This is a genomic window from Streptomyces sp. NPDC047981, assembly GCF_040653315.1.
Taxonomy (GTDB): Bacteria; Actinomycetota; Actinomycetes; order Streptomycetales; family Streptomycetaceae; genus Streptomyces.
Genome location: NZ_JBEZNQ010000020.1, coordinates 1 through 54473, shown reverse-complemented (window position 1 = coordinate 54473; position 54473 = coordinate 1). Strand labels below are relative to the sequence as shown.

Here is a 54473-nt window from a genome sequence, read left to right as displayed (position 1 = left end):
GGGGTTGTCGTCGGGCGCGACCCAGTCGCTGCGGTGGTTGCGGTGCCACTCCGAGGGCGTACGGCCGCCGGTCGGGGGCTTGCGCATCTTGCCCGCGGCGAACCACACGATCGGGCCGACGATCCAGAACAGCAGGATGATGATGACCCAGACGACCTTCGGCAGGTGCTTGGCCTCGTCCTCGGGGGTGTTGAGGCAGTCGATGAACGCGTAGATCGTCAGCGCCAGCGGCAGGATGTACATCAACGCCCTGAGCATGTGGGACAGCCCCCTGGAAACAGTGGCGGGGAACGATTCGACGGCCCCGGTGACAGGTCCAGCCTAGCCGGTGACCGATACTTGCCCCTATGGCTTACGACGATCTCCGCTCGCTGCTCAGGGCGCTGGAGCGCGAAGGCGACCTCAAGCGCATCAAGGCCGAAGTCGATCCGTACCTGGAGGTCGGGGAGATCGTCGACCGGGTGAACAAGGCGGGAGGTCCGGCGCTTCTCTTCGAGAACGTCAAGGGCTCCGCCATGCCGCTCGCGATGAACGTCTTCGGCACCGACCGGCGGCTGCTCAAGGCGCTGGGCCTGAAGTCGTACGAGGACATCTCCGACAAGATCGGCGGGCTGCTCAAGCCCGAGCTGCCGCAGGGCTTCGTCGGCGTACGGGAGGCCTTCGGCAAGCTGGGCTCGATGGTCCACGTGCCGCCGAAGAAGGTGAAGGCGGAGAACGCGCCCGTGCAGGAGGTCGTCCTCATGGGCGACGACGTCGACCTGGACCGGCTGCCCGCGCTCTTCACCTGGCCCAAGGACGGCGGTTCGTTCTTCAACCTGGGGCTGACGCACACGAAGCACCCGGAGACCGGGGTGCGGAACCTCGGGCTCTACCGCCTCCAGCGGCACGACAAGCGCACCATCGGCATGCACTGGCAGATCCACAAGGACAGCCGCAACCACTACGCGGTGGCGGCCGCGAAGGGCGAGCGGCTGCCGGTCGCCATCGCCTTCGGCTGTCCGCCCGCCGTGACGTACGCGTCGACGGCTCCGCTGCCGGGTGACATCGACGAGTACCTGTTCGCGGGGTTCGTGCAGGGCAAGCGGATCGAGATGGTCGACTGCAAGACGGTGCCGCTGCAGGTGCCGGCGCAGGCCGAGGTCGTCATCGAGGGCTGGCTGGAGCCGGGCGAGATGCTCCCGGAGGGGCCGTTCGGCGACCACACCGGGTTCTACACGCCGCAGGAGCCGTTCCCGGCGCTGAAGATCGACTGCGTCACGATGCGGAAGCGGCCGCTGCTGCAGTCGATCGTGGTGGGGCGTCCGCCGACCGAGGACGGGCCGCTGGGCCGGGCCACGGAGCGGTTCTTCCTGCCCCTGCTCAAGATCATCGTGCCGGACATCGTGGACTACCACCTGCCCGAGTCGGGCGGCTTCCACAACTGCGCGATCGTCTCGATCGACAAGAAGTACCCGAAGCACGCGCAGAAGGTCATGCACGCCATCTGGGGCGCGCACATGATGTCGCTGACGAAGCTGATCATCGTGGTGGACAAGGACTGCGACGTCCACGACCTGCACGAGGTGTCCTGGCGGGCGCTGGGGAACACCGACTACTCCCGTGACCTGACGGTCGTCGAGGGTCCGGTGGACCACCTGGACCACTCCTCCTACCAGCAGTTCTGGGGCGGCAAGGCCGGCATCGACGCGACGAAGAAGCTGCCCGAGGAGGGCTACACCCGGGACGGCGGCTGGCCGGACATGGTGGAGTCCGACCCGGCGACGGCGGCCCTCGTGGACCGCCGCTGGAAGGAGTACGGCCTGTGACCACCGCGGCCGTGCCCGGCGCCCAGCCGGGGCGTACGAAGGCGTTCCTGCGGCTGGTGATGATCGAGCACTCGGTGTTCGCGCTGCCGTTCGCGTACATCGCCTCGCTGACCGCGATGTTCCAGCTGGACAAGAACGTCCACTGGGGCAAGTTGCTCCTGGTCACCGTCTGCATGGTGGGCCTGCGGACCTTCGCGATGGCCTGCAACCGGATCATCGACCGGGAGATCGACGCCCGTAACCCGCGCACGGCCGGCCGCGAGCTGGTCACCGGCGCGGTGTCGGTGCGATCGGCCTGGACCGGGGCCGGGATCGCCGTCGTCGTCTTCCTCGGCGCGGCCGCGCTGCTCAACCCGCTCTGCCTGGCGCTCGCGCCGCTCGCCGTGGTGCCGATGGTGGTCTATCCGTACGGCAAGAGGTTCACGAACTTCCCGCACGCGATCCTCGGCCTCGCCCAGGCCATAGGGCCGATCGGGGCCTGGCTCGCGGTGACGGGGTCCTGGTCCTGGGACGCGGTGATCCTCGGCCTCGCGGTCGGCGTCTGGATCGGCGGCTTCGACCTGATCTTCGCCTGCCAGGACGTCCAGGCCGACCGTGCCCACGGCGTCATGTCGGTCCCGGCCCGCTTCGGCGTCCCCGCGGCGCTCTGGGGCGCGCGCGGCTCCGCGGTCGTCACGACGGGCCTGCTGGTCTGGTACGCGCTGGCCACCGACGCCGGAACGTTCTTCTGGATCGGCCTGGTGATCGTGGTCGCGGCGTTCTGCTACGAGCACACGATCGTCAAGCCGCACGACCTGTCCCGCCTCAACCGCGCGTTCTTCACGACGAACGGCTTCATCGGCATCTCGCTCTTCCTGTGCGCCCTGATCGACCTGGTGATGCGGGGGCTGACCCTCTGACGAGGGGCTGCTGATGCCGGCCTGACCCTCTGGCCGCCGCCCCCGCCCGCCCTCAGTCGATCTCGAAGCGCGGGCGGGCCGGTGCGGCGGGGCGCTGCGCCGGCGGCGGGGGCGGGGTCTCGGGCTCGTTCATCTGCCGGAAGCCGCCCAGCGGGTTGGACCAGCTGCCGTCCGAGCTGTCGGAGTCGTAGTCCGAGTTGGAGCCCACGTCGGCGTTGATGTTCTCGCCCTTGCGCGGGGCGCCCTTCTTGTCGTTGCGCCGCTTGATGGAGTCCTGCAGGGTGTTCGGGTTCTCCAGGAGCGGGAGGCCGAGCCCGGGGGCGGCCTCGCCGGTCGCGGCCTGGAAGACCGAGCGGGCGAAGGTGGTGCAGTTGAAGGTGGCCAGGTTGTAGGAGCGGCTCTCGTTGGCCCGGATGAACTCGCGCGCCTTGTCGTACTGCTCCTGCGTGAGGTCCGCGGTGAGCTTCGAGGTCGCGTTGCCGGGGTTGTCGTGGTTCCTCTTGACCTGGCCCTTCACCGACCTGAAGGGCTTGTCGTGGGCGACCTCCTCGGCGGGGAAGAAGCCGTAGGACTTCCAGGTCTCCTGCCCGCCCTCCTCCTTGTAGAGGGCGACCCAGGCGTGGCCGAGCGCGAGGTTCCCCCAGTAGTCGAGGTGGTGGGTGCGGCTGTTCTTCGCCGTCTGGATCTGGATGCGGTACCGGGGTGCCTGTGCGGGCTGCGCGCCCTGCTCGCCCGGGGTGTCGCCGCCGGACCCGGTCCGCTGGATCGCGCGGACGGCCGCCGCGTTCCCCGCGGTGCGCTGGATGGCCTGGAGCCCGGCGGGCGTGAGGTGGTGCGGGTGCCCGGGGTGAGGGAGGTGCTCCGGGGCCGGGGGCCGCTGCTCGCGACCGTGGCCCGGTGCGGCCTCGGTCGCTCCGCGATGTCGGTGGGTGAACATGGCCGCTCCGGAAGGCGTGACGTCATGACCTGCGCCCGCTCAGTCTCCGCGGGGCGGGAACAGGCGGTCCAGGCCCGGGAGGGCAGACCCGGGGGAACCGCGGGTCCCCCGCGGGGTCACCCTCTGCGTCTCCGTCCGCCGCGCCGGACCTCGGTCACGTCACGAAATCCCGTACAGACCCGCAGGTGTGTACAGTTCTTGCATGGACACCTTTCCGCTCGTGGAAGCCCGCAACCAGTTGGGCCAGTTGGTCGGCCGGGTCCGGCACGGCCGTGAGCACATTCTGATCAGCGAGTACGGCAAGCCCGCGGCCGCTCTCGTTCCGATAGAGGACCTCGCCGAACTCCAGCGCCTGCGCGACGAGGCGGACATCGCCGAGGCCAGGCGTCGCGAGGCGGATCCCGGCGGGACGCCGCTCAGCCACGAGGAGTTCATGGCCCAGTTGGAGGCCGAGGACCGCGAGGGTGAGCGGTGACCCATGCTGTGGTGTGGGAGCACATCGCGATGCAGGAGTTCCGCCGCCTTCGGGAGGCCGGACGACCTGACGATCACCGTGTACGTCGTGAAGGTCGGAAGGGCGGCCTGAGAGGGCGGGGTGCCCACGCCGCCGGATAGGCTCGTCGGCGTGGAGCCGGTAGTAGAGGAACAGCAGCGTCGTCCCTGGGTGGTCGGGGTGTCCGGGGCGTCGGGGACGCCGTACGCCGCCGCCGTGCTGAGGGGGCTGCTCGCGGCGGGCGAGAGCGTCGACCTGGTCGTGTCGCGGGCGTCGCGGCTGACGCTGCTCGACGAGACCGGGATCGCCTTCCGGGACGCGCACTGGCGCGAGGACCTGGCGACCTGGCTGGCGCGGGGCGCGGACGGGAAGCCCGACACCTTCGACGTCCGGGTGGACGACGTGCGGTACTGGGCGGCCGGGGACCTGGCCGCCGGGCCGAGCAGCGGCTCGTACCCGGTGAAGGGGATGCTGATCGTGCCCGCGTCCACCGCCTCGGTGGCGGGCGTGGCGCTGGGACTTTCGAAGGACCTGCTGCAGCGGGCGGCGAGCGTGACGCTCAAGGAGCGGCGGCCGCTGGTGGTCGCGGTGCGGGAGACCCCGCTGAACGGGCAGACGCTGAAGCACCTGGTCGCGCTGGACGAGGCGGGCGCGGTGGTGCTGCCCGCCTCGCCGGCGTTCTACGCGGGAGCGACGCACATCCAGGATCTGGTGGACTTCGTCGCGGGGCGCGTGCTCGACGCGGCAGGGGTGCCGCACCGGCTGTACCGCCGTTGGGAGGGGGAGCTCGGTGGAGCTGCTCCCCGGGGGGCTTAGCGCTTCTTCGCGGCGCGCTTCTTCTCGGCGCGGCGGGCGAGCGCGGACGGCTGGTGGGCACGCGAGCGGTTGGCCAGGTCCTGCAGCTCGCGCATACGGGCGTAGGCCATCTCGATCGTGTACACGGTGAACACCACTCCTGAAAGATCGTCTTTGATCAACTGAAAGATTCACAGGGTGTCGACCCCTGTGTACCTTAGATTCTATACCTAAACTCGCGGTATCGCTGGACAATGGAAGGCTTCATACCTATGGACGCCGTGGACAGGCAGCTCATCCAGGCTCTGCGTGAGAACGGCCGTGCTTCGTACGCCGAACTCGGCCGACTCGTCGGGCTCTCCGGCCCCTCCGTCACCGACCGCATCAACCGTCTGGAGGCGGCCGGGGTCATCACCGGCTACCGCGCCACCGTCGACGCCGCCTCGCTCGGCCTCGGCGTCACCGCCCTCATCGGCATCTCCCTCTCCGACGCCGCCGACCACGAGGACGTGGCCCGCCGTCTGAAGGACCTCGCCGAGATCGAGGACTGCTGGTTCATCGCCGGCGACGACTCGTACATGCTCAAGGTGCGGGTGGACGACGTCGACGGCCTGGAGAAGACGATCCGCCGGCTCTCCGGCACCAAGGGTGTCTCCCGCACCCGTACGACGATCGTGCTCTCCACGAAGTGGGAGAACCGGGTCGGAGATCTGCCCGAGGAGGGCTGAGAGTACGGTGGGTGGAGCCTGAAATCGTCAGACATGGGAGGCGGCCCTAGATGGACGCGGGACTCAAGCGCGAGCTGGAGCAGAAGGTCCGTTCCGGAGAGCGGCTGAGCCGCGAGGACGGCATCGCTCTGTACGCGTCCGACGACCTGGCCTGGCTCGGCGGCCTGGCCCACGAGGTCAGGACCCGTAAGAACGGTGACGTCGTCCACTTCAACGTCAACCGCCACCTCAACATGACGAACGTGTGCACCGCGTCCTGCGCGTACTGCTCGTTCCAGCGCAAGCCTGGCGAGAAGGACGCGTACACGATGCGCATCGAGGAGGCCGTCCGCCTCGCCAAGGCGATGGAGAACGAGAACCTCACCGAGCTGCACATCGTCAACGGGCTCCACCCCAACCTGCCCTGGCGCTACTACCCCCGCTCGCTCTCCGAGCTGAAGAAGGCGCTCCCGAACGTCTCCCTCAAGGCCTTCACCGCCACCGAGATCCACCACTTCGAGACCATCTCCGGCATGTCGGCCTCCGACATCCTCGACGAGCTGATCGAGGCCGGCCTGGAGTCCCTCACCGGCGGCGGCGCGGAGATCTTCGACTGGGAGGTCCGCCAGCACATCGTGGACCACCGCACCCACTGGGAGGACTGGTCCCGGATCCACCGCCTCGCGCACGAGAAGGGGCTCAAGACCCCGTCGACGATGCTGTACGGGCACATCGAGGAGCCCCGGCACCGCGTCGACCACGTGCTGCGGCTGCGTGAGCTGCAGGACGAGACCGGCGGCTTCCAGGTCTTCATCCCGCTGCGCTACCAGCACGACTTCGTCGACATGCAGGACGGCAAGGTCCGCAACAAGCTCCAGGCGCGCACGACGATGGCGACCGGCGCGGAGGCCCTCAAGACCTTCGCCGTCTCCCGCCTCCTCTTCGACAACGTGCCGCACGTCAAGGTCTTCTGGGTCATGCACGGCGTCCAGACCGCCCAGCTCGCGCTCCAGCACGGCGCCGACGACATGGACGGCTCGGTCGTCGAGTACAAGATCACGCACGACGCCGACAACTACGGCACCCCGAACAAGCTGGGCCGCGAGGACCTGCTGGAGCTGATCCGCGACGCCGGCTTCCGCCCGGTGGAGCGCAACACCCGCTACGAGATCATCCGCGAGTACCCGGGTCCGGACGAGGGCCGCCGCGAGTCGCCCCAGCCCATGCGGGTCTGACGCCGATGAGCCTGCGCTTCGAACTCGACCCGCCGGTCACCCCCGAGCTGCGGGACGGCGTCCTGCGGCTCTGGGCCGACGTCTCCAACGCGGGCGGGGCCGTCGGCTTCGTCCCGCCGGTGACCTCCGAGCTGGTCCGGCCCGAACTGGTCAAGCACCTCGTCGCCATGACCGAGGGCCGGATGCGACTGGTCGTCGGCTACGAGCAGGACGGCACCGTCGCCGCCACGACCTTCGTCGCGTACAACACGCACCGGCTGATGAAGCACTGGGTCTGGCTCTACACGGTCATGGTCCACCCCTCCCACCAGGGCAAGGGGTACGGCCGCGACCTGATGGCCGCGGTCGAGGACGCGGTGCGCGGCTTCGACGGGATCGACGCGATCCGGCTCACCTGCCGGGGCGGCACGGGCGTCGACCGCTTCTACGGCTCCTGCGGCTACAAGGAGGTCGGGCGGGTGCCCGGCGCGATCCGGGTGGCCGAGGGCGACGACCGGGACGACATCATCATGCTGCTCCCGCTGAATTGATCACCTTTGTCCCGTGCTTCACTGGTGGGGCGAACTGACACACAGAGAGAAAGGGGCCGTCGTGGCCGCGAACGGGACGGGCGCTGCGACCCTCCGCTACACCCTCATGCGCCTCGGCGTCTTCGCCGGGTGCTTCTTCGCCCTCTGGGGCCTCGTCTACGTGGGCGTGCTGCCGCGCGGTCTCGGCGACTCCAACCTGCTCTGGGTGCTGCTGCTCGCCATCGTGATCTCCGCGCCGCTCAGCTTCGTCCTGCTGCGCGGCCAGCGCGACGCGATGAGCGAGCAGATCGTGGCCAAGGTCGACCGGGCGAAGGACCGCCTCGCGGAGAACAGGTCGCGCGAGGACGTGTAGTCAGGCCGGGCATGCGAAGCCCGGGCGCGTAAGGCCTGGGTAAGTTTCGTCACAGCACAAACGCCAGCAGAACACCCCGAACCGGAGCTTCGAAGGCTCCTGGCCGGGGTGTTCTGCGTTTCGGAGGTCCGGGCGGGCTCCGGCTACCTCAAAGAAGGGCTTTGAGGTTCTCAAAGTTCAAGTGTTAACGTACCTGCCATGACGACACCAGTGCGCCTTCTCGATGCCGCGAGCACCCCGCTCGTGGCGCGCCTGCATGTCGATCTGTGCCGCTGTATGTCCGCGGTCTGTTGCCGCGAGCTCTGACCCCGGCATCATGCAGCGGTACCGCTTGAACGCGTGTGTACCGCACCCCCGTCCCCGTATTTCCCCGATACGCACCGCTGGAGTGTGCCCGTGTCCGCGTCCGCGTCCACGCCCGAGACGAAGTCCCCGGCTTCGTCCCGAATACCCAAGATCCCCTTCTGGGCCCAGATCGTCGCCGGTCTCGTGCTCGGCGTCCTGCTCGGCTGGCTCGCCCGCAGCCAGGACATCAGCTGGCTGAAGGACACCCTCGGCCAGGTCGGCGACATCTTCGTCCAGCTCCTGAAGCTGGCCGTCGCCCCGCTCGTCTTCTTCGCGATCCTGGTGTCGATCACCAACCTCCGCAAGGTGAACAACGCGGCCCGACTGGCCGCCCAGACCCTCGTCTGGTTCATGATCACCTCGCTGATCGCGGTCGCCATCGGCCTCGCGATCGGCCTGCTCACCAACCCGGGCGCCGGCACCGGCCTCACCCCGCAGGACGGCAAGCTGCCCAAGCGCGAGGGCACCTGGATCGACTTCCTGACCGGGATCATCCCGACGGACGTCATCACCCCGTTCACCGAGCTGAACGTCCTGCAGATCGTCTTCATGGCCGCCGTCGCCGGTGTCGCCGCGCTCAAGCTCGGTGACCGCGCCAAGCCGATCCTGTCGCTCTCCGAGTCGGTCCTCGAACTCCTCCAGAAGGCCCTGTGGTGGGTCATCCGGCTCGCCCCCATCGGCACCGTCGGCCTCATCGGCTTCGCCATCGCCGACTACGGCTGGGAGCTGATCGGCAAGTACGCGACCTTCACCGCCGACGTCTACATCGGCTGCGCCCTGGTCCTCTTCGGCGTCTACCCGCTGCTGCTCGCCACGGTCGCCAAGGTCAACCCGATCCAGTTCTTCAAGGGCGCCTGGCCCGCCATCCAGCTGGCCTTCGTCTCCCGCTCCTCGGTCGGCACCATGCCGGTCACCCAGAAGGTCACCGAGCGCCTCGGCGTCCCGAAGGAGTACGCCTCCTTCGCCGTCCCGTTCGGCGCGACGACCAAGATGGACGGCTGCGCCGCGATCTACCCGGCGCTCGCCGCGATCTTCATCGCGCAGATCTTCGACGTCCAGCTGGGCATCCAGGACTACCTCCTGATCGCCTTCGTCTCGGTCGTCGGCTCCGCCGCCACGGCCGGCCTCACGGGTGCCACGGTCATGCTGACCCTGACCCTCTCCACCCTGGGCCTCCCCCTGGAGGGCGTCGGCCTGCTCATGGCGATCGACCCGATCCTGGACATGATGCGCACGGCCACGAACGTCGCCGGCCAGGCGCTTGTCCCGGTCGTCGTCGCCGCCCGCGAGAAGATCCTCGACCTCGACGCGTACAACTCCGCCTCGGCCTCGCCGGTCGACGGCGGCGAGGTCCGCGAGGCCGAGCAGAAGGTCGCGGTCCCGGCCACCGCCTGACCTGACCCGCACCGGATCCGTCCTGATGCCCACGTCCCTCCGGGGGCGTGGGCATCACGCGTTCCCGGGGGGCGCGGTGAGGGACGTAGGCTCTCCCCTGGAGCGGCCTACGGGGCGGCGTGCGGGGTGGGGAAGGGCGGGGCGAGTTGGCTGGGGCCAAGGTCAAGCGGATGCCTCGGGAGGTGCGGGAGCGGCAGATGATGGACGCCGCCGTGCGGACCTTCGGGCGGCGGGGGTACCAGGCCGCCTCGATGGACGAGATCGCCGAACTCGCCGGTGTCTCCAAGCCGTTGGTCTATCTGTACCTGAACTCCAAGGAAGAGCTCTTCACCGCCTGCATCCGGCGCGAGGCGCAGGCGCTGCTCGCCGCCGTCGTGGGCGGCGTCGACCCGGCGGAGCCCGCGGAGGAGCAGCTGTGGGCGGGGCTGCTGGCCTTCTTCACACACACCGCCGAGCACCCCGACGGGTGGGCGGTGCTGAGCCGGCAGGCGCGGACGCACGGGGAGCCGTTCGCCGGTGAGGCGGGGCGGATGCGGGACGAGATCGTCGCGTACGTGGGGACGTTGATCGGGGCCGCGGCCCAGGAGACCCACCGGGCGACGAACCGCGATCCGGAGCTGGCCGAGCGGGACGTCGCCGGGCTCGCCCAGGCGCTCGTCGGGGCGGCGGAGTCGCTGGCCTGCTGGGCCAACGAGACCCCGGGGATGACGGCCTGGGAGGCGGCGGCGACGCTGATGAACTTCTCCTGGGCCGGGCTCGGCAATCTGATGCGCAGTGAGCGGTGGTCCCCCCGGGGATTGTCCTCGCTCCCCGATCTCTCCTAGATTGACGCGGAGTTACTCGGAGTTACCCGCGCCCAGGAGCCTCACGTGTCCGTCACCGAGCCCCAGCCTCGGATCACCCTCGTCGCTGGAGCGGTACGGGAGGCCTCCGTACCGCCGCTCGTCCCGCCGGCCCGCGACGGCTCGCTCGCCGATGTCCCCTACGACAACGCGGCCGCGGAGCCGGACGCCGTCGTCTTCGGCCGCAAGCACCCCGACGGCGGCTGGGCCGACGTCACCGCCGCCGCCTTCGCCGCCGAAGTCCACGCCGTCGCCAAGGGGTTGATCGCCGCGGGGCTGCGGCCCGGCGACCGGCTCGCGCTGATGGCGCGCACCACCTACGAATGGACCCTGATCGACTTCGCGGCCTGGGCCGCCGGCCTGGTCACCGTCCCCGTCTACCCCACCTCCTCCGCCTTCCAGACCCGCTGGATCCTCCAGGACTCCGGCGCCGTCGCCTGTGTCGTCGAGGACCCCGCGCAGGGCCGGCTCGTCTCCACCGAGCGCCGCGGACTGCCCGGGCTCGCCCACCTCTGGGTCCTCGACGCGGGAGCCGTCGACCAGTTGCGCCGCGCCGGGGCGCAGGTCCCCGACGAGGCCGTGACCGCGCGGCGCGCCCTGCTCGGCCCCGAGACCCTCGCCACCCTCGTCTACACCTCGGGCACCACGGGCCGCCCCAAGGGCTGCGCCCTGACCCACGGCAACTTCTTCGCCGAGGTCGACAACGCCGTCGCCTTCCTGCACCCCGTCTTCCGCGAACTCAGCAAGGAGGCGCCCGCGACCCTGCTCTTCCTGCCCCTCGCGCACGTCTTCGGCCGGATGGTCGCCATCGGCTGCGTACGGGCCCGGGTCAGGCTGGGCCACGCGCCGTCCATCGAGAACAGCGACCTGCTCGCCGACCTGGCCGGCTTCCGGCCCACGTTCCTGCTGGCCATCCCGTACGTCCTGGAGAAGGTGTACAACTCCGCCCGGGCGACCGCGGAGCGGAGCGGCCGGGCCTCCTCCTTCGACCGCGCGGCGCGCGTCGCCCGGCGGTACGGCCACGAGGACGAGCCCTCGCTCGGGCTGCGCGCCGCCCGCGCGCTCTACGACCCGCTGGTCTACCGGCGGATCAGGGACGCCCTCGGCGGGCGCGTGCGGCACGTCATCTGCGGCGGCTCCCCGCTGGGCACCCGGCTCTCGGAGTTCTACTCCGGCGCCGGGATCGACGTCTACGAGGGGTACGGCCTCACCGAGACCTGCGCGGCCTCCACGGTCACCCCGCCCCGGCGCCCCCGCACCGGTACGGTCGGCCGGCCACTGCCAGGAACGGCGGTGCGGATCGCCGACGACGGCGAGGTCTGGCTGAAAGGCGGGCACGTCTTCGCCGGCTACTGGGACGCCCAGCGCGAAGCCGCCGTGCCCTGCACCGACGAGGGCTGGTTCCCGACCGGCGACCTCGGCACCCTGGACGAGGACGGCTATCTGCGGATCACCGGCCGGAAGAAGGACATCCTGATCACCTCGGCGGGCAAGAACGTCACCCCCGCCCCGCTGGAGGACTGGCTCCGCGCCCACCCGCTGATCGGCCAGTGCATGGTCCTCGGCGACAACCGCCCGTACATCACCGCGCTGCTCACCCTGGACCAGGAGGGGCTCGTCCACTGGCGGCGGATGCGGAAGAAGGACCATCTCCCGCTGCGGCGGCTCGCCGACGACGAGGAACTCCTCGGCGTGCTCCAGCGCGCCGTGGACGACGCCAACCGGCTGGTGTCCCGGGCCGAGTCCATCCGCGCCTTCCGCGTCCTGGCCGGCGAGTGGTCGGAGCGGAGCGGCCACCTGACGCCCTCGCTGAAGCTGCGGCGCGCGGCGGTGCTGCGCGATTTCGCGGACGAGGTCGAGGAGATGTACGGGGGTGAGGACGCGGTCGTCAGACCATGAGGCTCACTTCGTGTATCTCGTCGGCCGCGTGGCCCGTACGGGAGTGAATGCGCTGCACGGCGTCGGCCGAGGGCCCGTGCGACAGGCAGTAGACGGTGCCGGACTCCGGGTCCGCCCACGCCTTCTCGAAGTGGACGCCCTCGTCCTTCTCGATCGCGAGGTCGGCCGCGTGCGCTTCCCTCAGCTGATCGGCGGTTATCCCCACCATGTTGCGGTGGACATCCATGTACGTACCCATGGTTTCGCACCTCCTCCCTCCATGGTGACCCCGGTGCGGGGTCACGGCCAGAGCAGCTCCCGCGCCCAGCCGGCGGCGTCGCGGCGGTCCGCCGTCTCCTTGCGGTAGCGGAGCCGGACGTGCCGGCGGCGCTCGTCGCCCTGGAAGAACTCGACCTCGGTCGGCTCCAGGACGTACAGCGTCCAGCTCTCGGCGTGCGCCCCCGGCTCCGCCTCGGCCCGCTCCCAGGCCGCCTCGCTCACCCGGCGCAGCTCGTCGAGGGAGGCGAGGACCTCGCTCTGCCGGCCCACGAGGGCGGAGGCCAGGGCGCCGGTGGTGCGGGCGTGCAGATCGGCGTACGCCTCGTCGCGCGGCGAGGTGGAGACCCGGCCCCTGACCCGGACCTGGCGGCCCTGGGCGGGCCAGTAGAAGGCGAGCGCGGCCTCGGGGCGGGCGGCGAGCTGGCGGCCCTTGGCACTGGTGGCGTGCGACGCGAAGTGCCACCCGCGGACGTCGGCCCCGTGCAGCATCACGATCCGCACGTCGGGCCGCCCGTCCTCGTCCACGGTCGCGAGGGACATGGTGTGCGGCTCCACCTGCCCCGCCCCGGCCGCCGCCACGAACCAGTCGTGGAACAGCGGCAGCGGCTCGGCGGGCGCGGTCTCCGGCGCGAAGGACGGCAGGGTGGTGTCCCAGACGCGCAGGGAGTGGAGGGTGCGGTCGAAGTCGGTCATGCCGGAAGCGTAGGCCTGAGCGGATGCGGGGCCGCTCCGGTCCCGGGCCCGACGGCGCGCGCCGGTCCCCCATGCCCCTGGTCAGAGGGAGGCGTGTCGCACCGCGCGCTCCTGGTCGTACTCCTTCAGCGGGACCGCGTTCGCCGCGCGCTGGATGTCGTCGCGGATCTTCTTCGCGATCAGGTTCTTCCACGGGGTGCGGGGGAGCGTGCGGACCATGGCCATGCGGAGGGCGATCTTCCAGCGGGAGGAGACCGTCATCTCCTTCGCGAACCGCGCCGCGAACCGCTGGTTCAGCTCCACGCCCGGGCGCATCACGCGCTCGTAGGCGGCGAAGGCCGTGCGGTGGTCGCCGTTCGCCGCCGCGAGTTCGCCGGCGAGGACGTACGCGCCGATGAGGGCGAGGCCGGTGCCCTGGCCCGCGGCGGGGGAGACGCAGTGGGCGGCGTCGCCGATGAGGACGACCCGGCCGCTCGACCAGCGGTCCATCTCGACGAGCGCGATGGAGTCGAAGTAGAAGTCCTCGGCGTCGGCCGCGTCGGCGATCAGCCGCGGGATCTCCCAGTCGTCGCCCGCGAACGCCTCGGCGAGCAGCCGCTTCTGGGCGGCCGTGTCCCGGCGGTCGTAGGAGAGTTCCTCGGCCGAGGAGAAGACGAAGAGGTTCTTCGCGGTGTGCGCCTGCTCGCCGGCGGTGCTGTAGACGGAGATCAGCTTCCCCGGGCGGGCGTGGTACGTCTCCCAGCGGGTGAGGCCGAGGTGGTTCGGGGCGGAGAAGATCGAGATGTACGCGCCCAGGTGGCGGGTGAAGCGCCGCTCGTCGCCGAAGGCGAGGCGCCGGGTGTTCGAGTGCATGCCGTCGGCGCCGACCACGAGGTCGAAGCGGCGGTGGGTGCCGCTCTCGAAGGTGACGTCCACGCCGTCGCCGTCGTCGTGCAGGGCCGCGATCGAGTCGCCGAAGACGTACTCGACGTCGTCGCGGGTCCGCTCGTACAGGATGCGCGCGAGGTCGCCGCGCATGATCTCGTCGTCCTCCTCGACCCGGCCGCCGAAGATCTCCGCGGGCAGCTCGCCGATCGTGCGGCCCTTCGCGTCGACGTAGGAGCCGCCGTCCATGTCCGTGGATCCGGCCCGGACCTCGTCGAGGATCCCGAGGCGGCGGCAGACCTCGATGGCGGTGCCCCGGATGTCGACCTTGTAGCCGCCGGTGCGGAGTTCGGGGGCGCGCTCGACGACGGTGGGGGTGAAGCCGTGGCGGCGGAGCAGGAGGGCGAGGGCGGGGCCGGCGATGGAGGCACCGGAGATGAGGACCGTGCGGTTGCTGAGCGGTGCGGGCGTCGTCGGCATGGCGGGACTCCTGTCGCGGTCGTGGGTGCGGGGCCGGTCCGACCCCGCGCACCCACGACTATACGGCTGTCCTACACGGCTGTCTATGACGCTTGTATAGATTCTTGGGCGGGTGGTGCCGGCCTGCGTCAGCCCCGGGCCAGTACCACCGTCCCCGACGAGCAGAACCAGCCGCCGGTGCCCGACGCCACCGCCAGTTCCGGCAGGCTGCCGTCCGGGCGGCGCACCTGGAGGCCCGGGGCCTCGCCGCGGAGCTGGCGGACCGCCTCCACCAGGAGGAACAGGCCGCGCATGCCGGGATGGCAGGCCGAGAGTCCGCCGCCGTCCGTGTTCACCGGCAGGTGGTCCTTCGCCTCGACGAACGCGCCGCCCTCCCCCTTCGCGCAGAAGCCCAGGTCTTCGAGGGTCACGAGCGTCATGTACGTGAAGGCGTCGTAGACCTCCGCGAGGTCGATGTCCGCCGGGGTGACGCCCGCCCGCTCGAACGCGAGCCGGCCGCTGACCGCCGCGGGGGAGACCGTGAAGTCCTCCCACTCCGACATCGTGGTGTGCGAGACGTGCTCGCCCGTGCCGAGGATCCAGACCGGCGCCTTCGCCGTGTCCGGTACGTACTCCTCGGCGGCGAGCAGCACCGCGCAGCCGCCGTCGCTGCGGATGCAGCAGTGCAGCTTGGTGAACGGGTCGGCGATCATCGGGCCGCCGAGCACCTCGTCGACCGTGATCGGCTCGCGGAACATCGCCTCCGGGTTGAGCGCCGCGTTCGCCCGCGCCTGGACGGCGACCTCGGCGAGCTGCTCCAGGGTCGTCCCGTACTCGTGCATGTGGCGCCGGGCGGCCATGGCGTACTTGGCGATCAGGGTGTGCCCGTAGGGGGCCTCGAACTGGAGCGGGCCGCGTGCCCCGAAGGAGAGGTTCGAGGTGCGGCGGCGCGCCTTGATGTCGGCGCGGGCGGTCGAGCCGTAGACGAGCAGGACGGCGTTGGCGTGGCCGGCGGCGATGGCGTCGGCCGCGTGGGCGGCCATGACCTCCCAGGTGGCGCCGCCGACGGCGGTCGAGTCCACCCAGCGGGGCCGAAGGCCCAGGTACTCGGCGACCTCGACCGGGGCGAGCGTGCCGAGCCCCGCCGAGGCCAGACCGTCGATCACCGACCGGTCGAGTCCGCTGTCCGCGAGGGCGCGGCGGGCCGCCTGGGCGTGCAGAGTGTAGGGAGTGGCCTCGTCGACCCGGCCGCAGTCGGAGAGGGATATGCCGACGACGGCGACGCGTCGCCCGGCGCGGTCGCGGTTCCGTGAAGTGGTGGGCATGAATCTGACGGTACATCAGATAAGGAGTTTCGGGATGGCGAGCAGCACGGCCGAGAACGTCGACGGCTACCTCGAGGAGGTCATGGACCCGGACCGCCTGACGGCGCTCGTCCGGCTGCGCGAGCTCTGCCGCACCGAACTCCACGGCTTCGAGGAGGCCATGGCGTACGGGATGCCCACCTACCGCAGGCCCGGCGGCGAGCCGGAGATCGCCTTCGCCTCGCAGAAGCAGTACATCTCCTTCTACTTGATGCGCCCCGACGTCCGCGAGGCCTTCGAGGAGCGGCTCGCCGACCAGGACATGGGCAAGGGCTGCCTGCGCTTCCGGCGCCCCGAGCGGGTGGACTTCACCCTGGTACGGGATCTGCTGCGGGCGACGGCGAAGGCGCCGGGCGAGATCTGCTGATCGGGGCGCGCGTCCCGGCGCCGGTTCCCGGCGCCGCGCTCTGGGTTCCCGGCTCCGTGGTCCGGGGTTTCTGGCGTCGCGCTCTGAGGTTCCGGCTCCGTGCTCCGGGGCCCCGGCGTCGCGCTCCGGGGTTTCTGGCTCCGCGCTCTGGGTTTCTGACCCTGCCCGCCCTAACATGACGGGCCGTCAGATACGGAGGGGAGCTCCATGGACGCCGCCTTCACCGCGGAGCAGGACGAGATCCGCCGCACCCTGCGCGAACTGCTCGCCAAACGCTCCGGGCCCGCCGAGGTCCGCGCCGCCGTCGCCACCCCCGAGGGGTACGACACCGACCTGTGGCACCGGATGTCCGGCACCCTCGGGCTGCCCGGCCTCGCCCTGCCCGAGGAGTACGGGGGCGTCGGCTGCGGCCCCGCCGAACTCGCCCTCGCCTGCGAGGAGACCGGCCGGGCCCTCGCCCCCTCGCCGCTCCTCGCCACCGCCCTCCTCGCCGCCCCCGTGATCCACGCCCTCGGCACCGGACCGCAGCGCGCAGACCTGCTGCCGCGCATCGCCGACGGCACCCTCACCTGCGCGCTCGCCGTGCCCGGCGGCTCGCTCTCCCTGGCCCTCGGGCTGACCGGCGACAACGCCTCCTGGGTCGCGGGCGGCGGCCGGGCCGGCGGCGTCCAGGCCCGGGCCGTGGACGGCGGCGGCTGGCAGCTGTACGGGGAGGTCACCCAGGTCCTCGACGGGCACAGCGCGGGGCTGCTCCTCGTCGCCGCCCACGCCGGCGGCTTCGCGCGCAGCCGGACCCTGCTCTTCCTCGTCCGCGGGGAGGCTGCCGGACTCGTCCGCGTACGGCAGTCGGCCCTGGACGCGACCCGCTCCCAGGGCTCGATACAACTGCGGCACGTGGAGGCCGAGTTGCTCGGCGAGGAACCGGTCGACGTGCTCGGGGCGCTCGCCGGGGCCGGGCGGACGGCGGCCGTGGCGCTCGCGGCCGAGGCCGTCGGCGCGGCCCAGGCCGCCCTGGACCGCACGGTCGAGTACGTCGGCTCCCGCGAGCAGTTCGGGCGGCCGATCGGCTCCTTCCAGGCGGTCAAGCACCGGGTCGCCGACCTGTACGTCCAGGTGGAGGCGGCCCGCTCGCTGACGTACGCCGCGGCCCGCGAACCGGACGGCGCGCCCGGAGGCGCCGGGGCCGGCCCGCTCGGGAGTGCCGGAGTGAGCCCGCACGGGAATGCCGGGGCCGGCCCGCTCGCCCTCGCCGCCGCCCTGGAGGCGCTGCGGACGGTGGCGGGCGAGACGATCCAGCTGCACGGCGGCATCGGCTTCACCTGGGAGCACGAGGCGCATCTGTACTTCAAGCGGGCGACGGCGGACGAGCTGCTGTTCGGGCCCGCCCGGCGGCTGCGCGAGCGCGCGGCCCAGGTGACAGGGCTCTTCGGAGAGGTGGCGGCCTGATGCCCGTGGGTGTGCGTCTGATGCAGAAGGTGTCGTCCACGCGGACGTTCGCGAAGGTCGCCCCGCACTTCATCCCGGCGATGGACCGGGCCGTGCACCGGCTGACGCGCGGCAAGGTCATGCTGAGCGCCCAGATGCTGCCGGGGCTCGTCCTCACGGCCAAGGGCGCCAAGTCGGGGCAGCCCAGGGTGACGCCGCTCGCATGCATGCCCGAGCCGGCCGGTACATGGCTGCTGATCGGCTCCAACTTCGGGCGGGACGGCCACCCGGCGTGGACCGGGAACCTGCTGAAACACCCCGACGTGGAGGTGAGTTGGCGTGGCGAGACGATCCCGGTGCGGGCGGAGCTGCTCGCGGGGGAGGAGCGCGCCGCCGCCTGGCAGGCCGCGCTCGGCTTCTGGCCGCCGTACGCCACGTACCAGGCGCGGGTGGAGCGGGAGATCAGGCTCTTTCGGCTGACGAGGCGCTGACGAGGCGCTGAGGGGCGGTGACGGTGCTTCGGGCGTCGGAATGCGCGCCCCGTACCCGCCTCGGACAGGGGAACGCCGGCGGCGGTCTCGTGAAGAGCACCGCCACCGGCGCGACAGGACGGAGGGCGAACGGCGTGCGGGCGGCTGGGGGCCGGGCGTGGAGCGGATGGGCGGCCGGTGGTCCGGGCGGACTGCCGGGTGACGCCGAGCGGGCTGCCGGGCGGACTGCCGGGTGATGCCGGGCGGGCTGCGGGGCGGTGCCGGGCGGGCTGCCGGGTGGCGCTCGCTGCCTACTTCGTCGGCTTCTTGCCCGTGATCCCCAGGTGCACCAACAGCGCCAGGTTCGGCTTGAGTTCGGCTTGCTTGACGCCCCAGGTCTGGAACCCCTTCTGGTGACCGGCCACCGAGGCCAGCATCGCCACCAGGGAGCCCGCCATGGCCGCGGGGCTGACGTCCTTGTCGACCTTCCCCTTGGCCTGGAGGTCCTTCACCGCGTCCGTAAGGGAGTTGGTGACGGAGTTCAGGATCTTCATGCGGATCTTGTAGAACCGCTTGTCGCCCTCGGCGGCGCCGAGGTCCACGACCCGCAGGATCGCGTCGTGCCGGCGCCAGAAGTCCAGGAAGCCCTCGACCAGTTCCTCGGACGTCTGCCAGCCGGCCTTGCCGACCCAGGAACGGCCGGAGACCAGCTCGGTCAACGCGGCGCCCTCCTTGGCCATTTCCTCCGCGATCTCGAGGACGGCACCCTCGACGTCGGGGAAGTACTGGTAGAACGTCGCGGGAGAAGTGCCCGCTTTCCGGGCCACGTCGATGACCTTGACGTCCCGGTACGGCGAGGAGCTGAGCATCTCGCTGAGGCAGTCGAGCAGCTTCTGCCGCGTCGCCTGACCGCGTCGTCCGGCCACGCGGCCGTCGACGGTGCGTACTTGTCCTGTCATGCCGTCAGCTTACCGAGGGGTGATCGGCGCGCGATTCGGCCGACTGCAAATGGGGTGCACCCCCTCCGGGGCAGCGCTCGGGCGGCCCGGGGAGGAGAGAAAGGGCGCCGCGGGGGTCTGCTCGGGGTCTGCCGCGGAGGTCTGTCGAGCGGAGCCCCGCTCGATAAGGCTTATTAACAGCCTGTGGACAACTTCGGTGGACAACTCCGTGGAGACCGGGCCGGGCGGCTCCCTATATGGCGGTATGTTCGATTACGGGGCGTGCGCGGAGCCACCACGCGACCTAGCGTGGAGCCATGGCGGTATTCACAGAGGGCACCCCCTGCTGGGTGGAGGCACAGCTTCCCGACCTGGAGGCGGGGAAGCGGTTCTACCGCGAACTCTTCGGCTGGACCTTCGACCCCGACCGCGACGAGGCCCTCAGCGACGGCAAGCGCGTCGCCGGACTCGTACCGAAGAGCGACGGCCGGATGCCCACCACGTGGACCGTCTACCTCGCCACCGCGAACGCCGGCACGCTCGCCGCCCGGATCAAGGCCGCCGGCGGCCAGATGATCATGGAGCCGTACCCCGTGGGGCCCTTCGGCGTCCTCGCGCTCGCCGCCGACCCGGGCGGAGCCGTCTTCGGGCTGCGCCAGGCGGGCGACGACGAAGGCTTCGAGAAGACGATGCTCCCCGGCTCCTTCTGCTGGATGGAGATCTATACGAGGGAACGGGACGCGGTCGACACCTTCTACGCCTCCGTCTTCGGCTACCTCGGCCGCCAGGTCGAACCGGACGAGGAGGGCAGGGAGAACGACTTCGACTACCGCGTCTGGTCCCCGCCCGGCTCACGCGCCGGTGACGACACCGCCTTCGGAGGCCGGGCCGTCCTCACCGACGCCTTCCCGGCCGCGATGCCCGGCCACGTCCTCGTCTACTTCGCCGTCGCCGACTGCGACGCCACCTGCGCGACGGCCGTCGCCCTGGGCGGCCGCGTCACGAACCCGCCCTTCGACACCCCGCACGGCCGCATCGCCGTCCTCCACGACAACCAGGGCGCCCGCTTCGCGATCCTCGCGGAACCCCGGGAACCCGAGAACCCCCCGACCGCCACCACACCCGAAGCAGCTGCCCCACCCGAGGCAGCCACCCCACCCGAACCCACCGAAAAGCCCTCCGCCCCCTCCGGCGAAATGAACTGAGACACCCCGATCCGCCCCCGGGTTCGCAACCGTCGCCTCGGACAGGAAGAATCAGGGCCACGGGGCCGTACCCTCATGGCCCGTACGGGGAGGTGGCAGGCAAGTGGAGCAGCTGACGCAGCACGACCCGAGACGGATCGGGCCCTTCGAGGTGCTGGGCCGGCTCGGTGCAGGTGGCATGGGTCTGGTCTATCTCGCGCGCTCGGCTTCCGGGCGGCGCGTGGCGATCAAGACCGTGCGGACCGAGCTCGCCGAGGACCAGCTGTTCCGTGTCCGTTTCACCCGTGAGGTCGAGGCCGCCCGGGCCGTCTCCGGTTTCTACACGGCCGCCGTCGTCGACGCCGACCCGCGGGCCGCCGTGCCCTGGCTGGCCACCGCGTACGTCCCCGCGCCCTCCCTCGAAGAGATAGTGAACGAGTGCGGGCCGCTGCCGGCCCAGGCCGTCCGCTGGCTGGCCGCCGGGGTCGCCGAGGCCCTGCAGTCCATCCACGGCGCGGGCCTGGTCCACCGCGACCTGAAGCCGTCGAACGTCCTCGTCGTCGAGGACGGCCCCCGGGTGATCGACTTCGGTATCGCCTCCGGGGTCTCCAACACCCGGCTGACCATGACCAACGTGGCCGTCGGCACCCCCGCGTACATGTCGCCCGAGCAGGCCCGTGACTCGCGCAGCGTCACCGGCGCGAGCGATGTGTTCTCGCTGGGGTCCATGCTGGTGTTCGCCGCCACCGGACACGCGCCCTTCCACGGCGCCAACCCCGTCGAGACCGTCTTCATGCTGCTGCGCGAGGGCCCGGACCTGGAGGGGCTGCCGGACGAGCTGCGGCCGCTCATCGACTCCTGCATGCAGATGGACGTCTCGCGGCGCCCGACCCCGGCCGATCTGCAGGCCCAGCTCGCGCCCCACCTCTTCGGTCCCGGCAGCGACGACAGCGGTACGGCCTCAGCCTGGCTGCCGCGCTCCGCCGTCGAGATGATCGAGATCCGCCGCAACGGCCGCCCGAGCACCCCGCCGCGCCCGGTCACCCCGCCCACCCCGCCGCGTCCGCCCCGGCAGCCGCCCGAGTGGAGCGGCGACGGCCGCCCCGGCGGCCAGGGCGGCCACGGCGGCGGCCGGCACGCGGGCTCGCCCGCCGACGTCGGCGGTCCCGTACGGCTCGCGGGCGCCGCCGTCCCGATCGGCCCCGGTCTCCGGGTCGCCGACACCCGTGCCGCCCTCGCCGGGGTCGTCGACACGAGCACCGCCACCGGCTGGATCCGCCCGCCCGGAGGCGCCCACACCCCGGAACCGGGCCCCCGGCTGCCCGTACCCCCGCCGACCCAGGAGCCCGCGCAGCCGGAGCCCGCGCACTGGCGGCCCTGGCGCTTCCGGATGTCCAACGACGTCTGGGGCACCCCGGTCGTCGACGGCGACCTGCTCTACGTCACCTCCTTCGAGGTGCACGCCCTCGACGTGGCCAGCGGCCGCCGCCAGTTCAAGACCCGGGACGTCGCCTGGTCGATGGCCGTGGCCCAGGGCCGTATCCACGCCTCCGACGGGCCCACGCTGTACGCGCTCGATGCCACCGACGGCAGTGAGCGCTGGCGGCTCCAGACCGACGCGTGGGTGTACTCGCTCAAGGTCGACCGGGGCACGGTCGTCACCGGCACGCGTGGTGGCGGAGTCCAGGGCTGGGAGGCGTCCAACGGCGCCAAGCTGTGGGAGATCTCCGGCGCACAGACCGAGTTCGAGACCCCGGAGGCGGGGCCGGCCCTGCACGGCGACACCGTGTACGTGTGGCGGGACGCCCGGCTCCAGGCGCTCGACGCCCGTACGGGTGTGGAGCGCTGGTCCTACCCCGTCGGCGACGCCGCCTCCTGCGGCAACGTGCCGGTGCGGGTGGCCCCGGCGGAGGACGGCTGCGTGTACGTCGCGGCCGGTACGCGCGTGCTGTCGATCGATGTCGCGGGCGGCCGCGTCCGCTGGCACTTCGAGGCGCCCGCGGTCTTCCTCTCCCCGCCGGCCTTCGCCCCCGGTCCCGCCGTCACGGGCGGCGGGGTCTACCTCGCCGACTACCTCGGCACGGTGTACGCCCTCGACGCGACCACCGGCCAGGACCGCTGGCGGATCGCGACCGAGTCCCGCCAGTCGAACGAGCCGGTGCTCGTCGTCGACGGGAACGTGCACGTCGGAAGCGGCAGCGCGCTGTACACGCTCGACGCGGTCACGGGCACGCCGAAGTGGCGGTTCGCGGCGGGCGGCGAGCTGATCGGCTCGCCGGTGGTGGCCGACGGGCGGGTGCACTTCGGCTCGGCGGACCACGTCCTGTACACGCTGGACGCCACGGGCGGCCAGCTGCGCTGGAAGCTGGCGACCGGCGGCGAGATCACCGGCTCGCCGGTGGCGCGGGCCGGGGTCGTGTACGCCTGCAGCAAGGACCGGTGCGTGTACGCGCTCGACGCGGTGAAGGGCACGGCCACGGGACGCGGCGGCTCGGCGCCGAGGGCGTGAGGCTTCGGAGGGCGTGAGGCTCCGCCGGGCGGGGTCGCGCTAGGTGCGGTTGTTCCGGTCGGGAGCGGGGCCGGGGCCGGGAGCCTGGCCTTGGCCGTAGTCCTGGCCGTCGGGGTCGTAGTCCTGGCCGCCGGGGTCGTAGTCCTGACCCTGGTTCCAGTCCTGGACCTGGGTCCGGTCCCGGTCGGGGTCCCATGTGGGGACGTCCATCGTCCGCGTGGGTTCGCCGCCCCCGCCCGGGTGAGCACCGCCCGGCGTCCCGGCGCCGTCCAGCGTCGGGTACGTGGGGCGTGTGGGCCCCGTCGGGTACGTCGGGTACGTCGGCTCCGGTTCGAGGGGCAGGGTGCGGGCGCGGGTGCGGCCCGACATGACGAGCGCGCCGAGGAGCAGCAGGAGCCCGCCGCCGAAGGCGTTCGCGACGCCGTCGCCGAGCCCCGTACCGTCGCCGCCGATCGTCAGGCTGCCCTCGGCCTGCCCGACGCGGACCATCCACAGGATGGTGAAGCCGAGTACGACCAGGCCGGCGAACGCCACGAGCAGCCGGGACCGCAGCACCACGCCGAGCAGGGTGACGACGGCCGCGAAGGCGAACGGGAGCAGGATCGAGCCGATCACCTCCGCCTTCGCGTCGGTGATGCCGCCGAACAGGTCCTCGATGCGGTAGTCGCTGCCGTGACGGCCGTCGTACCAGGCACGGAAGGGGCTCCAGACGGCGGCCGTCGCTCCGGCGAGGGCCAGGACCGAGCCGATGACGTTGCGGACCATCGATCGGCCTCCTTACCGGTCCGGCTCTCGGTTTTGACGCTACGCCCGGTGCGGGGGACCCGCCACGCGGCGCTAGGGTGGCGCGGACACGACAGGAGGAGCAGAGGATGACAACGGGGACGGGGACGGGGGCGGCGCGCCGCAGGGGTCTCAGGCTCGCGGCGACGCTCACGGTGGTGGTGCTCGCGCTGACGGGCTTCCAGACCGGCAAGAGCGGCGGGAGCAGCGGCGGCAAGAGCAAGAGCAAGAGTTCGGGGGGCGGCTGCTCCAGCTCCAAGAAGAAGAACGACGACTACGACTACTCCGGCGACGACCTCGGCAGCGGTTCGAGCGGTGGCAGCGACTACACCACGGCCCCCGCGACGCCGAGCGTGACCTCCTCGCCGAGCTCCACTGTGGACGTGGTGGTCGTGGACTGTGTGAAGCCTGCGCAGAAGAAGCGGAAGGGCAAGCCGGCCCGTAAGGCCGACACGACGGCGACCCTGCGGATCACCTCGCGCGAGGCGGTCACGACGACGTACAAGGTCGAGGTCGACTTCGAGGGCTCCGGCGGGGTGGATGTCGACGAGGCGCAGAAGGTCGTGACGGTCGAGCCGGGTGAGACGAAGACCTTCGACCTCGCGATGGAGTCGCCGAAGGCCGTCGACCGGGTCAAGACGTGTGCGATCGCAGGGGTCCGCGTCCAGTAGGGTGACGTGCGCTCGTCAAAACGAGCCCATTTCGTTCCGCTCATTCGCGCTCTGCGCACATTCAACGGGGGTTGAAGCGTGAAGCTTCGTCATGTCCGTGCCATCGCCGTCTTCGGTATCGCCCTGGTCGCGCTGACCGGTGCCCGCGGCTCCAACGGCGGCAGCTGCAGCGGTGGCAGTTCCAGCAGCTCCAGCAGTTCCAGCAGCTCGGGCGGCTCCGACAGCGCCGGCTCCAGCAGCAGCAGTGGCGGTGTCACCACCGGCGGTGTCGGCGGCTCGTCGAGGGACAAGGCCAAGCGCGACGTCCGCATCGACGAGTGCAAGGTCAGCGCCGACGGCAAGAACCTGGTCGCCAAGGTGACGGTCACGAACAGCGACTCCGCGGCCTACCTCTACGACGTCTCCCTGCAGTTCAAGGGCGACGCGAGCGCCCCCCTGGCGATGGCGCAGGTCGACGACCTGCGCGTCGAGGCCGGTGCGTCGAAGTCGGCCGAGGCGACCACGCCGTACACCGGCACCGGCACCGGCTCCGAGTACAACCAGTGCGTCGTCGTCGACGCCGACCGCACCACCGCCTGATCCCTTCGGGGGCTCCTAGCGGAGCCGGAAGCCGTCCCCCCTCCGGGTGAACAGCTCGGACTGCCGCTCCGGCGGCAGGTTCCCGAGCGTGACCAGGTGCGGTGCGTGGGCGAGGGCCTGGGCGCGGGCGGCCTCCTTGGCCGACCAGAGCGCCCGGACCGTGCCCTGCACCGCCTCGGTCGGGTAGGAGGCCATGACGGCGGCGGCGCGGCGGGCGGCGTCCAGCGCGCCGCCGTCCGCCGTGAGCTCGGACACGAGGCCCGTCTCGTACGCGCGGCGGGCCGAGATCCGTTCGGCGCCGCCCATCAGGGCCATCCGGGCCACCTCCCCGAAGGGCATCCGCTGCGCCATGTGGATGGTCTCGAAGGCGCTGACCATCCCGTAGGTGGTGTGCGGGTCGAAGAAGGTGGCTCCCTCGCCGGCGACCAGGAACTCGGCCTCGCCGAGCAGGTAGAACGCGCCGCCACAGGCCATGCCCTCCACGGCGGCGACGACCGGCTTCCACAGGTCGTTGGCCTTGGGCCCGATGGCGATGAGCGGATCGTCGATCGTGTACGGGGAGGAGGGCTGCGGGATGTCGCCGGCCGCGGCCCGGTCGATGCCGGTGCAGAAGGCCCGCTGTCCCGCGCCGGTCACGACGGCCGCCCGTACGGTGTCGTCGTAACGCAACTCCCGCCAGATCTCGCCCAGTTGCCGGGCCATGTCCAGGGTGAGGGCGTTGTGCTTCGCGGCCCGGTCGAGGGTGACGACCGCGACGCCGGTCTCCTTGTCGTGTGCGACGGTGACGGTCATCCGCGCTCCAGCAGCCAGCGCGGCACGGCCATGCCGTCGACCTCGGTGAACGCCACCCGCACACCCGCCCCGATGCGCAGCCGGGCCGGGTCGACCGAGTCGAGCGCCGCGTCCGGGGTGGCGACGACGTTGCCGACGAGCCGGATGCGGGGCGCCTCGACGAGTTCGACGACGACGGCGTTGTACGGGGCGAAGGCGGCGTACTCGGGCAGGAGCGGCGGGTGGGGCAGGACGTACGACCAGATCCGGCCGCGTCCTGACATCAGCCGCCACTCGGCGGCGAAGGACTGGCAGTGCGGGCAGCAGGGCCGGGGCGGGAAGCGCAGTTCGCCGCAGTCGGCGCAGCCCTGGATCCGCAGCTCGCCACGGGCGGCGTACTCCCAGAAGGGCGCCCCGTCCTCGTCCACGACAGGCGTCAGCATGGTGGGACTCAACTCCTCAGGCTCGCAGCAGGATGGCCGATGTGGGGACGCCCTCGCCGGCGGTCACCAGGCAGGTGGCGGCGTCGGGGACCTGGGCGGTGGAGCTGCCCCGGAGCTGCTTCACGCCCTCGTTGATGAGGTTGAAGCCGTGGACGTACGCCTCCGAGAGGCCGCCGCCGCCGGTGTTGATGGGCAGCCGGCCGCCGATCTCCAGGGCGCCGCCCTCGGTGAACGCGGCGCCCTCGCCGCGCTCGCAGAAGCCGTAGCCCTCCAGGGAGAGAGGGATGAGCGGGGTGAACGCGTCGTAGATCTGGGCGACGTCGACGTCCTGGGGGCCGAAGTCGGCCTGCTTCCAGAGGTGTCGGGCGGCGGTCCAGGCGGGGCCGGTGAGCGGGTCGTCGTTCCAGTAGTTGACCATGCCGTGGTGCTGGGCGGGCAGGCCCTGGGCGGCGGAGTGGACGTACACGGGCTTCCGGCGGCAGTCGCGGGCCCGCTCGGCGCTGACGATCACGCACGCCAACGCGCCGTCGGTCTCCAAGCAGTTGTCGAACAGGCAGAGGGGTTCGCTGATCCAGCGGGCGGTCATGTACATCTCGCGGGTCAGCGGGCGTTCGTACATGATCGCGGCCGGGTTCTGGTTGGCGCGGTTGCGGCAGGCGAGGGCGACGTTGAAGAGGTGGTCGCGGGTGGCGCCGTACTCGTGCATGTAGCGGCGGGCGAGCATGCCGATCTCGTCGGTGGGGCGCAGCAGCCCGAAGGGGCGGGTCCACTGGCCGGGCGTGGGCAGCTGGACGGCGGTGTTCTTCCACGGGCGGGGTCCGGAGCCGCGCTTCCGGGACCGCCAGGCGACGCCGACGCTCGCCTGTCCGGTGGCGACGGCGGCGGCGAGGTGCCCGACGGTGGCGCAGGAGCCGCCGCCGCCGTACCCGATCTTGGAGAAGAAGGTGACGTCCCCGGCGCCGATGGCCTTGGCGACCTCGACCTCGTCGGTCTCCTCCATCGTGTACGAGGCGAAGCCGTCGACCTCGGAGGGGGCGATCCCGGCGTCGTCGAGGGCGGCCAGGATCGCCCGGCAGGCCAGGGTCTTCTCCGACTCGGGGAGCTGTTTGGCGAACGGTGTCTGACCGATGCCGACGATGGCTGTGCGGTCCTTGAGCACGCGACCCCCTCGATCGTCCTCACTGCTGACAGCGCGTCAGGGTACAGCTAATCTGACGGATAGTCAGCTAAGGGTGAGGTCCTGGGTGCGACGGGAGGGGCGGTTATGCGCGGTGACCTGGAGTGGGGCTCCATAGCGGGCCTGGTGCGCTCGGCGGCCGAACGGTACGGGACGGCGGAGGCGGTCGTCGAGGGTCGTACCCACGTCTCGTACGAGGAGTTGGGCGCCCGCGTGGAGCGGGCGGCGGCGGCCTGCATGGCGGCGGGCGTGGAGCGGGGCGACCGGGTCGCGATCTGGGCGCCGAACACCCTGGACTGGATCGTCTCGGCGCTCGGCGCGGTGACGGCGGGCGCGGTGCTCGTCCCGCTGAACACCCGCTTCAAGGGCACCGAGGCGGCGTACGTCCTCTCCCGCTCCCGGGCCAAACTGCTCTTCATCACCGGCACCTTCCTCGGCACCTCGTACGTCGCGTCCCTGCGCCGTGCCGAGGTCGAACTCCCGGACCTGGAGCGGGTGGTGGTGCTCGGCGAGACCGCCCCGGACGACTACGTCACCTGGAAGTCGTTCCTGGCGGAGGGCGACGGGGTGAGCGGGGCGCAGGTCCGGGCGCGGGCGGACGCCCTCGACCCCTCGGCCCCCTCGGACATCATCTACACCTCGGGGACGACGGGCGCACCGAAGGGCGCCGTGATCACGCACGCCCAGACCCTGCGCTGCTACGCGATCTGGTCGGAGCTCGCGGGCCTGCGCGAAGGCGACCGCTATCTGATCGTGAACCCCTTCTTCCACACCTTCGGCTACAAGGCCGGGATCATCGCCTGTCTGATGCGGGGCGCGGTGATGATCCCGCAGCCGGTCTTCAACGTGGACACGGTCCTCGCCAACATCGCGGCGGAACGGATCTCGGTGCTGCCGGGCCCGCCGACGCTGCACCAGTCGATCCTGGACCACCCGACGCGCGCCGCGCACGACCTCTCGGCGCTGCGCCTCGTGGTGACGGGTGCGGCGGTGGTGCCGCTGCGGCTGGTGGAGCGGCTGCGGGGCGAGCTGGGGGTGGGCACGGTCCTGACGGCGTACGGCCTGTCCGAGGCGAGCGGGATCGTCACGATGTGCCGCCGGGGTGACCCGGCCGAGGTCGTCGCCACGACCTCGGGCCGCCCGATCCCGGACACCGAGGTCCGCCTCTCGCCCGCGGGCGAGGTCCTGGTGCGCGGCCACAACGTGATGAGCGGCTACTTCGAGGACGAGGCGGAGACGGCGCGCGCGATCGACGCGGACGGCTGGCTGCACACGGGCGACGTGGGCGTCCTGGACGAGGCGGGCAACCTGCGGATCACGGACCGCATCAAGGACATGTTCATCGTGGGCGGCTTCAACGCCTACCCGGCGGAGATCGAGCAACTCCTGGGCCTGCACCCCGACATCGCCGACGTCGCGGTCATCGGCGTCCCGGACGCCCGCCTGGGCGAGGTCGGCAAGGCCTTCGCGGTCCGCCGCCCGGGGGCGACGGTGACGGCGGACGACCTGATCGCGTGGGCGCGCCGGGAGATGGCGAACTACAAGGTCCCGAGGGCGGTGGAGTTCGTGGGGGAGCTGCCGAGGAACGCGAGCGGGAAGGTCGTGAAGGGGGTGCTGCGGGGGCGGTAGCGGGGTGCAACCGGGGATGGTCGAGTACACGTCATAGGGGCCAAGATGTCAGCCGTACGAGCAGGACAGCGGCGGCGTCCCGCGCAGCGACGCCCCGGCGGGCGGCGCCGAGCACGTCCCCAGCACCACCGCACCGCACCGCACCTTTCCCCGTCCCCAGTGCGTAGCCTCACCCCTTGGAGCAGTTGGTGTCGACGCCCGAGTTCCCTCTCACGCTCACCCCGCAGCAGGCCGCCACAGGTGTGATCATCACCGTCCAGCTGCCGACCGGCCCCACGAACATCTCCGTCCCGCCCTGCCGCCACGGCGACCTCGTCCCGGCGCGCACCGCCGACGGGTCGGTGATCAACCTGCGCATCAGCGTCAACCTCTTCGCCGGCCCCGGTGGCGGTGCGGGCCAGGCGGCTCCGCAGCGCAAGTCCGGGATCCTGGGCTGCATCGTGCCGCTCGTCGTCGCCGGAGTGATCGGGTTCCTGATCTTCTCCAACGACGACAGCGACAGCACCGACAACACGGGCGGCGGCTCGACGCCCTCGGCGACCGCCACCTTCGAGAACCCCCTCGACGCGACGACGGCGCCGACCCCGGCCCCGACCCAGACGACGGAGGCGGCCCCGGACCCGTACACCAAGGGCACCTGCCTGAACGGGCAGCTCCCGGACTCGGAGACCGCGCAGAGCGTCAGCAACGTGGAGGAGGTCTCCTGCTCGGCGTCGGACGCGCACTACAAGGTCATCCAGACGTTCCCGCTGACCTCGGACCTGAACAAGTGCAACAGCAACCCGAAGACGCAGTACGCCTTCTCCCACCGCTACACCCTCAACGGCGCGACGATCAACGAGTACGTCTACTGCCTGGTGGGACTCGGTTCGTACGCGCGGAACTGAGCCGTACGCTCACCCTCGCGAGTGATGCCGGTCACTCGCGAGGGAAGTATGGTGACTGGTATGGCAACGAAGAAGTACACGGTCACCCTGCCGGAGGAGCTGGCGGAGGAGATCCGTAAGGACGTGGGTCCGGGCGGCTTCAGCGCGTACGTCACGCACGCCATACGGCGCCAGCGGGAGCAGGACCGGCTGGGGGAGCTGGCCGCGTGGATGCTTGAGCCCGGAGGCCCGCTCACCGAGGAGGAGCTGGCCGCGGCGGAGGCCGAGCGGCGCGAGATCGAACGCTGGCACGAGGAGCGGGAAGAGCGTGAGCGCGCCGAGGCGGAGAAGGCCGCTCGGCAGGCTGATGCGGCATGAGTGATGGCTGCATCGTCCTGGACTCCGAGGGCCTCTCGCAGGCCGCGTTACGCGATCGGGTCATGGCCCGGCGCATCGTCCAAGCCCACGACCTCGGCATCAGGGTCGTGACGAGTTCCATGACGCTGATCGAGGCGTACTACGACAAGATCCCCTACGCGGCATGGAAGTGGACGCTCTCCCGCATCGTCATCGAGCCCGTCACCGAGGAGGTCGCGGAGTCCTCGATCTCCCTCCTCAAGGACAAGGGCCTGCACGGCCACAAGTACGCCATCGACGCCGCCCTCGCGGTGATCGCAGGGCGGCAGCCGGGCCGGGTGACGGTCTACACGTCCGACGAGGACGACATGCGCACGCTGTGTGCGCCGAGCGTGCTGGTGCGGGCGGTCTGAGGCCGGCGGCCCGGACCACGGCCGGAGGGGCCGGGCGTCTGCCCGGCCCCTCCGTCTTGCCTGTCCGGTCGCGGTGCGCCGCGCTCTGTCCGCCGAGGTCCCCCCGGTTCCGGTGGACGTCCCCCGAACACGTGCGCATCAGGCTTCCGGACATGGACGACCTCGGCGGCTCCCCCGATGGCGTCGCCGTGGCCGTTCCCGAGAGAAGCTCAGGCCGGCTACGGCTTGAACGGCTCGGACGTGGCGTGCTGGTCCAGGGTCGTGATCCCACCGCCGGTGGCGTGCTGGTCGAGCGTGGTGACCTTGTCCGCGCCATCCCCGGTGGCGTGCTGGTCCATGCTCGTGATCGCAGCCTCCTCCGTGCCGGTCGCGTGCTGGTCCTGGGGCTTCAGGATGGGCTCGGTCTTCTTCGGCTCGGTCATGTGGGTCCTCCGTTGTTCTGAGCGGTGGAGTCTGATCGTTGGGCCCGTCCGGCCGTTCCCCCGTGGACTGCCGGACGGGCCTCAGGGCCGCTCACCCTAGTTCGTGCGGAGCGACGGCCTCACAGTGACCCGTCTGCCCCCCGACGCGACGGATCGATGAGTCAGAGCATGCCGGTCGGCGATAAACGTTCGATGAACGCGCAGTCCCCGCCCGCGTCCGCGACCGCTACGCGGCGGCAGACGGGGTCAACAGGGCCCTGATGGCAGCGGCTTCCGGCGAGCCGAGGGTCTCGTGGATCGTGAGCGCCTCGCGCCAGCACGCCTGTGCGCGGCCGCTCTGCCCGATGTTGTCGAGGGCCTGGCCGAGCACCGCCAGGACGTTCCCGCGCCGCCACTCGCCGCCGATGCCGCTCAGCACCACGAGCGCCTGTTCCGCGAGGGCCGCCGCCCGCGCATGCCGTCGGGCGGCCAGTTCGAGTTCCGCGAGCCGGAAGAGCGTCATGCCCTCCCACAGCCGCTGCCGGCTGTCCCGGAAGACGGCCAGTGCCTCGTGCAGGGCCTCCGCTCCCGCGCTGTGCCGGCCGCTCTCGGTGAGGGCCATGCCGAGCGCGTAGCGGCCGTTCGCGCCGCGGAGCGAGTGCCCCATGGAGTCGTAGATGGCTATGCCCTGCTCCGCCAGGGAGACCGCGCTCTCCAGCCGGCCCATGGACAGGTGGATCCGCGAGAGGTTGCACAGCGCGCTGGCCTCGCCGGGGTTGTTCCCGTCGGCGCGGAAGCCCTCGATGGCCGTGGTCAGGTACCCCTCGCCGTCGGCCTGGCGGGTCTGGTAGACGGCGATGATGCCACGGGCGTTGGCCGCCCACGGCAGGGTCAGCGGGTCCGACGTCTCGGCCGCGAGGCGGGCGGCGTGCGCGGCGTCGCGATCGGCCTCGTCGAAGCGTCCCGTGTACGTACGGACATTGGTGAGGGTCATGTACGCGCGGCCCTCGGCGTGTTCGTCGCTGAACTGGCGTGCCGCGTCGCGCAGCGACACCGCCGCGGACTCGTACTGCTTGGAGTTGGCGCCGGACTCGCCCAGGTCGATGCACGCCCACAGCAGGTCCACCGCCCGCCGCAGCCTCCCCGCCGACCCGGCGGACTGGCGGACGCAGGCCAGGAGGCAGTTCGCCTCGCTGTACAGCCAGTCCTGGGCGTCGTGGCGATCCGTGAAGACCAGGCCCTCGTACGCGACCGGCTCCAGGTGGTCGACCAGGCGGTCCCCCGGTCGTTCGATCGCGTAGACGCGGGCCGCCGTCGAGAGGTAGAAGTCGAGGAGGCGGGAGAGGGCCTTCTCGCGTTCCGCCGGGGGCTGTTCGTCGCGTTCCGCGCACGCACGCGCGTAGAGGCGGACCAGGTCGTGGTAGCGGTAGCGGCCCGGGGCGGCCGACTCCACGAGGGATGTGTCGACCAGGGCCTCCAGGAGGTCCTCCGTGGCGTGGAGTTCCAGGTCGAGGACGGCCGCCGCGGCCGCGAGCGAGATGTCCGGGCCGTCCGCGAGGCCCAGGAGGCGGAAGGCGCGGGCCTGGGCCGGCTCCAGCTGGCCGTAGCCGAGTTCGAAGGTCGCCTTGACCGCGAGGTCGCCCGCCTGGAGCTCGTCGAGGCGGCGCCGCTCGTCGGCGAGCTTGGCCGCCAGGACCGCCACCGTCCAGGTGCGCCGGGCGGCCAGCCGCGAGGCGGCGATACGGATCGCCAGGGGGAGGAAGCCGCAGGCGGCGACCACGTCGAGGGCGGCCTCGCGCTCCGTCGAGACGCGCTCCTCGCCGACGATCCGGGTGAAGAGCTGCAGCGCCTCCTCCGGTGACATCACGTCCAGGTCCACCAGATGGGCCCCCGCCAGGTCCACCATGCGGATCCGGCTGGTCACCAGCGCCGCGCAGCCCGCCGTGCCCGGCAGCAGCGGGCGGACCTGGGCCGCGTCCCGCGCGTTGTCGAGCAGCACCAGGACCCGGCGGCCGTCGAGCGTGGAGCGGTAGAGCGCCGCCCGCTCCTCCAGCGAGTCGGGGATCGCCGAGTCCGGTGTCCCGAGGGCCCGCAGGAAGGCGCCGAGGACCGTCTCGGGCGCCGCCCAGCGGGAGCCCGCGCCCTGCAGGTCCACGTACAGCTGGCCGTCGGGGAAGTGCGGGCGGGCCTCGTGCGCCACGTGCACCGCGAGCGTCGTCTTGCCGACGCCGCCGATGCCAGCGAGCGCGGAGACGGCCATCACGGAGCCCTCGGCGGTGGCGAGTTGGTCGCCGAGCTCGCGCACGAAGGAGGCGCGGCCGGTGAAGTCGGGCACGGTCGCCGGGAGCTGCGCGGGCCGGGCGGCCGGGGCCGGGGCGGGGGCGGTCTCCTCGACCGGGCGGGCCAGTTCGGCGTCGGCGCGCAGGATCCGCTGCTGGAGGCGGGAGAGCTCCGGGTTCGGGTCGACGCCCAGTTCGTCGGCGAGGAGCCGGCGGGTGTCGGCGTACACGGCCAGCGCCTCGGCCTGCCGGCCGCTGCGGTAGAGCGCCAGCATGAGCAGTTCGCGCAGCCGTTCCCGCAGCGGGTGCGCCGCGGTCAGCGCGGTCAGCTCGGAGACGGCCTCCGCGTGCGCGCCCGCCTCCAGGTCCAGGTCGAGCCGGGTCTCCAGGAGCTGGAGCCGCCACTCCTCCAGGCGGGTGCGCTGGGTCTCGGCGTACGGCCCCGGTACGGAGGCCAGCGCCTCGCCGTCCCACAGCCCGAGGGCCTTGTTCAGCCGTGAGCGGGCCGCCGCGCGGTCGCCGGCCCCGCGCAGTTTGTCGGCCTCGGAGGCCAGGTCCTGGGCCACGTTCAGGTCGAGCGCCCCGGAGCGGGCGGTGCGGATGGCGTAGCCGCCCGACTCGGAGACCAGCACTCCCGGATTGAGGATCTTGCGCAGGCGCGAGGCGTACGTCCGTACCGCCGCCAGGGCCTGCGAGGGCGGCTCGTCGCCCCAGATGGCGTCGATCAGCTCACCTGCCGTGGCCGTCCGCCCGTCACGGAGCAGGAGCGCGGCGAGCAGTGCGCGCTGCTGGGGGGAGCCGGAGGGCAGGGCCTCGCCGTCGCGCCAGGCGCGCACCGGGCCGAGCACACCGAAGCGCAGGTCGTGACCGGGGTCGTCATGACCGACGACGCCGGGACCTGTCGACGGAGCGCGCTGCTCCGGAACGCGCGGGCCGTTCGCACGGTCCATAGCTCCCCCTGCCCGTACCGCTGGTTTCGCCCTGGACAGTCTGCCTTGTCCGGAGGGGGCGCGTCAGCATCGGGTGACTGTCTGCACAAGTCCCGCCCCAAGATCCGACGGGTTCCGGCCGAACCGTCCGGCGACAGGGAGCTGACGGGTCGTCAGATCAGCGCTACCGTGAAAGCATGGAGACCTTCCCGAAGATCATCTCGGTGGACGACCACACCGTGGAGCCGCCTCACGTCTGGCGGGACCGGCTCCCGTCCAGGTACCGCGACACCGGACCCCGGATCGTCCGCGCGCCGCTGAAGGAAATGACCTTCCTCGGCGGCAAGTTCGCGCCCGTCATGGGCGCCAAGGGCGACGACGGGCCGATCGGCGACTGGTGGGTGTACGAGGACCTGCACCGGCCGCTCACCCGCCTCGACACCGCCGTCGGCTACGACCGGGACGAGATCAGGCTCGAGGTCATCACCTACGAGCAGATGCGCCCGGGCTCGTACTCCGTGCCCGACCGCCTCGCCGACATGGACGTCAACCACGTCCAGTCCGCTCTCTGCTTCCCCACCTTCCCGCGCTTCTGCGGGCAGACCTTCACCGAGGCGAGCGACCGTGAGCTGGGGCTCCTCGGGATCCGGGCCTACAACGACTGGATGGTGGAGGAGTGGTGCGGGCCCGAGGCCCACGGGCGGCTGATCCCGCTCACCCTCATCCCCCTCTGGGACGCCGAGCTCGCCGCCGCGGAGGTGCGGCGGAACGCCGCCCGGGGCGTGCGCGCCGTCGCCTTCTCCGAGATACCGCCGCACCTCGGCCTCCCCTCCGTCCACACGGACTACTGGGACCCCTTCCTGCGCGCCTGCGACGAGACGGGCACGGTCGTCGCCATGCACATCGGCTCCTCCAGCCGGATGCCGTCCACGTCCGCCGACGCCCCGCCGGCGGTCGGCTCCACGATCACCTTCGCCAACTGCTGCTTCTCGATGGTCGACTGGCTGATGAGCGGCAAGTTCGAGCGCTTCCCGAACCTCCGGATCATGTACGCGGAGGGCCAGATCGGCTGGATCCCGTACATCCTCGAACGCGCCGACGTGGTGTGGGAGGAGAACCGGGGCTGGGGCGGGGTCGCCGAGAAGGTGCTGCGCCCGCCGTCGGAGCTCTTCGCCGAGCACGTCTACGGCTGCTTCTTCGACGACGCCTTCGGGCTGAGGAACCTCGACGCGATCGGGGTCGGGAACGTCCTCTACGAGACGGACTACCCGCACTCCGACTCCACCTGGCCCAAGTCGCGGGAGGTCGGCGAGGCCCAGATGGGCCACCTCGCGCCGGACGTGGTCGAGCGGATCGTGCGCGGCAACGCGATCGAGCTGCTCGGTCTGACGGCGGACGGGCTCTGGGTGCCGTGACCCGATGACGCCGGGAGGCCGCGACCCTCGCGGGGCGCGGCCTCCCGGGTCCGTGCCGGTCAGCCGAAGCGGACGGACGAGATCGTGTCGTCGAAGCCGATCGACGCCAGGTCGGCGATGGTGCCGCTCACCGACTTCGACGTGCCCTTGCAGTCCTTCTCCGTCCAGATCTTCACCGTGCCGCTCGCCTGCAGCGAGGAGGCGCGGTTGTCGCGCCCCACGTTCTGGCAGCCCGTGCCGGCCAGGCCCTCGGAGGGGTCGCCGAAGTTCTTCTCGTCGGAGAGGGTCACGCTGCTCTTACCGCCGGAGCCGGAGCCGGAATCGCCGGACCCCGCGCCGCCGCCCGCCTTCTTGCCGTCCGGGGTCACGCCGAACCAGGTGCCGCCGACGCCCTGCCCGTTGGTGTCGCCGGGCCGCAGGTCCTTGTTGAAGCGGTAGACGGGCCAGCCGCCGATGGTGACCTGGAGGTTGCCGTCGTCCCGCTTGACCACGCCCACGTCGGACTTCTTCACGCCGTCGATGAAGATCCGCCCGCCGGGCTTGACGACCACCGGCGGCCAGGTTGTCGCGCAGGCGTCGTTGCAGGTGGACCTGGACGGCTCGGCGGTGTCGTTGTCGAAGCGGTAGAGCGTGAAGCCCGCGCCGTTGACGACGACCGGCGAGAGCGCGCCGGCGCTCGCGGCGCTCAGCTGCACCCACTTCTGCGGCTTGCCGGGCGAGTTGGCCCAGTCGCCGGTCTTCGGCTGCGCGTTGTTCTGCTGGGCGGTCCCGCTGAGGGAGGTGAACTCCGAGGAGGCGGGGGCTGCGGAACTCGCGCCGTTCGCCGCGGGCCGGTCCGCGGCCTTGTCCGCGGCCTTGTCCTCCGTACCGCCGCACGCGGTGAGCAGCAGGGCCGCCGCGGTGGTGACGGCGGCGATCGCTCCGAGGCGCTGGATCTTCATGGTTCCCCCTGTGTGGTGTGGGCGTCGGCGCCCTTCGTGTGCTGCCTTCGCGGGGGAGTACGGAGGTGCTCGCGCGGGTCGCTCAGCCGGTTACGGCTCCGAGACATGCCCGGGACGGTTCCGCGACGGGGCAGGTCAGGAGGCGGGTCGTGGCACGCCCCTTGTCTGATGGACCGTCAGACGCAAGCATGGGAGCCGCCATCGATATGACGAATCGTCAGATCCAGAGCAGGGGGTCCACCATGGTGGTCTACGGGATGCAGCTCCCGGTCCAGTCGCAGAGCACCCTCTACGCCGAGCCCTGGGAGGCGGGCGCGGGCCCCGGTGATCTGCTGGAGATCGCCCGCGTCGCCGACCGCACCGGCTTCGACTACATCGCGAGCTGCGACCACGTCGCCATCCCGCGCCGGCTCGCCGGGCCGATGAGCACCATCTGGTACGACCCGGTCGCCACCCTCTCCTTCCTGGCCGCCGCCACCGAACGGGTGCGGCTGCTCTCGCACGTGGCGGTCGTCGGGCTGCGCCACCCGCTGGTCTCCGCCAAGGCGTACGCGACCCTCGACCACCTCTCGGGCGGCCGGCTCGTCCTCGGGGTCGGGGCCGGGCACGTGCAGGAGGAGTTCGAGGCCGTCGGGGCGGACTTCGCCGGGCGCGGGGGTGTCCTCGACGAGACGATCGACGCGCTGCGGGCGGCCCTCGGGCCCGAGGAGTTCCCGGAGCACGCGGGGGAGCGGTTCGCCTTCAAGGATCTCGGGCAGCGGCCCCGGCCCGCGCAGGAGCGGGTGCCGGTCTGGGTCGGCGGCTCCTCGCCGGCCGCCGTGCGCCGGGCCGCGCTCAAGGGCGACGGCTGGCTGCCGCAGGGCGACCCCAGGGAGAAGCTGGCCGCGCAGATCGCCCGGCTCGAGAGCCTCCGCGAGGAGGCCGGGATCGCCGAGCCGATCACGGTGGGCGCGATCACCGAGGCGCTGTACGTCGGCGAGCCGGGCTGGGAGGTCGGCCGGCGCACCCTGACCGGCAAGCCGGAGGCCCTGGCCGAGTCGCTGCGCGCGTACGGCGCGATGGGTGTGCACCAGATCCAGGTCCGGTTCCGCTCCCGGAGCCGTACCGAACTCACCGAGCAGATGGCGGCGTTCGCCGCCGAGGTCGCCCCCCACCTGTAGACGCGAGGAGTAGGCACATGGGCAAGCTGGACGGGCGGGTCGTCGTCATCACGGGCGCGGCGCGCGGGCAGGGCGAGCAGGAGGCGCGGCTCTTCGCCGCGGAGGGTGCGCGGGTCGTCCTCGGGGACGTGCTCGACGCGCCCGGCGAGGCGCTGGCCAAGGAGCTGGGGGAGGAGCGGGCGGTCTACGTCCACCTCGACGTCACCAGCGAGGACGACTGGGCCGGGGCGGTCGCCCTCGCCAAGGAGCGGTTCGGGCGGATCGACGGGCTGGTCAACAACGCGGGCATCCTGCGCTTCAACGAGCTGGTCTCCACCCCGCTGGAGGAGTTCCAGGCGATCGTCCAGGTCAACCAGACGGGCTGCTTCCTGGGGATACGGACGGTCGCGCCCGAGATCGCGGCGGCGGGCGGCGGCACGATCGTCAACACCGCCTCGTACACCGGTCTGACGGGCATGGCGGGCGTCGGCGCCTACGCCGCCACCAAGCACGCGGTGCTCGGGCTCACCCGGGTCGCGGCCCTGGAGCTGGCCGGGAAGGGGATCCGGGTCAACGCGGTCTGCCCGGGGGCGATCGACACCCCGATGAGCAATCCGGAGGGCGTGGACCCCGAGGCGACGGCCGGGCTGTACCAGAAGCTCGTGCCGATGGGGCGGATCGGGAAGCCCGCGGAGGTCGCGGCGCTCGCCCTCTTCCTGACCGCCGACGACTCCTCCTACATCACCGGTCAGCCCTTCGTCATCGACGGCGGCTGGCTGGCGGGCGTCGCGCTGTTCTGAGCGGAGCCGGCGGGTCTCCGCGCATAGCTGACGACTCGTCAGGTATTGACGCACCCGCCACGCGGTGCGACAGTCGGGCACATCGAGAATCTGACGGTACGTCAGAAACAGCGAGGACGGTGAACCCCCTTGGAATTCGGGATCTTCGTACAGGGATACGTCGGCAAGCGCGCCGAGACCGATCCCGAGGCCGAGCACAAGGCGCTGATGGAGGAGACCGAGTACGTCATCCAGGCGGACAAGTCCGGGTTCAAGTACGCCTGGGCCTCCGAGCACCACTTCCTGGAGGAGTACTCGCACCTCTCGGCGAACGACGTCTACCTGGGCTACCTCGCCCACGCGACCGACCGGATCCACCTCGGCTCCGGCATCTTCAACCCGCTCGCGCCCGTCAACCACCCGGTCAAGGTGGCCGAGAAGGTCGCGATGCTCGACCACCTCTCCCAGGGCCGCTTCGAGTTCGGCTCGGGCCGCGGCGCGGGCTCCCACGAGATCCTCGGGTTCATGCCGGGCATCACCGACATGAACCACACGAAGGAGATCTGGGAGGAGACGATCGCCGAGTTCCCCAAGATGTGGCTCCAGGACGAGTACGTCGGCTTCCAGGGCAAGCACTGGTCCCTGCCGCCGCGCAAGGTCCTGCCCAAGCCGTACGGGAAGTCCCACCCGGCCATGTGGTACGCGGCCGGCTCGCCGCCCTCCTACGCGATGGCGGGCAGGAAGGGGCTCGGGGTCCTCGGCTTCAGCGTGCAGAAGGTCTCCGACATGGAGTGGGTCCTCGACTCGTACAAGACGGCGATCAAGGAGGCCAAGGCGGTCGGCGACTTCGTCAACGACAACGTCATGGTCACCTCGACCGCGATCTGCGCCGAGACCCACGACAAGGCCGTCGAGATCGCGGTCGGCGGCGGCCTCAACTACCTCCAGTCGCTGCTCTTCCGCTACCACGACACCTTCCCGCGCCCCGAGGGCATCCCGGAGTGGCCGGAGCTGCTGCCCGAGTACAGCGCGGAGATCATCGAACTCCTCATCCAGGAGGAGCTGATGATCTGCGGCGACCCGTCGGAGGTCCTCGCCCAGTGCAAGCGCTGGGAGCAGGCCGGCGCCGACCAGCTCTCCTTCGGGCTGCCGATCGGCATCTCCTACGAGGACACGGTGAACACGATCAAGCTGATCGGTGAGCACGTGATCCCGAAGATCGACACGGACCCGGTCCACCGCACGACCCGCTTCCGGAGCGCCGCCGGGTCCTGACCCGCCCGCCCACCACGAGCGCGGGGCGGTGTCTTCCCGGACCGCCGCCCCGTCACCGGCCCCGGTCGGAGGTCTCGCAGTCGCGGCCGACTGCGCGGGCCCCGGCCGGGGCAGTCCACGTGCCGAAAGGACCGTCATGGCCGACCATCCGATCCCCGCCCCCCTGATCCTCGACCATCTGATCAAGGGCGCCACCGTCGTCGACGGCACCGGCGCCCCCGCACGCGTCGCCGACATCGGGATCAAGGACGGGCGGATCGTCCTCGCCGGCGCGGACGCCGTCGCCCGCACCACCGAGGACGCGCGCGGCCTCGTCCTCGCCCCCGGCTTCGTCGATCCGCACACCCACTACGACGCCCAGCTCTTCTGGGACCCCTTCGCCACCCCCTCCATGAACCACGGCGTCACCACCGTCGCCGGCGGCAACTGCGGCTTCACCCTCGCCCCGCTCCACCCGGACCGGCCCGAGGACGCCGACTACACGCGCCGCATGATGTCCAAGGTCGAGGGCATGGCCCTCAAGGCCCTGGAGGAGGGCGTCGACTGGAGCTGGTCGTCCTTCGGCGAGTACCTCGACGCCCTCGAAGGGCGCATCGCCGTCAACGCGGGCTTCATGGTCGGGCACTGCGCGCTGCGCCGGTACGTGATGGGCGCCGACGCCGTCGGCGGGGAGGCCTCCCCCGGGCAGATCGAGCGGATGACCGCCCTCCTGCGCGAGGCCATGGCGGCGGGCGCCTGGGGCCTGTCCACCACCCAGTCGTCCACCCACTCCGACGGCGACGGCGTCCCCGTCGCCTCCCGGCACGCCACCCCCGCCGAGCTGATCGCCCTCTCCCAGGCCGTCGGCGAGCACGAGGGCACCCAGATCGAGGCGATCCTGGCCGGCTGCCTCGACCAGTTCTCCGACGACGAGATCGACCTCTTCGTCGACATGACCGCCGCCGCCGGACGGCCCCTCAACTGGAACGTCCTCACCATCGACGCCGCCGTCCCCGAGCGCGTCCCGCGCCAGCTCGTCGCCTCCGAACGCGCCCGCAAGTCCGGCGGCCGGATCGTCGCCCTCACCATGCCGATCCTCACCCCCATGAACATGTCGCTCGGCACGTTCTGCGCCCTCAACCTCATCCCCGGCTGGGGCGAGATCCTGGGCCTGCCCGTCCCCGAGCGGATCGCGAAGCTCCGCGACCCGGACGTCCGCGCCGAGATGCTCCGCCGCGCCGACTCCAAGGAGGCCGGCGTCTTCCGCCGCCTCGCGCACTTCGGCCGGTACGTCATCGGGGACACGTACAGCCGTGAGAACGAGGGGCTCACCGGGCGCGTGGTCAAGGACATCGCCGCCGAGCGCGGCCAGGACCCCTTCCAGTGCCTCGTCGAGATCTGCGCCAACGACGAGCTGAGGACCGTCCTGTGGCCCATGCCCACCGACAACGACCCGGCGTCCTGGGCGCTGCGCCGCGAGACCTGGGAGCACGAGGACGTGCTGCTCGGCGGCTCCGACGCGGGCGCGCACCTGGACCGGATGTGCGGCGCCCCGTACACCACCCGCTTCCTCGGTGACTGTCTGCGCGGCCGGAAGCTGGTCCCGCTGGAGCAGGCGGTGAAGATGCTCAGCGACGACCCGGCCCGGCTCTTCGGGCTGCGCGAGCGCGGCCGGATCGCCGAGGGCTTCCACGCCGACCTGGTCCTCTTCGACCCCGAGCGGATCGACGCGGGCCCGGCGACCCTGGTGCACGACCTGCCGGGCGACAGCCCCCGGCTCGACTCGCGGGCGATCGGCATCGTCTCCGTCCGCGTCAACGGCGTGGAGACCATCCGCGACGACGAGGTGACCGGCGCGATACCCGGCCGGGTGCTGCGCTCCGGCCGCGACACGAGGACGGTGTCCACCCGATGAGGCAGCGGCTGTACATAGGGGGCGAGTGGGTCGAGCCCGACGGCGGGCACTACGAGGTGGTCAACCCGGCCACCGAGGAGGTCGTCGGCCTCGCGCCCGAGGCGAGTACGCGCCAGGTGTACGAGGCGGCGGACGCGGCCCGGGAGGCCTTCGCGAGCTGGTCCCGGACGAAGCCGGAGGAGCGGGCCGCGATCCTCGACCGGGCCGCCGACCTGATGGCCAGGGACGCCGAGGAGAACGTGGTCCTCGCGCAGGCCGAGACCGGCGCGACCACCGGGACCGCGCGCGGCATGCAGGTCGCCGTCGGCTCGTCCCGCTTCCGGCGGTACGCGCGCGGCGCCCTGGAGCCCGTCGAGCAGGCGCTGCCCCCGCAGATCAACGAGGCCGGGCCGATGGGGAAGGCCGGCGTCTTCGGCGCGGTGGCCGTGCGCCGCCCGGTCGGCGTGGTCACCTGCATCACCTCGTACAACAACCCCTGGGCCAACCCGGCCGGCAAGATCGCCCCGGCGCTCGCCATGGGCAACACGGTCGTGGTGAAGCCCGCCCCGCAGGACCCGCTCTCCGTCTTCGCGATGGCCAGGGCCCTGGAGGAGGCGGGGGTCCCGGCCGGTGTCGTCAACGTCGTCACGGGCACGAGCGCCGCCGTCGGCGAGGCGGCCGTCGACTCGCCCGAGGTCGACATGGTCTCCTTCACCGGCTCCACGGCCGTCGGGCAGCGGATCGGCGAGGTCTGCGGCCGGGCCCTGAAGCGGCAGCTGATGGAGCTGGGCGGCAAGGGCGCGGCGCTCGTCCTCGACGACGCCGACCTCGACTCGGCCGTGATGGGCATCGGCACCACCTTCTCCTTCTACAGCGGCCAGATCTGCACGGCCCCGACCCGGGTGCTCGCCCAGCGCGGGATCTACGAGCAGCTGATCGAGAAGCTCACCGGCTACCTCGCCTTCATGAAGGTCGGCGACCCGACGGTCCCGGGCACGGTCGTCGGGCCGGTGATCTCGGCGGCCCACCGCGACCGGGTGGAGGCCTACGTCGAGCTGGGGCGGAAGGAGGGGGCCCGGGTCGTGGCGGGCGGGGCCAGGCCCGACATGGAGCGCGGCTTCTACGTCGCCCCGACGCTGCTCGCCGACTGCACCAACGACATGCGGGTGGTGCGGGAGGAGATCTTCGGTCCGGTCGTCGTGGTCGTCCCCTTCGACGACGAGGAGGAGGGCGTCGCGCTGGCCAACGACAGCGACTACGGGCTCCTCGACTACGTGTGGTCGGGGGACGTGGCCCGCGCATTCCGTATCGCGGCCCGGCTGCGGGCCGGCGGGGTCGGGGTGAACACGATCGGCCGGAACATGGAGGCGCCCTTCGGCGGCTTCAAGAAGAGCGGGGTCGGACGGGACGTGGGCTCGTACGCGCTGCACGCGTACAGCGAGACGCAGGCGGTGGTCTGGCCGGGCTGACCCCACGGCCGTACGGGCCGGAAAATACTTCGGGAAAATTTGGAAACGGACATATAGGGCAGTGCTGCGGTTCCCGCATATCGGACGGCCGGTGAGACGCCTACCAATCGGTCGGTGCGACCGGGTGGTCGATCTTTCAATCAATGCCGAGAGGTCTCGTGTCCCTCTCAATGCAAGGTGAAGATCGGTCAAAGTCCCGGACTCACGTCTTCCGGATATGGAAACCGCAGCACTTAACGTCCTGTTCATGACTCAGCTGGACGCGCGGCCCCAGGCCGGAGACACGGTAAGGGGCGTCACCGCCCCGACCGACAGCCACGGCGTACGTGGCAAGGGCCTCGGCGGGAACTCCGTCGGACTGATGGGCAGTGCCGTCATCGGCATCTCCACCGTCGCCCCCGTCTACTGCCTGACCTCGACGCTCGGCTCCACCGCCGGCGAGGTCGGCCTCCAGATGCCCGCGATCTTCCTCGCCGGCTTCCTCCCGATGCTGCTCGTCGCCTTCGCGTACCGCGAGCTCAACCGGGTCATGCCCGACTGCGGCACCTCCTTCACCTGGACCGTGAAGGCCTTCGGCCCCAAGATCGGCTGGATGTGCGGCTGGGGCCTCGTCATCGCGACGATCATCGTGCTCTCCAACCTGGCCGGCGTCGCGACCTCGTACTTCTGGCTCCTCGCCGGTGAGATCACCGGATCCGAGTCCATCGCCGCCCTGGACGACAACAAGGCCGTCCACATCGTCACCTGCCTCGCGCTCATCGCCATCGCGACCGCGATCAGCTACCGCGGCATGACCGCCACCAAGGGCGTGCAGTACGCCCTCGTCGGGCTCCAGCTCGTCGTCCTCGCTGTCTTCGTCGCGATGGCCTTCCAGAAGGCCGGCAGCGGCGCCTTCGACACCGGGCTCTCCTTCTCCTGGGAGTGGATGAACCCGTTCGCCGTCCAGTCCTTCGCCGCCTTCACGGCCGGTCTCTCCCTGTCGATCTTCATGTACTGGGGCTGGGACGCCTGCATGGCGACCAACGAGGAGACCACGGGCTCCACCAAGACCCCCGGCCGCGCCGCGCTCATCGCGATGGTCGTCCTGGTCGGCTCCTACCTCGCCACCGGCGTCGCCGCGCAGATGGCCGTCGGCTCCGGCGACACCGGCCTCGGCCTCGCCAACCCGGAGACCTCCGACAACGTCTTCGCGGCCCTCGCGGGACCGGTCATGGGCCCGGTCCTCGGCGTCCTGCTCTTCGTCGCCGTCCTCGCCTCCGCGGCGGCCAGCCTCCAGACGACGTTCATCCCGGTGGCCCGCACAGTGCTGGCGATGTCGACGTACGAGGCGCTCCCGCCGTCCTTCGCCAAGGTCCACCCGCGCTTCAAGGTGCCGGGCAAGGCCACGATCATCGCGGGCGTCGCGACCGGCGCGTTCTACACCGTGATGACCCTGGTCAGCGAGAACGTCCTGGTCGACACGATCTACGCGCTCGGCCTGATGATCTGCTTCTACTACTCGCTGACCGCGTTCGCCTGCGCCTGGTACTTCCGCAAGGAGCTCTTCCGCTCCGGCCGGGACTTCCTCTACAAGGGCCTCTGCCCGGTCCTCGGCGGCGTCCTGCTGACCGCCGTCTTCGGCAAGACCCTGTACGACATGTGGGACCCGGCCTACGGCAGCGGCTCGTCCGTCCTCGGCGTCGGCTCGGTCTTCGTGATCGGCGTCGGACTGCTGCTCGTCGGCTTCGTGACCATGCTGGTCATGCAGCGCAGGAGCCCCGCGTTCTTCCGGGGCGAGGTGCTGACGAAGGAGACCCCGTCGCTGGTGGTCGCCGACTGACACCCCGTACGGACACCTGAGTCATGAACGCGCGAGGTGGCGGGACCCGGAAAGGTCCCGCCACCTCGCGCTTCTCTGTGCGCGGCGCCTCAGCGGCCCGGCAGCAGCCCCTCGACGGCCGCGTTGCCGGCCGGCATCTCGGCGGGCTGTCGCTCCTGCGGGTTCAGCAGGCCGCTCAGCGGAACGACGGAGGGCAGGTTCGCGTTGCCGAGGTCGGTCGTCGTGTCGGCGACGGCGGACCCGGCGGCGCCGAGGGAGCCCGCGAGGGCGAGACCGGTCAGGGCGGCGGTGAGCATCTTCTTCATGCCCGCACCAACGAGCCGGACCCCCACCGGGTGGCGCCGCCTCCCGGGTGGCGCACTGCCTAGGATGCGTCCGTGCATACGAGGACGGGGTGGTCGCTGCGCCCGGGGCGGCCGGAGGACGTGGAACCGATCGCCGAGCTGCGCGCCGTCGTGATGCGCCCCGACCTGGAGCGCCTCGGCCGCTACGACGAGCACCGCGTACGGCAGCGGCTGCGCGACGGCTTCTCGCCGCACCACACCTCGGTCGTCGAGACCGAGGGCGGAGCCTTCGCCGGCTGCGTGACGCTCCGCCCGTACGGGGACGGCGGCCCCGGCCTGTACCTCGAACACTTCTACCTGGCCCCCGAGGCCCAGGGGCGGGGCCTCGGGACGGCGGTACTGCGGGAACTCCTCGCCCGCGCGGACGAGAAATCCCTCGCCGTACGGCTCCAGGTGCTGAGCGGAAGCGCCGCCCAGCGGCTCTACGAGCGCGAGGGGTTCGTCGTCGAGTCGGCGGATCCGATCGACGTGTACATGGTGCGCCCGGGTCGGTGACCGGCGGTCAGATCGCCACGCCCGCCGGCTGCCGCACGGTGACGTTGATCCGGTTGAACAGGTTGGTCAGCGCCACCATCAGCACGATCGCGGACAGCTGCTTCTCGTCGAAGTGGTCGGCCGCCGCGTCCCACACCGGGTCCGGCACGGCGTCCGGGGTGTCCGCGAGTCGCGTCGCGTGCTCGGCGAGCGCGAGCGCGGCCCGCTCCTCGTCGGAGAAGTACGGCGTCTCCCGCCAGGCGGCCACGGCGAACAGCTTCTCGTCGCTCACCCCGGCCTTCCGGGCGCTCTTCGCGCCGTAGTCGACGCAGAAGCCGCAGCCGTTGATCTGGCTGGCCCGCAGGTGCACGAGCTCCAGGATCGACTCGGCGACACCGCCCTGGCGGGTGGCCTTCACCAGGCCCTGGATCGCCGTCTGGGCGTCGGGCAGGACGTAGGCCGGGTTGGTCATACGGGGGGTGATCTCGTGCACGTGGCTCTGCATGGTGGTCGCTCCTTCAGCGGTCCGTGGTGCCGTTCTCGTCGCCTTCACAGCACTGACGGACCGCGCGACGCGGATGTGACACGACCGCAGAATTTTTTTCGGAGAGCTTCTTCAGACCGCCGGTTCGGCGATCAGCGCCGTACCGACCGTGCGGAAGCCGAGCCGCGCGTAGAGCCGGGCCACGGCCTCGTCCGTCGCCGACAGGAAGACGGTCTCCACCCCGCGCGCCCGCGCGTCCGCGACCAGCGCGGCGGTCACCGCGAGGCCGAGGCCCCGGCGGCGGGCGGCCGGCAGGGTGCCGACGCCGACGACCTCGGAGACGGTGCCGAGAACGGTCGCGACCGGCTGGTGCTGCCCGGCCGAGAGCGCGGTGCCGTCCGCGTCCACGGCGGCGGCCAGCCGGGTGAGCCCCGCGCCGATCCTGACCGCGAGCTGCGCCGCGACCGAGGCGTCCGGGGCGACCCCGAAGGCCGCGTACGGCACGGCGGCGGCCGACGGCAGGACGGGGTCGCCCACCTCCAGGATCCGTACGTCCACGCCGGTCGGCGCGCCGGCCGGCACGCCTGCTCCGTGGAGGACCATCAACGGGTGCTCGTGGACCACGAGCCCGCTCTTCTCCACGGCCGCCCGCAGCCCCGGCGTCGTCTCCGCGACCCACTCGAACGCCTCGGGCACCCCCAGCTCCCGCTGCCGCGCCCGCACCCGCTCCACATCGGCGAGCGGCACCTCCCCGGTGTGCCCGAGCGCGGGCCGGGCGTAGTACGGCCAGCCCCGCCCCTCCCGCACGAACAGCGTGAGCGACCCGAACTCCTCGGCACGGGCGGCGGATCGGGGGACGGCGTCGTAGTACGTCTCAAGGCGCGTCAGCATGCCCACCATCCAAGCAGCCACCCCGAGCCCGGCACCCGCGGATTTCGGCGGGCCCGAGCGCGCCCCACGCCCCCAGCGGCGCACGCCGCCCCGAGCACCGCCCACCGCCCCGACCAGCCCACACCGCCGCCCCCAGCAGCGCACGCCGCCCCGATCGGCCCACGTCGCCCTGAGAGGATGGGGCCATGACCGAGATCCTGACCCCCCGCCTCCTCCTGCGCCGCTGGACCGACGACGACCTCGTGCCCATGGCCGAGATCGACGCCGACCCCGAGGTGATGCGCTGGATCGGGGACGGGTCCGTGCGGGATCTGGAGCAGACCGCCGAGGACATCGAGCGGTGGGAGGAGGAGTGGGACGACGAGGGCTTCGGGCTCTTCGCCGTCGAACTGCTCGGCTCCGGTGAGCTGATCGGCTTCGCCGGGCTCTCCGTGCCGGAGTACCTGCCCGAGCTGCGGCACGAGGTGGAGATCGGCTGGCGGCTCGGCCGCCAGTTCTGGGGGCAGGGCTACGCCTCCGAGGCCGCCCACGCGGTCCTGGAGTTCGCCCTCCAGGACCGCGGCCTCGACCGGGTCGTCGCCGTCGCCCACCTCTCCAACACCGCCTCCGAGAACGTCATGCGCAAGCTCGGCATGGTCCCGGAGCGCGAGATCGAGCACCCGGACTTCGGTGTCCCGCTGCGCGTGCACGCCATCGACCTCAGCGAGTACCAGGCCTGATCAGCGGGTGCCCTCGAGAAACACCGGGTTGGTGAAGGCCACGAGCGCGCCCGGCAGCGGCGGCAGCGTCGCCGGGTGCCGTACCTCCGCCCGTACGTAGGAGGCGTACGCGGCCGTCGTCGCCCACTCCACCCGCTGCCCCGCCGCCGGCACCGGCGCCGTGTGCAGCACGCCCTGGTCGGTGACGAAGCGGACCGTGGCGCCCTCCGGGGCGCCCGCCACCCCGAGCCCGACCGTCACGGTCCGGTCCGCCGGTACGCGCAGCCGCTCGCCGATCCCGGCCGTACGCCCCCGGCCGTCCGCGACCGAGAAGTCCAGCGAGACCGCCGAGGACTCGGCGACGTACGAGCGGCCCGCGCGCAGCCCCGCCAGGATCGCCTCCCGGCTCAGCTCGTCCGCCAGGACCACGGTCTGCGGGGTGCCGACCCGGTCCGGGTCGCGATGGGCGTCGCTGTTGCCCATCGCCGGGGTCCAGCGGCCCTTCGCGAGCGCCGCGTCCCAGCCGGCCAGGGACACCTCGTCGTCCGGGGTGTACGGGCCGTTCCACACCTCGACGGCGTCCGCGTCGCCGAAGCCGAACTTCCAGTTGCAGCCGATGCAGGTGGCGTGCGGGTGCGCCGGGACGACCAGACCGCCCGCCCGGCGGATCGCGCGCGCGAAGTGACCGAAACGGTTCTCCCGCGCCCGGTAGCGCCAGTCGACGAACGTGCCGGGCTCGGTGCCGAGCGCCAGGACGTGCCCGTTGCGCGTGGTGACCTCCTCGCCGAGCAGGATCAGCAGGTCGTCCCCGGCGAGCTCCGCCCACGCGCCGTGCCCGGCATGGGTGTTGTGCTCGGTGGCCGTGAGGAAGTCGAGCCCGGCGGCGCGCGCGAGCGCGGCGACCTCGGCGGGCGTGCGGCGGCCGTCGGAGTACACCGTGTGGAGATGGCTGTCGCCCCGGTACCAGGCCCTGCCGCGGCCCTTCGCCCGCTCCGGCGGGTACACGGGCCGGACGACGGGCGCGGAGGCGCCGAAGCGGAGGGTGATCGTCACGGAGTACGTGAGCCCCTGCGGCGCCACGGTGTAGGGGGCGAGCACCACGAACCAGGTCCCGGACTTCAGCGGACCGGGGACGTAGCCCGGCGTGGCCTCGTCGGTGCGCAGGAAGAACTCCTTGCGCGCCCCGCCGGACCAGCCGCGGAAGCCCTCGCCGCCGAGTTCGGTGCCGCGCTGGTCGAAGATGCCGATGTCCAGGGCGTTGCCCTGCGTCCCGGCGGGGACGGCCGGCCGGTCGTAGCCGTACGCGACGTGGATCTCGCGCACCCCGCGCGGGACCTCGACCGGCAGGTAGACGTAGTCGGGGGAGCCGGGCGGCAGCGTGCCGCCGACCGTCTCGGTGCGGTCGCCGACAGGCGGGTCACCGGGAGTGTCGGCCGCGTGGGCGAAGCTCACGCTTCCCAAGGTAACGGCGGAGGCGACGCTCGTCGTCAGGAGCGTTCGTCGGGTCGGTTCGCTCATGTCCGGCACCCTCGTAGTAGGCCGTGAACTCCCGGACAACACAAGAAGCCTGACGCGTCGCACCTCTCGGAAATCCCCGCCCCACCCCCTACCGTGCCGCTATGCGGATCTCGACCACGATCTTCCTGACCGACGAGACCATCACGCCGGTGCGCCTCGCGCGCGAGCTGGAGCAGCGCGGCTTCGCCGGTCTCTACCTCCCCGAGCACACCCACATCCCGACGGAGCGGGCCACGCCCTATCCGGCGGCGGGCACCGAACTGCCCCCGGAGTACGGCCGTACGCTCGACCCCTTCGTGGCCCTCGGTCAGGCGTCCGCGGTCACCGAGCGGCTCCTGCTCGGCACCGGCGTCACGCTGATCACCGAGCACGACCCGATCGCGCTGGCCAAGCAGATCGCCACCCTCGACCATGTCTCGGGCGGCCGTTTCACCCTCGGCGTCGGCTTCGGCTGGAACAAGGAGGAGGCCGCCGACCACGGGGTGGAGTGGGCGACGCGCCGCGAGCTGGGCCGGGAGCGGATGCGGTTGATGCGGGCGCTGTGGGCCCCCGAACCGACCGCGTACGAGGGCGAGTTCGGTGTCTCGGTCCGGGCGTCGTACGCGTACCCCAAGCCGGCCGGGGGCGCCCCGCGCGTCCTGCTCGGCGGGGCGGCGGGGCCGAAGCTCTTCGCGCACATCACCGAGTACGGGGACGGCTGGATGCCGATCGGCGGGCGCGGCCTGACGCAGTCGATGCCGGCGCTCCAGGAGGCCTGGGACCGCGCGGGGCGCGACCCGAAGTCCCTCCAGGTCGTCCCGTACGCGGTCCTGCCGAACCCTGGCAAGCTCGCGCACTACGCGGAGCTGGGCTGCGAGGAGGTCGTGCTGCAGCTGCCGCCGGCGGGCGAGGCGGAGGTCCTGCGGGTCCTGGACGAGTACGCCCAGTACCTCTAGGGCCGGAGGGCCGGCGGCTCCAGGTGCCCGATCGCCTTCTTGCCGCCGACCCCGGCCGGGTCGTAGGCGCAGGACATGGCCGTGAAGCCGTCCAGGGTCCGCCAGTGGGACCACCAGGTGACGACGATCCGCTCGGAGTCGCGGTCGTCCGCGTCGCGCTCGGCCCGCAGGGTCCGGGCGTCGCCGCTCTCGTCGAAGGAGGTGACGTCCCAGCCGGCCTTCTCGACATGGTCGCGGAGCCTGCGCAGCGCGGGCATGCCCTCCTGCTCGGAGACGTCGGCGATCCGCCAGTTGTGCCCGAGCCGGTAGGAGCCCTCCACGGGCTCGTCGGCGATGGACTCCAGGCCGGTCGGGTAGCAGGTCTCGGCGGAGACGGTGTTCTCGGCCGCGTGGAGGTCGTCGCCGCCCGGGCCGGGCGGCAGTGTGCCGCCGAACCCCACGACGTCGTACAGCTCCTGCGTCCGCGCGGCGGCCCGCTCGACCATGACCTCCGGGGCCACGGTCGGATACCCCTCGTCCGTCCCCCGCTCGACGGCGTACGCGACGATGAGCCCGACGACGAGCAGCACGGGCAGCGCGACGGCGGCGAGCACCACGAAGAAGGTGACCCGCACGGCACTCCTCAGCGGCGAGGGAGTCTCGGTCACGTCGTCCATCAGCTCGTCGTTCGTCATACCGGCGACGCTAGGCCGCGCCGGAGCGCTCGCGTATCCGTGCGGCGGCTCAGGTGGGGTGGGGGCGGGTACTCAGTGGAGGTCCGCCCCTCTTGACTTCGGAATACGTTCCGAAGTATGTTCGTGGGCATGGTGATCCCGACTGTCTCGTTCTCCGAGCTCTCCAAGAACTCGAAGCGAGTCGCCGAGACGCTGGACACGGCGCATCGCCTCCTTGTCACGCGACGGGACGGACAGGACCTCTACCTCACTACGGCCCGGCATGACCAGGAGCGGGAGGAGACGGCCGAGATCACCGCCCGCCTGCTCGCCGCGCTCCTCACGGCCGACGACGGCGCTCGAACCATAGGGCGAGCGCTCCCCGCGGTCTTTCCCTGGGTGAGGCACCTCTCCGCCGACGAACTCAGGGAGTTCGTCCAGGAACTGGTCGACGCGACGTACGACGCCGCGCAGTTGGACGTCCACGCGAACCTGCACCGGACGATCGTGGAATGGCGCGCCACGGCGCGCATCCTCGCCGACCCGGCGCTGACGGAGAAGCTCACACGAGCGCTCCCCGACGAGGATCACGGCGAGGTGTCCGCTCCGTGAGCCCGAAGCGGGGGGACGACGTCGCCCCACCTGTGATCGGCGCGGAGTGGCGCCTGAGGTTCGCGACGAACGAGGCGGCCAAGGGCTGGGGTGAACTCGCGGCGGAGGCGCCCGGGAACACCCGACGATGCTTCGAGGCGCTGCGCAGGGACCCGACGGCGCATGGAGACCCCGACCGGCAGCATCGGCTGCGGGGCCGCCTGGCCGAGGGCACCCTGGGCGGACGTGCCTACCCCCAGTGGGAGTACGAGGTCACAGCCGGAGGCCGCGTGCGCTACCTGGTCGACGAAGCGCGCCGAACGGTTCATCTCGTCCACGCGGCGACACGCCACCCCAAGGACACGGAGTGAGCGGATCAGGTGCTCGGGGGGAGGTCCGGCCCCGGGTGGTCACTCGTATGCTCGGTCCATGACGGATCAGCAGCCGGGACAGGCAGGTCGCCCCACCGAGAACGCCATGCGCCGCGCCCTCAAGCGGGCCAGGGACGGGGTGGCCCTCGACGTCGGTGAGGCCGCCGTGCTGCTCCAGGCGCGGGGCGCGGACCTCGACGACCTCACCGCTTCCGCCGCGCGCGTGCGGGACGCCGGGCTCGAGGCCGCCGGGCGGCCCGGGGTCATCACCTACTCCAAGAGCGTGTTCATCCCGCTCACCCGGCTCTGCCGGGACACGTGTCACTACTGCACCTTCGTCACCGTCCCCGGCAAGCTGCGCCGCGCCGGGCACGGGATGTTCATGTCCCCCGACGAGGTCCTCGACATCGCCCGGCGCGGCGCCGAACTCGGCTGCAAGGAAGCCCTCATCACCCTCGGCGACAAGCCCGAGGCCCGCTGGCCCGAGGCTCGCGAGTGGCTCGACGCGCACGGCTACGACGACACCCTCGCCTACGTACGGGCCATGTCGATCCGGATTCTCGAAGAGACCGGTCTGCTGCCGCACCTCAACCCGGGCGTCATGTCCTGGACGGACTTCCAGCGGCTCAAGCCCGTCGCGCCGTCCATGGGCATGATGCTGGAGACCACCGCGACCCGGCTCTGGTCCGAGCCCGGCGGCCCGCACTACGGCTCGCCCGACAAGGAACCCGCCGTCCGGCTGCGGGTCCTGGAGGACGCCGGCCGCTCCTCCGTCCCCTTCACCTCGGGCCTCCTGATCGGGATCGGCGAGACCTACGAGGAGCGGGCCGAGTCCCTCTTCGCGCTGCGCCGCGTCGCCCGCGCCTACCACTCCATACAGGAGCTGATCATCCAGAACTTCCGCGCCAAGCCGGACACGGCGATGCGCGGCATGCCGGACGCCGAACTCGACGACCTGATCGCCACGATCGCCGTCGCCCGGCACATCATGGGCCCCTCCGCCTGCCTGCAGGCCCCGCCGAACCTCGTCGACGAGGAGTACGGCCGACTCATCGGCGCCGGTATCGACGACTGGGGCGGGGTCTCCCCGCTCACCATCGACCACGTCAACCCGGAGCGGCCCTGGCCGCAGATCGACACCCTCGCCGAGAAGTCCCGTACGGCCGGCTTCGAGCTGCGCGAACGGCTCTGCGTCTACCCGGAGTTCGTCGGCCGCGGCGAGCCCTGGCTCGACCCGCGCCTGCTGCCGCACGTGCGCGCGCTCGCCGACCCCGAGACCGGCCTCGCCGACCCGGACGCCGTCGTCCGCGGCCTGCCCTGGCAGGAGCCCGACGAGGCGTTCACCGCGGCCGGGCGCACGGACCTGCACCGCACCATCGACACCACCGGCCGCACCCACGACCGCCGCGAGGACTTCGACGAGGTCTACGGCGACTGGGACGCCCTGCGCGAGGCCGCGGCCCCCGGGATGGTGCCGCAGCGCATCGACACGGACGTACGGGCCGCCCTCGCCACGGCCGCCGACGACCCCACGAAGCTCACCGACGACGAGGCCCTCGCGCTGTTGCACGCCGACGGCCCCGCGCTCGACGCGCTGACCCGGATCGCCGACGACGTACGGAAGTCCGTGGTCGGCGACGACGTCACGTACATCGTCACGCGGAACATCAACTTCACCAACGTCTGCTACACCGGCTGCCGTTTCTGCGCCTTCGCCCAGCGCCGCACGGACGCCGACGCCTACACCCTCTCCCTCGACCAGGTCGCCGACCGCGCCCAGCAGGCCTGGGAGCTCGGCGCGGTCGAGGTGTGCATGCAGGGCGGCATCCACCCGGACCTGCCGGGCACGGCGTACTTCGACATCGCGCGGGCGGTGAAGGAACGCGTACCGGGGATGCACGTGCACGCCTTCTCCCCGATGGAGGTCGTCAACGGCGCGACGCGCACCGGGCTTTCGATCCGCGAGTGGCTGACGGCCGCGAAGGAGGCCGGGCTCGACTCCATCCCCGGCACGGCCGCCGAGATCCTCGACGACGAGGTCCGCTGGGTCCTCACCAAGGGCAAGCTGCCGACGGCCACCTGGATCGAGGTGATCACCACCGCCCACGAGCTGGGTATCCGGTCGTCCTCGACGATGATGTACGGCCACGTCGACCAGCCCCGGCACTGGCTCGGCCACTTCCGCACCCTGGCCTCCATCCAGCAGAAGACCGGCGGCTTCACGGAGTTCGTGACGCTCCCCTTCATCCACACCAACGCCCCCGTCTACCTCGCGGGCATCTCCCGCCCGGGCCCGACGGTCCGCGACAACCGCGCGGTCACGGCGATGGCGCGCCTCCTGCTCCACCCGTACATCCCCAACATCCAGACCAGCTGGGTGAAGCTGGGCGCGGACGGCGCCACCGAGATGCTCCGCTCGGGCGCCAACGACCTGGGCGGCACCCTGATGGAGGAGACCATCTCCCGTATGGCGGGCTCCAGTTACGGCTCGTACCGCTCGATCCGCGACCTCACCGCGATCGCGGACGCGGCCGGACGGCCGTCGCGTCCGCGGACGACGCTCTACGGCGAGGTCCCGGCGGAACGGCAGCGGGCGGCCACGGCCTCGGACGGACATCTGCCGGATCTGCTGCCGGTGCTGGGGGACTAGGGCCTGTCCGGCGGATCATGACCGGGGCCGCGGCGCCTGGCACGGCACCTCGCCGCGTTGCCGAAACGCCCCGATAGCTCCGCTATCGAGA

General features: G+C 71.8%; 55 protein-coding genes (1 of these 55 running past the window's edge). 35 read left to right on the top strand and 20 right to left on the bottom strand.

What is annotated here, in order from left to right:
- Positions 1-258, bottom strand: partial view of a PLD nuclease N-terminal domain-containing protein gene (locus AB0E14_RS14725; RefSeq protein WP_362416426.1) — the 5' portion only. Its footprint begins 138 nt before the window's first position; only the first 258 of its 396 coding nucleotides appear in the window; it begins with the start codon at positions 256-258; its stop codon lies beyond the left edge, outside the window.
- An 89-nt stretch (positions 259-347) separates the two neighbouring features.
- On the opposite strand from AB0E14_RS14725, the gene AB0E14_RS14720 reads away from it, so the two are divergent.
- Together AB0E14_RS14720 and mqnP are read left to right on the top strand one after the other, a co-directional pair.
- On the top strand, positions 348-1805 hold the full coding sequence (locus tag AB0E14_RS14720; RefSeq protein WP_362416423.1) for a menaquinone biosynthesis decarboxylase: 1458 nt from the start codon (positions 348-350) through the stop codon (positions 1803-1805).
- Positions 1802-2704, top strand: a complete 903-nt coding sequence (gene mqnP, locus AB0E14_RS14715; protein WP_362416420.1) for a menaquinone biosynthesis prenyltransferase MqnP — start codon at positions 1802-1804, stop codon at positions 2702-2704. The genes AB0E14_RS14720 and mqnP overlap by 4 nt, the downstream gene beginning before the upstream one ends.
- A gap of 52 nt (positions 2705-2756) precedes the next feature.
- Here the strand turns inward: mqnP and AB0E14_RS14710 are convergent, their stop codons facing one another.
- Positions 2757-3641: a hypothetical protein gene (locus tag AB0E14_RS14710; RefSeq protein WP_362416417.1), complete on the bottom strand. Its 885-nt coding sequence runs from the start codon at positions 3639-3641 to the stop codon at positions 2757-2759.
- Between the two features lie 202 nt (positions 3642-3843).
- On the opposite strand from AB0E14_RS14710, the gene AB0E14_RS14705 reads away from it, so the two are divergent.
- Positions 3844-4116: a type II toxin-antitoxin system Phd/YefM family antitoxin gene (locus tag AB0E14_RS14705; RefSeq protein ID WP_362416414.1), complete on the top strand. Its 273-nt coding sequence runs from the start codon at positions 3844-3846 to the stop codon at positions 4114-4116.
- Positions 4117-4266: 150 nt separating this feature from the next.
- Positions 4267-4950 carry a UbiX family flavin prenyltransferase gene (locus AB0E14_RS14700; RefSeq protein WP_362416411.1) on the top strand — a complete coding sequence of 228 codons (684 nt, stop codon included), beginning with the start codon at positions 4267-4269 and terminating at the stop codon, positions 4948-4950.
- Here AB0E14_RS14700 and AB0E14_RS14695 read toward each other — a convergent pair.
- A complete protein-coding gene (locus tag AB0E14_RS14695; RefSeq protein WP_362416606.1) occupies positions 4947-5075 on the bottom strand; it encodes a hypothetical protein in 129 nt (42 codons plus the stop codon). The two genes, AB0E14_RS14700 and AB0E14_RS14695, sit on opposite strands and share 4 nt — an antisense overlap.
- Before the next feature lie 126 nt (positions 5076-5201).
- On the opposite strand from AB0E14_RS14695, the gene AB0E14_RS14690 reads away from it, so the two are divergent.
- From AB0E14_RS14690 to AB0E14_RS14660, 7 genes are all read left to right on the top strand, one after another.
- Positions 5202-5657 carry an Lrp/AsnC family transcriptional regulator gene (locus tag AB0E14_RS14690; RefSeq protein ID WP_318104107.1) on the top strand — a complete coding sequence of 152 codons (456 nt, stop codon included), beginning with the start codon at positions 5202-5204 and terminating at the stop codon, positions 5655-5657.
- A 50-nt stretch (positions 5658-5707) separates the two neighbouring features.
- Complete coding sequence (gene mqnE / locus AB0E14_RS14685) at positions 5708-6871, top strand: aminofutalosine synthase MqnE (RefSeq protein ID WP_362416408.1); 1164 nt, start codon at positions 5708-5710, stop codon at positions 6869-6871.
- A gap of 5 nt (positions 6872-6876) precedes the next feature.
- The gene (locus AB0E14_RS14680; RefSeq protein WP_362416405.1) at positions 6877-7401 is read left to right on the top strand and encodes a GNAT family N-acetyltransferase; all 525 of its coding nucleotides are present in this window, start codon (positions 6877-6879) and stop codon (positions 7399-7401) included.
- Between the two features lie 61 nt (positions 7402-7462).
- Positions 7463-7753, top strand: coding sequence for a DUF4229 domain-containing protein (locus AB0E14_RS14675; RefSeq protein ID WP_362416402.1), 291 nt, complete (start codon positions 7463-7465; stop codon positions 7751-7753).
- A gap of 396 nt (positions 7754-8149) precedes the next feature.
- Positions 8150-9493, top strand: a complete 1344-nt coding sequence (locus tag AB0E14_RS14670; protein WP_362416399.1) for a dicarboxylate/amino acid:cation symporter — start codon at positions 8150-8152, stop codon at positions 9491-9493.
- Positions 9494-9663: 170 nt separating this feature from the next.
- Complete coding sequence (locus AB0E14_RS14665; RefSeq protein WP_362416396.1) at positions 9664-10317, top strand: TetR/AcrR family transcriptional regulator; 654 nt, start codon at positions 9664-9666, stop codon at positions 10315-10317.
- Positions 10318-10362: 45 nt separating this feature from the next.
- On the top strand, positions 10363-12234 hold the full coding sequence (locus AB0E14_RS14660; RefSeq protein WP_362416393.1) for an AMP-dependent synthetase/ligase: 1872 nt from the start codon (positions 10363-10365) through the stop codon (positions 12232-12234).
- Here AB0E14_RS14660 and AB0E14_RS14655 read toward each other — a convergent pair.
- The 4 genes from AB0E14_RS14655 to AB0E14_RS14640 all read right to left on the bottom strand — a co-directional run bounded on the left by AB0E14_RS14655 (position 12224) and on the right by AB0E14_RS14640 (position 15833).
- A complete protein-coding gene (locus tag AB0E14_RS14655; protein ID WP_362416390.1) occupies positions 12224-12472 on the bottom strand; it encodes an SCO4226 family nickel-binding protein in 249 nt (82 codons plus the stop codon). The genes AB0E14_RS14660 and AB0E14_RS14655 overlap by 11 nt on opposite strands.
- 41 nt (positions 12473-12513) lie before the next feature.
- On the bottom strand, positions 12514-13185 hold the full coding sequence (locus AB0E14_RS14650) for a pyridoxal 5'-phosphate synthase (protein WP_362416387.1): 672 nt from the start codon (positions 13183-13185) through the stop codon (positions 12514-12516).
- 81 nt (positions 13186-13266) lie between these two features.
- Positions 13267-14529, bottom strand: a complete 1263-nt coding sequence (locus AB0E14_RS14645) for an FAD-dependent monooxygenase (RefSeq protein ID WP_362416384.1) — start codon at positions 14527-14529, stop codon at positions 13267-13269.
- A 128-nt stretch (positions 14530-14657) separates the two neighbouring features.
- Positions 14658-15833, bottom strand: coding sequence for an acetyl-CoA acetyltransferase (locus AB0E14_RS14640; protein WP_362416381.1), 1176 nt, complete (start codon positions 15831-15833; stop codon positions 14658-14660).
- A gap of 34 nt (positions 15834-15867) precedes the next feature.
- On the opposite strand from AB0E14_RS14640, the gene AB0E14_RS14635 reads away from it, so the two are divergent.
- The 3 genes from AB0E14_RS14635 to AB0E14_RS14625 all read left to right on the top strand — a co-directional run bounded on the left by AB0E14_RS14635 (position 15868) and on the right by AB0E14_RS14625 (position 18155).
- Positions 15868-16239, top strand: coding sequence for a DUF1801 domain-containing protein (locus AB0E14_RS14635; protein ID WP_362416378.1), 372 nt, complete (start codon positions 15868-15870; stop codon positions 16237-16239).
- A 207-nt stretch (positions 16240-16446) separates the two neighbouring features.
- On the top strand, positions 16447-17685 hold the full coding sequence (locus tag AB0E14_RS14630) for an acyl-CoA dehydrogenase family protein (protein ID WP_362416376.1): 1239 nt from the start codon (positions 16447-16449) through the stop codon (positions 17683-17685).
- Positions 17685-18155 carry a nitroreductase family deazaflavin-dependent oxidoreductase gene (locus tag AB0E14_RS14625; RefSeq protein WP_362416373.1) on the top strand — a complete coding sequence of 157 codons (471 nt, stop codon included), beginning with the start codon at positions 17685-17687 and terminating at the stop codon, positions 18153-18155. The genes AB0E14_RS14630 and AB0E14_RS14625 overlap by 1 nt, the downstream gene beginning before the upstream one ends.
- 290 nt (positions 18156-18445) lie before the next feature.
- Here AB0E14_RS14625 and AB0E14_RS14620 read toward each other — a convergent pair whose 3' ends face one another.
- Positions 18446-19093 (bottom strand): TetR family transcriptional regulator, encoded by a 648-nt coding sequence (locus AB0E14_RS14620; RefSeq protein WP_362013000.1) that lies wholly within the window; start codon positions 19091-19093, stop codon positions 18446-18448.
- 296 nt (positions 19094-19389) lie between these two features.
- Between AB0E14_RS14620 and AB0E14_RS14615 the strand changes: the two genes are divergently transcribed.
- Together AB0E14_RS14615 and AB0E14_RS14610 are read left to right on the top strand one after the other, a co-directional pair.
- Positions 19390-20277, top strand: coding sequence for a VOC family protein (locus AB0E14_RS14615; RefSeq protein ID WP_362416369.1), 888 nt, complete (start codon positions 19390-19392; stop codon positions 20275-20277).
- A gap of 103 nt (positions 20278-20380) precedes the next feature.
- On the top strand, positions 20381-22765 hold the full coding sequence (locus AB0E14_RS14610; protein WP_362416366.1) for a PQQ-binding-like beta-propeller repeat protein: 2385 nt from the start codon (positions 20381-20383) through the stop codon (positions 22763-22765).
- Between the two features lie 39 nt (positions 22766-22804).
- Here the strand turns inward: AB0E14_RS14610 and AB0E14_RS14605 are convergent, their stop codons facing one another.
- The gene (locus tag AB0E14_RS14605; protein ID WP_362416363.1) at positions 22805-23530 is read right to left on the bottom strand and encodes a hypothetical protein; all 726 of its coding nucleotides are present in this window, start codon (positions 23528-23530) and stop codon (positions 22805-22807) included.
- A 107-nt stretch (positions 23531-23637) separates the two neighbouring features.
- Between AB0E14_RS14605 and AB0E14_RS14600 the strand changes: the two genes are divergently transcribed.
- Positions 23638-24219, top strand: coding sequence for a hypothetical protein (locus AB0E14_RS14600; protein ID WP_362416360.1), 582 nt, complete (start codon positions 23638-23640; stop codon positions 24217-24219).
- A 78-nt stretch (positions 24220-24297) separates the two neighbouring features.
- Positions 24298-24798, top strand: a complete 501-nt coding sequence (locus AB0E14_RS14595) for a hypothetical protein (protein WP_362416357.1) — start codon at positions 24298-24300, stop codon at positions 24796-24798.
- Between the two features lie 15 nt (positions 24799-24813).
- On the opposite strand, the gene AB0E14_RS14590 is transcribed toward AB0E14_RS14595, so the two are convergent.
- From AB0E14_RS14590 to AB0E14_RS14580, 3 genes are read right to left on the bottom strand one after another with little or no spacing between them, the layout of a single operon-like run.
- Positions 24814-25590, bottom strand: a complete 777-nt coding sequence (locus tag AB0E14_RS14590; RefSeq protein ID WP_362416354.1) for an enoyl-CoA hydratase/isomerase family protein — start codon at positions 25588-25590, stop codon at positions 24814-24816.
- Complete coding sequence (locus AB0E14_RS14585; RefSeq protein ID WP_362416352.1) at positions 25587-26012, bottom strand: OB-fold domain-containing protein; 426 nt, start codon at positions 26010-26012, stop codon at positions 25587-25589. The genes AB0E14_RS14590 and AB0E14_RS14585 overlap by 4 nt, the downstream gene beginning before the upstream one ends.
- A 16-nt stretch (positions 26013-26028) precedes the next feature.
- A complete protein-coding gene (locus AB0E14_RS14580) occupies positions 26029-27171 on the bottom strand; it encodes a lipid-transfer protein (RefSeq protein ID WP_362416349.1) in 1143 nt (380 codons plus the stop codon).
- 105 nt (positions 27172-27276) lie between these two features.
- On the opposite strand from AB0E14_RS14580, the gene AB0E14_RS14575 reads away from it, so the two are divergent.
- The 4 genes from AB0E14_RS14575 (at position 27277) to AB0E14_RS14560 (ending at position 30454) form a co-directional block, all read left to right on the top strand.
- Positions 27277-28818, top strand: a complete 1542-nt coding sequence (locus AB0E14_RS14575; protein WP_362416347.1) for a FadD3 family acyl-CoA ligase — start codon at positions 27277-27279, stop codon at positions 28816-28818.
- A gap of 176 nt (positions 28819-28994) precedes the next feature.
- Positions 28995-29705, top strand: a complete 711-nt coding sequence (locus AB0E14_RS14570) for a hypothetical protein (RefSeq protein ID WP_362416344.1) — start codon at positions 28995-28997, stop codon at positions 29703-29705.
- A 60-nt stretch (positions 29706-29765) separates the two neighbouring features.
- Positions 29766-30062, top strand: coding sequence for a ribbon-helix-helix domain-containing protein (locus AB0E14_RS14565; protein ID WP_362416341.1), 297 nt, complete (start codon positions 29766-29768; stop codon positions 30060-30062).
- On the top strand, positions 30059-30454 hold the full coding sequence (locus AB0E14_RS14560; RefSeq protein WP_362416338.1) for a hypothetical protein: 396 nt from the start codon (positions 30059-30061) through the stop codon (positions 30452-30454). The genes AB0E14_RS14565 and AB0E14_RS14560 overlap by 4 nt, the downstream gene beginning before the upstream one ends.
- 218 nt (positions 30455-30672) lie before the next feature.
- Here the strand turns inward: AB0E14_RS14560 and AB0E14_RS14555 are convergent, their stop codons facing one another.
- Both AB0E14_RS14555 and AB0E14_RS14550 read right to left on the bottom strand, forming a co-directional pair.
- A complete protein-coding gene (locus tag AB0E14_RS14555) occupies positions 30673-30876 on the bottom strand; it encodes a hypothetical protein (protein WP_362416335.1) in 204 nt (67 codons plus the stop codon).
- A gap of 226 nt (positions 30877-31102) precedes the next feature.
- A complete protein-coding gene (locus AB0E14_RS14550; RefSeq protein ID WP_362416332.1) occupies positions 31103-34084 on the bottom strand; it encodes a BTAD domain-containing putative transcriptional regulator in 2982 nt (993 codons plus the stop codon).
- Positions 34085-34260: 176 nt separating this feature from the next.
- Between AB0E14_RS14550 and AB0E14_RS14545 the strand changes: the two genes are divergently transcribed.
- Positions 34261-35478, top strand: coding sequence for an amidohydrolase family protein (locus AB0E14_RS14545; protein WP_362416329.1), 1218 nt, complete (start codon positions 34261-34263; stop codon positions 35476-35478).
- 59 nt (positions 35479-35537) lie between these two features.
- Here the strand turns inward: AB0E14_RS14545 and AB0E14_RS14540 are convergent, their stop codons facing one another.
- Positions 35538-36419, bottom strand: coding sequence for a hypothetical protein (locus AB0E14_RS14540; protein ID WP_362416326.1), 882 nt, complete (start codon positions 36417-36419; stop codon positions 35538-35540).
- Between the two features lie 242 nt (positions 36420-36661).
- Between AB0E14_RS14540 and AB0E14_RS14535 the strand changes: the two genes are divergently transcribed.
- From AB0E14_RS14535 to AB0E14_RS14510, 6 genes are all read left to right on the top strand, one after another.
- A complete protein-coding gene (locus AB0E14_RS14535) occupies positions 36662-37579 on the top strand; it encodes a TIGR03619 family F420-dependent LLM class oxidoreductase (RefSeq protein ID WP_362416594.1) in 918 nt (305 codons plus the stop codon).
- 17 nt (positions 37580-37596) lie between these two features.
- A complete protein-coding gene (locus AB0E14_RS14530) occupies positions 37597-38358 on the top strand; it encodes a glucose 1-dehydrogenase (protein WP_362416323.1) in 762 nt (253 codons plus the stop codon).
- Between the two features lie 129 nt (positions 38359-38487).
- Positions 38488-39612 carry an LLM class flavin-dependent oxidoreductase gene (locus tag AB0E14_RS14525; protein WP_362416320.1) on the top strand — a complete coding sequence of 375 codons (1125 nt, stop codon included), beginning with the start codon at positions 38488-38490 and terminating at the stop codon, positions 39610-39612.
- Positions 39613-39778: 166 nt separating this feature from the next.
- Entirely contained in the window at positions 39779-41506 is a 1728-nt protein-coding gene (locus tag AB0E14_RS14520) for a D-aminoacylase (RefSeq protein WP_362416591.1), read from the top strand.
- Positions 41503-42954: an aldehyde dehydrogenase family protein gene (locus tag AB0E14_RS14515; RefSeq protein ID WP_362416317.1), complete on the top strand. Its 1452-nt coding sequence runs from the start codon at positions 41503-41505 to the stop codon at positions 42952-42954. Before AB0E14_RS14520 ends, AB0E14_RS14515 begins: the two co-directional genes overlap by 4 nt.
- Before the next feature lie 247 nt (positions 42955-43201).
- The gene (locus tag AB0E14_RS14510; RefSeq protein ID WP_362416314.1) at positions 43202-44773 is read left to right on the top strand and encodes an APC family permease; all 1572 of its coding nucleotides are present in this window, start codon (positions 43202-43204) and stop codon (positions 44771-44773) included.
- A gap of 89 nt (positions 44774-44862) precedes the next feature.
- Here the strand turns inward: AB0E14_RS14510 and AB0E14_RS14505 are convergent, their stop codons facing one another.
- Positions 44863-45078 carry a hypothetical protein gene (locus AB0E14_RS14505; RefSeq protein ID WP_362416311.1) on the bottom strand — a complete coding sequence of 72 codons (216 nt, stop codon included), beginning with the start codon at positions 45076-45078 and terminating at the stop codon, positions 44863-44865.
- A 72-nt stretch (positions 45079-45150) separates the two neighbouring features.
- Here AB0E14_RS14505 and AB0E14_RS14500 point away from each other — a divergent pair, with 72 nt between their 5' ends.
- Positions 45151-45612 carry a GNAT family N-acetyltransferase gene (locus AB0E14_RS14500; protein WP_362416308.1) on the top strand — a complete coding sequence of 154 codons (462 nt, stop codon included), beginning with the start codon at positions 45151-45153 and terminating at the stop codon, positions 45610-45612.
- 7 nt (positions 45613-45619) lie between these two features.
- On the opposite strand, the gene AB0E14_RS14495 is transcribed toward AB0E14_RS14500, so the two are convergent.
- Both AB0E14_RS14495 and AB0E14_RS14490 read right to left on the bottom strand, forming a co-directional pair.
- Entirely contained in the window at positions 45620-46096 is a 477-nt protein-coding gene (locus AB0E14_RS14495) for a carboxymuconolactone decarboxylase family protein (RefSeq protein ID WP_362416306.1), read from the bottom strand.
- 111 nt (positions 46097-46207) lie between these two features.
- On the bottom strand, positions 46208-46975 hold the full coding sequence (locus tag AB0E14_RS14490; protein ID WP_362416304.1) for a GNAT family N-acetyltransferase: 768 nt from the start codon (positions 46973-46975) through the stop codon (positions 46208-46210).
- A 176-nt stretch (positions 46976-47151) separates the two neighbouring features.
- Between AB0E14_RS14490 and AB0E14_RS14485 the strand changes: the two genes are divergently transcribed.
- A complete protein-coding gene (locus tag AB0E14_RS14485) occupies positions 47152-47685 on the top strand; it encodes a GNAT family N-acetyltransferase (protein ID WP_362416301.1) in 534 nt (177 codons plus the stop codon).
- Here the strand turns inward: AB0E14_RS14485 and AB0E14_RS14480 are convergent, their stop codons facing one another.
- A complete protein-coding gene (locus tag AB0E14_RS14480) occupies positions 47686-49182 on the bottom strand; it encodes a CehA/McbA family metallohydrolase (RefSeq protein ID WP_362416298.1) in 1497 nt (498 codons plus the stop codon).
- A gap of 101 nt (positions 49183-49283) precedes the next feature.
- Between AB0E14_RS14480 and AB0E14_RS14475 the strand changes: the two genes are divergently transcribed.
- A complete protein-coding gene (locus tag AB0E14_RS14475; protein WP_362416295.1) occupies positions 49284-50117 on the top strand; it encodes an LLM class F420-dependent oxidoreductase in 834 nt (277 codons plus the stop codon).
- Here AB0E14_RS14475 and AB0E14_RS14470 read toward each other — a convergent pair.
- Positions 50114-50791, bottom strand: coding sequence for a hypothetical protein (locus AB0E14_RS14470; RefSeq protein ID WP_362416292.1), 678 nt, complete (start codon positions 50789-50791; stop codon positions 50114-50116). The two genes, AB0E14_RS14475 and AB0E14_RS14470, sit on opposite strands and share 4 nt — an antisense overlap.
- A gap of 129 nt (positions 50792-50920) precedes the next feature.
- Between AB0E14_RS14470 and AB0E14_RS14465 the strand changes: the two genes are divergently transcribed.
- Genes AB0E14_RS14465 through AB0E14_RS14455 form a run of 3 tightly spaced genes read left to right on the top strand, consistent with a single transcriptional unit; the run spans position 50921 to position 54382 of the window.
- A complete protein-coding gene (locus tag AB0E14_RS14465) occupies positions 50921-51382 on the top strand; it encodes a prevent-host-death family protein (RefSeq protein ID WP_362416289.1) in 462 nt (153 codons plus the stop codon).
- The gene (locus AB0E14_RS14460; protein WP_362416286.1) at positions 51379-51732 is read left to right on the top strand and encodes a hypothetical protein; all 354 of its coding nucleotides are present in this window, start codon (positions 51379-51381) and stop codon (positions 51730-51732) included. The genes AB0E14_RS14465 and AB0E14_RS14460 overlap by 4 nt, the downstream gene beginning before the upstream one ends.
- A 58-nt stretch (positions 51733-51790) precedes the next feature.
- A complete protein-coding gene (locus AB0E14_RS14455) occupies positions 51791-54382 on the top strand; it encodes a bifunctional FO biosynthesis protein CofGH (protein WP_362416283.1) in 2592 nt (863 codons plus the stop codon).
- Positions 54383-54473: the final 91 nt, after the last annotated feature.

What these genes read in the sequence shown, in the direction of transcription:
- AB0E14_RS14720 (WP_362416423.1), top strand. Translation starts at nt 348, where the DNA reads ATGGCTTACGACGATCTCCGCTCGCTGCTCAGGGCGCTGGAGCGCGAA.
- AB0E14_RS14710 (WP_362416417.1), bottom strand. Translation starts at nt 3,641, where the DNA reads ATGTTCACCCACCGACATCGCGGAGCGACCGAGGCCGCACCGGGCCAC.
- AB0E14_RS14705 (WP_362416414.1), top strand. Translation starts at nt 3,844, where the DNA reads ATGGACACCTTTCCGCTCGTGGAAGCCCGCAACCAGTTGGGCCAGTTG.
- AB0E14_RS14690 (WP_318104107.1), top strand. Translation starts at nt 5,202, where the DNA reads ATGGACGCCGTGGACAGGCAGCTCATCCAGGCTCTGCGTGAGAACGGC.
- mqnE (WP_362416408.1), top strand. Translation starts at nt 5,708, where the DNA reads ATGGACGCGGGACTCAAGCGCGAGCTGGAGCAGAAGGTCCGTTCCGGA.
- AB0E14_RS14680 (WP_362416405.1), top strand. Translation starts at nt 6,877, where the DNA reads ATGAGCCTGCGCTTCGAACTCGACCCGCCGGTCACCCCCGAGCTGCGG.
- AB0E14_RS14665 (WP_362416396.1), top strand. Translation starts at nt 9,664, where the DNA reads ATGCCTCGGGAGGTGCGGGAGCGGCAGATGATGGACGCCGCCGTGCGG.
- AB0E14_RS14655 (WP_362416390.1), bottom strand. Translation starts at nt 12,472, where the DNA reads ATGGGTACGTACATGGATGTCCACCGCAACATGGTGGGGATAACCGCC.
- AB0E14_RS14650 (WP_362416387.1), bottom strand. Translation starts at nt 13,185, where the DNA reads ATGACCGACTTCGACCGCACCCTCCACTCCCTGCGCGTCTGGGACACC.
- AB0E14_RS14645 (WP_362416384.1), bottom strand. Translation starts at nt 14,529, where the DNA reads ATGCCGACGACGCCCGCACCGCTCAGCAACCGCACGGTCCTCATCTCC.
- AB0E14_RS14640 (WP_362416381.1), bottom strand. Translation starts at nt 15,833, where the DNA reads ATGCCCACCACTTCACGGAACCGCGACCGCGCCGGGCGACGCGTCGCC.
- AB0E14_RS14635 (WP_362416378.1), top strand. Translation starts at nt 15,868, where the DNA reads ATGGCGAGCAGCACGGCCGAGAACGTCGACGGCTACCTCGAGGAGGTC.
- AB0E14_RS14630 (WP_362416376.1), top strand. Translation starts at nt 16,447, where the DNA reads ATGGACGCCGCCTTCACCGCGGAGCAGGACGAGATCCGCCGCACCCTG.
- AB0E14_RS14625 (WP_362416373.1), top strand. Translation starts at nt 17,685, where the DNA reads ATGCCCGTGGGTGTGCGTCTGATGCAGAAGGTGTCGTCCACGCGGACG.
- AB0E14_RS14620 (WP_362013000.1), bottom strand. Translation starts at nt 19,093, where the DNA reads ATGACAGGACAAGTACGCACCGTCGACGGCCGCGTGGCCGGACGACGC.
- AB0E14_RS14615 (WP_362416369.1), top strand. Translation starts at nt 19,390, where the DNA reads ATGGCGGTATTCACAGAGGGCACCCCCTGCTGGGTGGAGGCACAGCTT.
- AB0E14_RS14605 (WP_362416363.1), bottom strand. Translation starts at nt 23,530, where the DNA reads ATGGTCCGCAACGTCATCGGCTCGGTCCTGGCCCTCGCCGGAGCGACG.
- AB0E14_RS14600 (WP_362416360.1), top strand. Translation starts at nt 23,638, where the DNA reads ATGACAACGGGGACGGGGACGGGGGCGGCGCGCCGCAGGGGTCTCAGG.
- AB0E14_RS14590 (WP_362416354.1), bottom strand. Translation starts at nt 25,590, where the DNA reads ATGACCGTCACCGTCGCACACGACAAGGAGACCGGCGTCGCGGTCGTC.
- AB0E14_RS14585 (WP_362416352.1), bottom strand. Translation starts at nt 26,012, where the DNA reads ATGCTGACGCCTGTCGTGGACGAGGACGGGGCGCCCTTCTGGGAGTAC.
- AB0E14_RS14575 (WP_362416347.1), top strand. Translation starts at nt 27,277, where the DNA reads ATGCGCGGTGACCTGGAGTGGGGCTCCATAGCGGGCCTGGTGCGCTCG.
- AB0E14_RS14565 (WP_362416341.1), top strand. Translation starts at nt 29,766, where the DNA reads ATGGCAACGAAGAAGTACACGGTCACCCTGCCGGAGGAGCTGGCGGAG.
- AB0E14_RS14560 (WP_362416338.1), top strand. Translation starts at nt 30,059, where the DNA reads ATGAGTGATGGCTGCATCGTCCTGGACTCCGAGGGCCTCTCGCAGGCC.
- AB0E14_RS14555 (WP_362416335.1), bottom strand. Translation starts at nt 30,876, where the DNA reads ATGACCGAGCCGAAGAAGACCGAGCCCATCCTGAAGCCCCAGGACCAG.
- AB0E14_RS14550 (WP_362416332.1), bottom strand. Translation starts at nt 34,084, where the DNA reads ATGGACCGTGCGAACGGCCCGCGCGTTCCGGAGCAGCGCGCTCCGTCG.
- AB0E14_RS14545 (WP_362416329.1), top strand. Translation starts at nt 34,261, where the DNA reads ATGGAGACCTTCCCGAAGATCATCTCGGTGGACGACCACACCGTGGAG.
- AB0E14_RS14540 (WP_362416326.1), bottom strand. Translation starts at nt 36,419, where the DNA reads ATGAAGATCCAGCGCCTCGGAGCGATCGCCGCCGTCACCACCGCGGCG.
- AB0E14_RS14535 (WP_362416594.1), top strand. Translation starts at nt 36,662, where the DNA reads ATGGTGGTCTACGGGATGCAGCTCCCGGTCCAGTCGCAGAGCACCCTC.
- AB0E14_RS14530 (WP_362416323.1), top strand. Translation starts at nt 37,597, where the DNA reads ATGGGCAAGCTGGACGGGCGGGTCGTCGTCATCACGGGCGCGGCGCGC.
- AB0E14_RS14515 (WP_362416317.1), top strand. Translation starts at nt 41,503, where the DNA reads ATGAGGCAGCGGCTGTACATAGGGGGCGAGTGGGTCGAGCCCGACGGC.
- AB0E14_RS14510 (WP_362416314.1), top strand. Translation starts at nt 43,202, where the DNA reads ATGACTCAGCTGGACGCGCGGCCCCAGGCCGGAGACACGGTAAGGGGC.
- AB0E14_RS14505 (WP_362416311.1), bottom strand. Translation starts at nt 45,078, where the DNA reads ATGAAGAAGATGCTCACCGCCGCCCTGACCGGTCTCGCCCTCGCGGGC.
- AB0E14_RS14495 (WP_362416306.1), bottom strand. Translation starts at nt 46,096, where the DNA reads ATGCAGAGCCACGTGCACGAGATCACCCCCCGTATGACCAACCCGGCC.
- AB0E14_RS14490 (WP_362416304.1), bottom strand. Translation starts at nt 46,975, where the DNA reads ATGGTGGGCATGCTGACGCGCCTTGAGACGTACTACGACGCCGTCCCC.
- AB0E14_RS14485 (WP_362416301.1), top strand. Translation starts at nt 47,152, where the DNA reads ATGACCGAGATCCTGACCCCCCGCCTCCTCCTGCGCCGCTGGACCGAC.
- AB0E14_RS14480 (WP_362416298.1), bottom strand. Translation starts at nt 49,182, where the DNA reads ATGAGCGAACCGACCCGACGAACGCTCCTGACGACGAGCGTCGCCTCC.
- AB0E14_RS14475 (WP_362416295.1), top strand. Translation starts at nt 49,284, where the DNA reads ATGCGGATCTCGACCACGATCTTCCTGACCGACGAGACCATCACGCCG.
- AB0E14_RS14470 (WP_362416292.1), bottom strand. Translation starts at nt 50,791, where the DNA reads ATGACGAACGACGAGCTGATGGACGACGTGACCGAGACTCCCTCGCCG.
- AB0E14_RS14465 (WP_362416289.1), top strand. Translation starts at nt 50,921, where the DNA reads ATGGTGATCCCGACTGTCTCGTTCTCCGAGCTCTCCAAGAACTCGAAG.
- AB0E14_RS14455 (WP_362416283.1), top strand. Translation starts at nt 51,791, where the DNA reads ATGACGGATCAGCAGCCGGGACAGGCAGGTCGCCCCACCGAGAACGCC.